This is a genomic window from Pelorhabdus rhamnosifermentans, assembly GCF_018835585.1.
Classification (GTDB): Bacteria; Bacillota; Negativicutes; order UMGS1260; family UMGS1260; genus Pelorhabdus; species Pelorhabdus rhamnosifermentans.
The window spans coordinates 1-42,912 of record NZ_JAHGVE010000031.1 but is presented as its reverse complement, the minus strand read 5'-3'; the positions used below and the strand labels follow the sequence as shown (position 1 = coordinate 42,912).

At 41.4% G+C, this 42,912-nt stretch carries 36 protein-coding genes, 1 pseudogene and 1 other annotated feature; of the genes and pseudogenes, 26 read left to right on the top strand and 11 right to left on the bottom strand.

Features of this window, described 5'->3' with window-relative positions; translation table 11 throughout:
• The 4 genes and pseudogenes from Ga0466249_RS22765 to Ga0466249_RS22755 form a co-directional block, all read left to right on the top strand.
• The coding region (locus tag Ga0466249_RS22765) for a 2-oxoacid:acceptor oxidoreductase family protein (RefSeq protein WP_215831794.1) at positions 1-354 on the top strand (354 nt) is incomplete at its 5' end.
• 331 nt (positions 355-685) lie between these two features.
• Positions 686-1,015: a protease inhibitor I42 family protein gene (locus Ga0466249_RS22760; protein ID WP_215831793.1), complete on the top strand. Its 330-nt coding sequence runs from the start codon at positions 686-688 to the stop codon at positions 1,013-1,015.
• A gap of 400 nt (positions 1,016-1,415) precedes the next feature.
• Positions 1,416-1,508: pseudogene (locus Ga0466249_RS26810) on the top strand (purine-nucleoside phosphorylase); the annotation flags it as partial.
• Positions 1,509-1,554: 46 nt separating this feature from the next.
• Positions 1,555-2,766, top strand: coding sequence for a NupC/NupG family nucleoside CNT transporter (locus tag Ga0466249_RS22755; RefSeq protein WP_215831792.1), 1,212 nt, complete (start codon positions 1,555-1,557; stop codon positions 2,764-2,766).
• A 117-nt stretch (positions 2,767-2,883) separates the two neighbouring features.
• Here Ga0466249_RS22755 and Ga0466249_RS22750 read toward each other — a convergent pair whose 3' ends face one another.
• Positions 2,884-3,741 carry a helix-turn-helix transcriptional regulator gene (locus Ga0466249_RS22750; RefSeq protein ID WP_215831791.1) on the bottom strand — a complete coding sequence of 286 codons (858 nt, stop codon included), beginning with the start codon at positions 3,739-3,741 and terminating at the stop codon, positions 2,884-2,886.
• Positions 3,742-4,155: 414 nt separating this feature from the next.
• Here Ga0466249_RS22750 and Ga0466249_RS22745 point away from each other — a divergent pair, with 414 nt between their 5' ends.
• The 4 genes from Ga0466249_RS22745 to Ga0466249_RS22730 all read left to right on the top strand — a co-directional run bounded on the left by Ga0466249_RS22745 (position 4,156) and on the right by Ga0466249_RS22730 (position 9,972).
• Positions 4,156-6,321, top strand: a complete 2,166-nt coding sequence (locus tag Ga0466249_RS22745; RefSeq protein ID WP_215831790.1) for a glycoside hydrolase family 3 C-terminal domain-containing protein — start codon at positions 4,156-4,158, stop codon at positions 6,319-6,321.
• Between the two features lie 54 nt (positions 6,322-6,375).
• Positions 6,376-7,887 (top strand): sugar ABC transporter ATP-binding protein, encoded by a 1,512-nt coding sequence (locus Ga0466249_RS22740; protein ID WP_246588981.1) that lies wholly within the window; start codon positions 6,376-6,378, stop codon positions 7,885-7,887.
• Complete coding sequence (locus Ga0466249_RS22735) at positions 7,868-8,848, top strand: ABC transporter permease (protein ID WP_215831789.1); 981 nt, start codon at positions 7,868-7,870, stop codon at positions 8,846-8,848. Before Ga0466249_RS22740 ends, Ga0466249_RS22735 begins: the two co-directional genes overlap by 20 nt.
• Before the next feature lie 95 nt (positions 8,849-8,943).
• Complete coding sequence (locus tag Ga0466249_RS22730) at positions 8,944-9,972, top strand: sugar ABC transporter substrate-binding protein (protein ID WP_215831788.1); 1,029 nt, start codon at positions 8,944-8,946, stop codon at positions 9,970-9,972.
• Between the two features lie 274 nt (positions 9,973-10,246).
• Here Ga0466249_RS22730 and Ga0466249_RS22725 read toward each other — a convergent pair whose 3' ends face one another.
• From Ga0466249_RS22725 to Ga0466249_RS22700, 6 genes are all read right to left on the bottom strand, one after another.
• Positions 10,247-10,888, bottom strand: coding sequence for a transposase (locus Ga0466249_RS22725; protein WP_215831787.1), 642 nt, complete (start codon positions 10,886-10,888; stop codon positions 10,247-10,249).
• Positions 10,889-10,926: 38 nt separating this feature from the next.
• Entirely contained in the window at positions 10,927-11,934 is a 1,008-nt protein-coding gene (locus Ga0466249_RS22720) for a metallophosphoesterase family protein (RefSeq protein ID WP_215831786.1), read from the bottom strand.
• Positions 11,935-12,072: 138 nt separating this feature from the next.
• Positions 12,073-13,401 (bottom strand): MBL fold metallo-hydrolase, encoded by a 1,329-nt coding sequence (locus Ga0466249_RS22715; RefSeq protein ID WP_215831785.1) that lies wholly within the window; start codon positions 13,399-13,401, stop codon positions 12,073-12,075.
• Complete coding sequence (locus tag Ga0466249_RS22710; RefSeq protein ID WP_215831784.1) at positions 13,394-15,067, bottom strand: ABC transporter permease; 1,674 nt, start codon at positions 15,065-15,067, stop codon at positions 13,394-13,396. Before Ga0466249_RS22710 ends, Ga0466249_RS22715 begins: the two co-directional genes overlap by 8 nt.
• Positions 15,068-15,079: 12 nt before the next feature.
• The gene (locus Ga0466249_RS22705; RefSeq protein ID WP_215831783.1) at positions 15,080-16,114 is read right to left on the bottom strand and encodes an ABC transporter substrate-binding protein; all 1,035 of its coding nucleotides are present in this window, start codon (positions 16,112-16,114) and stop codon (positions 15,080-15,082) included.
• The gene (locus Ga0466249_RS22700; protein ID WP_215831782.1) at positions 16,111-17,094 is read right to left on the bottom strand and encodes an ABC transporter ATP-binding protein; all 984 of its coding nucleotides are present in this window, start codon (positions 17,092-17,094) and stop codon (positions 16,111-16,113) included. The genes Ga0466249_RS22705 and Ga0466249_RS22700 overlap by 4 nt, the downstream gene beginning before the upstream one ends.
• 165 nt (positions 17,095-17,259) lie before the next feature.
• On the opposite strand from Ga0466249_RS22700, the gene Ga0466249_RS22695 reads away from it, so the two are divergent.
• From Ga0466249_RS22695 to Ga0466249_RS22670, 6 genes are all read left to right on the top strand, one after another.
• Positions 17,260-18,156: a LysR substrate-binding domain-containing protein gene (locus Ga0466249_RS22695; RefSeq protein WP_215831781.1), complete on the top strand. Its 897-nt coding sequence runs from the start codon at positions 17,260-17,262 to the stop codon at positions 18,154-18,156.
• A 184-nt stretch (positions 18,157-18,340) separates the two neighbouring features.
• Complete coding sequence (locus tag Ga0466249_RS22690; RefSeq protein ID WP_215831780.1) at positions 18,341-19,714, top strand: S-layer homology domain-containing protein; 1,374 nt, start codon at positions 18,341-18,343, stop codon at positions 19,712-19,714.
• Between the two features lie 305 nt (positions 19,715-20,019).
• Positions 20,020-20,424 carry a C-GCAxxG-C-C family (seleno)protein gene (locus tag Ga0466249_RS22685; RefSeq protein WP_215831779.1) on the top strand — a complete coding sequence of 135 codons (405 nt, stop codon included), beginning with the start codon at positions 20,020-20,022 and terminating at the stop codon, positions 20,422-20,424.
• Between the two features lie 197 nt (positions 20,425-20,621).
• Positions 20,622-21,305, top strand: coding sequence for an HAD family hydrolase (locus tag Ga0466249_RS22680; protein WP_246588980.1), 684 nt, complete (start codon positions 20,622-20,624; stop codon positions 21,303-21,305).
• Between the two features lie 265 nt (positions 21,306-21,570).
• Positions 21,571-23,259, top strand: coding sequence for a methyl-accepting chemotaxis protein (locus Ga0466249_RS22675; RefSeq protein WP_215831778.1), 1,689 nt, complete (start codon positions 21,571-21,573; stop codon positions 23,257-23,259).
• 163 nt (positions 23,260-23,422) lie between these two features.
• Positions 23,423-25,006 carry a ClC family H(+)/Cl(-) exchange transporter gene (locus Ga0466249_RS22670; RefSeq protein WP_215831777.1) on the top strand — a complete coding sequence of 528 codons (1,584 nt, stop codon included), beginning with the start codon at positions 23,423-23,425 and terminating at the stop codon, positions 25,004-25,006.
• A gap of 85 nt (positions 25,007-25,091) precedes the next feature.
• On the opposite strand, the gene Ga0466249_RS22665 is transcribed toward Ga0466249_RS22670, so the two are convergent.
• Positions 25,092-26,006 (bottom strand): branched-chain amino acid transaminase, encoded by a 915-nt coding sequence (locus Ga0466249_RS22665; protein ID WP_215831776.1) that lies wholly within the window; start codon positions 26,004-26,006, stop codon positions 25,092-25,094.
• 96 nt (positions 26,007-26,102) lie between these two features.
• Positions 26,103-26,355: a binding site (T-box leader), on the bottom strand.
• A gap of 289 nt (positions 26,356-26,644) precedes the next feature.
• On the opposite strand from Ga0466249_RS22665, the gene Ga0466249_RS22660 reads away from it, so the two are divergent.
• The 3 genes from Ga0466249_RS22660 to Ga0466249_RS22650 are packed head-to-tail and all read left to right on the top strand — an operon-like array spanning position 26,645 to position 30,002.
• The gene (locus Ga0466249_RS22660) at positions 26,645-27,655 is read left to right on the top strand and encodes a glycoside hydrolase family 130 protein (RefSeq protein ID WP_215831775.1); all 1,011 of its coding nucleotides are present in this window, start codon (positions 26,645-26,647) and stop codon (positions 27,653-27,655) included.
• Between the two features lie 53 nt (positions 27,656-27,708).
• Positions 27,709-28,962 (top strand): glycosyltransferase family 4 protein, encoded by a 1,254-nt coding sequence (locus Ga0466249_RS22655; protein ID WP_215831774.1) that lies wholly within the window; start codon positions 27,709-27,711, stop codon positions 28,960-28,962.
• Positions 28,962-30,002, top strand: a complete 1,041-nt coding sequence (locus Ga0466249_RS22650) for a glycoside hydrolase family protein (RefSeq protein ID WP_215831773.1) — start codon at positions 28,962-28,964, stop codon at positions 30,000-30,002. Before Ga0466249_RS22655 ends, Ga0466249_RS22650 begins: the two co-directional genes overlap by 1 nt.
• Positions 30,003-30,046: 44 nt before the next feature.
• Here the strand turns inward: Ga0466249_RS22650 and Ga0466249_RS22645 are convergent, their stop codons facing one another.
• Together Ga0466249_RS22645 and Ga0466249_RS22640 are read right to left on the bottom strand one after the other, a co-directional pair.
• Positions 30,047-31,519 (bottom strand): HAMP domain-containing sensor histidine kinase, encoded by a 1,473-nt coding sequence (locus Ga0466249_RS22645; protein ID WP_215831772.1) that lies wholly within the window; start codon positions 31,517-31,519, stop codon positions 30,047-30,049.
• Positions 31,516-32,181, bottom strand: coding sequence for a response regulator transcription factor (locus Ga0466249_RS22640; RefSeq protein WP_215831771.1), 666 nt, complete (start codon positions 32,179-32,181; stop codon positions 31,516-31,518). The genes Ga0466249_RS22645 and Ga0466249_RS22640 overlap by 4 nt, the downstream gene beginning before the upstream one ends.
• A 303-nt stretch (positions 32,182-32,484) precedes the next feature.
• Between Ga0466249_RS22640 and Ga0466249_RS22635 the strand changes: the two genes are divergently transcribed.
• The 3 genes from Ga0466249_RS22635 (at position 32,485) to Ga0466249_RS22625 (ending at position 33,795) form a co-directional block, all read left to right on the top strand.
• Entirely contained in the window at positions 32,485-32,718 is a 234-nt protein-coding gene (locus Ga0466249_RS22635; RefSeq protein ID WP_215831770.1) for a response regulator transcription factor, read from the top strand.
• 66 nt (positions 32,719-32,784) lie between these two features.
• Entirely contained in the window at positions 32,785-33,504 is a 720-nt protein-coding gene (locus Ga0466249_RS22630) for a 2-phosphosulfolactate phosphatase (RefSeq protein WP_215831769.1), read from the top strand.
• A gap of 138 nt (positions 33,505-33,642) precedes the next feature.
• Positions 33,643-33,795 carry a hypothetical protein gene (locus Ga0466249_RS22625; RefSeq protein WP_215831768.1) on the top strand — a complete coding sequence of 51 codons (153 nt, stop codon included), beginning with the start codon at positions 33,643-33,645 and terminating at the stop codon, positions 33,793-33,795.
• Between the two features lie 114 nt (positions 33,796-33,909).
• Here Ga0466249_RS22625 and Ga0466249_RS22620 read toward each other — a convergent pair whose 3' ends face one another.
• On the bottom strand, positions 33,910-34,800 hold the full coding sequence (locus Ga0466249_RS22620; protein WP_215831767.1) for a LysR family transcriptional regulator: 891 nt from the start codon (positions 34,798-34,800) through the stop codon (positions 33,910-33,912).
• A gap of 715 nt (positions 34,801-35,515) precedes the next feature.
• Here Ga0466249_RS22620 and Ga0466249_RS22615 point away from each other — a divergent pair.
• The 6 genes from Ga0466249_RS22615 to Ga0466249_RS22590 all read left to right on the top strand — a co-directional run.
• Positions 35,516-36,856: a hypothetical protein gene (locus tag Ga0466249_RS22615; RefSeq protein WP_215831766.1), complete on the top strand. Its 1,341-nt coding sequence runs from the start codon at positions 35,516-35,518 to the stop codon at positions 36,854-36,856.
• A gap of 73 nt (positions 36,857-36,929) precedes the next feature.
• Positions 36,930-38,426 carry a peptide MFS transporter gene (locus Ga0466249_RS22610; RefSeq protein WP_215831765.1) on the top strand — a complete coding sequence of 499 codons (1,497 nt, stop codon included), beginning with the start codon at positions 36,930-36,932 and terminating at the stop codon, positions 38,424-38,426.
• A gap of 85 nt (positions 38,427-38,511) precedes the next feature.
• Positions 38,512-39,711 carry an amidohydrolase family protein gene (locus tag Ga0466249_RS22605; RefSeq protein ID WP_215831764.1) on the top strand — a complete coding sequence of 400 codons (1,200 nt, stop codon included), beginning with the start codon at positions 38,512-38,514 and terminating at the stop codon, positions 39,709-39,711.
• Between the two features lie 23 nt (positions 39,712-39,734).
• A complete protein-coding gene (locus Ga0466249_RS22600) occupies positions 39,735-40,799 on the top strand; it encodes a M24 family metallopeptidase (protein WP_215831763.1) in 1,065 nt (354 codons plus the stop codon).
• 195 nt (positions 40,800-40,994) lie between these two features.
• A complete protein-coding gene (proC, locus tag Ga0466249_RS22595; RefSeq protein WP_215831762.1) occupies positions 40,995-41,804 on the top strand; it encodes a pyrroline-5-carboxylate reductase in 810 nt (269 codons plus the stop codon).
• Between the two features lie 126 nt (positions 41,805-41,930).
• Positions 41,931-42,912 (top strand): aldehyde dehydrogenase family protein (locus Ga0466249_RS22590; protein WP_215831761.1); only part of this gene is annotated, 982 nt, incomplete at its 3' end.

The window sequence follows — 42,912 nt, the reverse complement described above, 5'->3', positions numbered from 1 at the left end:
CATTATCCGAAAGTAGTCAAACCGGACCTGCTTCTCGCCATGACGCAAGAAGCATTAGATAAATACGCCCATGACCTACCGAACGAGGCCATGCTTGTCATTGATACAACCTTCGTCAAAGACATTCCAGAGAAATTTACGAATGTCTATCAGCTGCCCATTACAGAAAAGGCGAAAGAAGTCTTAGGTCGGTCTTTGTTTGCCAATATTATTGCCATTGGCGCCATTGTAGCGCTAACCAAAGCCGTCAGCAAAGAATCGGCCGTGAAGGCCGTACTGGCTCGGGTGCCAAAAGGGACAGAAGTTAAGAATGAACAGGCTTTTGAACTCGGTATGTCACTCGTTAAAGCGTAAAAATTACATGAGCAAGAATTTGTTGCAGGAGAATTCGAAAAAAATTTTCCTGCTTTTCATAATGGAAGTCTCAAATGTAAATTTGCGGAGTTTGGAAAGAATAGCGTCCCCACTATCACAGGGACGTTTTTTCTATTCTAATATCCTGTGCCGACATTGCAATGGGATAAATAATTTGCCAAAAGGTGGCACGGCACCAAGCACACCGTCACTAAATATACTTATAAGTAGAAACTTATTAATAAGGGAGTAGGTTCGTATAGTGGGCGAAAAGTTTCAATCACCTGAATTAAGATCGCAGTGGTTAAAGACGAAAAAAGGGGGCCTATCTATGAAATTTATTGACGTTTACGAAAATGATTATGGCAATGTAATTATTTTACCAATGTATGCAATTCTAAGGGTAGTCTTGGCGGAAAACCCAGCAACGGGATATCGTTGGCAGGTGGAAGATACAAGTAGTAGCTGTCTTGAAATGATTTCAAATGAATTTCTGGCGAAAAATGACCATGCTATTGGGGCTACAGGAATAGTAGTTTTCTACTTTAAACCAGTCAAACTGGGGCGGTGTAAGCTTTACCTTAAGCTCTGGCGCTTGTGGGAGGGAGATAAATCTATTGTTAAGAGGTTTCGAATAGCCGTATCTATAATCAGCGGATGAAATGTTGAAAAGATGGTGAGTAGCCAATAATCATAAAAACTCCGTAGAATAAAAGCAGAGCAACACAATTATGGTTTATAAAGTGTTTCCGTATTTCGGCGGAATTTTTTTATTAAATCAATCATAATCTCCCATCCTTTTCTTTATTATTAGGAAAAGGATTTTTTTTCAGTAGGAGGCTGGAGAGAGCTAAAAGGATTAAATTATTTACTAATAATTTATCAAAAAGGCCACATGGCCTTTTTAGTGGTAGCAGAAATCAGTAGAATAAGTATTACAATGAATATTCAGATAAGTTAAAATTTTATTATTAAAAAGTACATTTATGGAGAGAAGGAATTATCTATGAGTACACATCTTGCTGCCGAACAAGGCGAAATTTCTGAGCGTATTTTATTGCGGCGAAGCCGCAACTGCTGAGGAAAGACAGACATCGTTCAACGATATGATTGAAATCGCATTGGAAACGGCTATTCAGAACGATGATATATAACAATGAAAGATAATTAAATTATAAGGCGTAGAGAGGCTGGTACATCATGTATCTGCTCATTAATATTTTCGGAGTTTTAGTTTTTCTTGGTATCGCATTTTTGTTTTCGAAGAAGAAAAAGGAGATCAATTGGCGCTCAGTAGGGACGTTGATTGTTATCAATTTTGTCCTGGCTTGGTTTCTTACGCAGTTTCCAATCGGCAGGGAAATTGTGCAGGCAGCGGCGAGTGGCTTTACATGGCTCGCCGATGTAGCTTATATCGGTATAGCGTTTGCTCTGCCTAGCTGGGTGCATGTGCAAAATATGGACTTCGTAACTTCAGCTTTGCTTCCGATTCTGCTCGTTGTGCCAATGTTTGATATTCTTACATATATTGGCGTTTTACCATGGATTATCAAATGGATTGGCAGGGGACTGTCGTTTGTCAGCGGACAGCCGAAATTTGAATCCTTTTTTGCTGTGGAAATGATGTTTCTTGGCAATACGGAAGCGTTGGCAGTTTCGAGCCTGCAGCTCAGCCGGATGCGTGTTGAACGTGACCTGACGCTGGCGATGATGTCAATGAGCTGCATTACGGCGTCAATTGTTGGTGCCTATACGAAAATGATGCCGGGCGAATATATTCTCACAGCAATTCCGCTCAATATCATCAATGCTTTTATCGTCACGAATATCCTCAATCCGGTCAAGGTTGTGCCTGAAGAAGATACGATTGCCAAAATCGGTGCAAGTGCAGATAATGTTCGCAGGGAAAGAGAACCATTTTTCTCTTTCCTCGGCAATTCCATCCTTGGAGCGGGCAAGCTTATATTGATTATCGCGGCCAATGTCATTGCATTTGTAGCCCTTGCTGCACTTATTGATAAAATTCTCATGCTCGTCGATCCGTGGCTTACCCTTAGCCATATTTTAGGTGTCATCATGTTTCCGTTTGCTTGGCTCATGGGTCTGCCGATGACGGAAGCCTTTCAGTTTGCCCAGTATATGGGAACTAAGCTTGTCATGAATGAATTTGTCGTAATGATCGGGGTCGGTCCGATCATGGATACCTTCAGTCCTCATTTTCAGGCAATTCTTACGGTGTTTGTCACTTCATTTGCAAATTTTTCGACCCTTGGTATGATCATTGGTGCTTTCAAGGGTCTTGTAAGTGATGAGAAAAATGAAACCGTTGCCAAAAATGTTGGTTATCTGTTGCTCTCAGGCGTTTTGGTATCGTTTCTCTCGGCAGGCATTGTCGGCTTGTTTGTCTGGTAATACATGGATTCTCTAACTAAAAAAAGTAAGATGGCGGGTCTTTCGATCGCTAGGATTTGTAAAGCAGTCTGAGAGGTTATAATTTTAGAAACGAAAATCTATAGCACGGTGTTTTTTTTATTTAAGCTGTAGATGTTTATAGTCCATCGGGGTGCAGCCTTTTATTTTTTTAAAGGCGCGATTAAAGGTGGCAAGACTGTTAAAACCTGTGGCTTGTGCTGTATCAAGGATGGAAATATTGTGTGTAGTCAACAATTTTTCGGCTCTTTTTATGCGACGCTCATTTAAGTATTGGGGAAGGTTTTTTCCCGTCATTTCTTTAAAAATCCGTGAAAAGTAGTATTGGCTAAATCCGGCTGCAGCCGATACATCTTTGAGTGAAATATCATTTTGATAGTGATCTTCAATATATTGAAAAGCACTGGTTAATTTTTGGCTGGAATATAGTTTCTTAGTTTGGTTTTGAGCGGAGGCAGCAGCGGCCTTATCTATTAGGTTGCGGGATAAGAGCACTAAGATATCAAATATTCTGGCATTTAATGCTAAGATATAGGAGGGCGTTTTTTGATTGTATTCATTGACAAGTTTGATTAGCTCATCTTCAAGTTGATGATGTAAAAGCTCATCATTATCTGGAGAGATTAGTTTTGTTATCGATAAGAGCGGGGTTAATTTATTTAAATGTCCAAACACCTCCAGGGTGGCTATTTCAAATTGGATAAAATAGCGATTGCCTTTGACATGTGTATCAAAGTTATGAATTTCACCGCCAGGAATAAATAGAATATCTCGTTCCTTCATGATATATTCCTGGCCATTAACTAATGCAGCATAGTTGCCGTTAATGGGGTAAACAATTTCAGCTGCATGATGCCAATGGGCAGGAAATATAAAGTCGTCAGTTTGGTTTAATTCTAGACGGAAGGGAAATTCTTCTGTATAGATGTCTTTTTCCTGCAAATTCTCAATATACATATAAATCCTCCCCCTTATACCGTGCGTTCTCACAAACTAAAAAGCCTTAGATTTAGTGACCTCTCTTGAGGTCTTTTTATTTTACCTCGTGATTCCGAGGCTTGGAAAAAAGTTTATAATGGTCGATCAGCCGCTGAAAGAGTTGATAAACGTTTCATGGTTGATTACTAGATTGAACGGTACCGGGTTCGAAGCAATAAACAGTGATATTGGCGTAGTAATTCATTAAATAGCAACAATTGCATAATTTTACGCAATAAATGAGAAGATGTCATCAGCACAGTGTCCTATAATAAATATATATTTGATTTTTCAGAAGCTTTTAAACAATTAGTAGCTTATCCGACCATGCAACTAAATTATACCCAAGATTTGGGTAGTAAGCTAGTATATTTTTCTTAGGAGAGAGGTTTTATGATGCCTGCGTATAAAAATGAAGCATTGAGTTTTGTTGAGCGAGCACGGGATTTGGTTTCACGTATGACTTTAGAAGAAAAAGTGATGCAAATGGTATACAACTCAGCAGCCATTCCGCGTTTGGACATTCCGTCATATAATTGGTGGAATGAGGCTTTGCACGGTGTAGCAAGGGCAGGGGTGGCCACTATGTTTCCTCAGGCTATTGGTTTGGCGGCCACATTTGATGAGAATTTGCTGTATCAGGTTGCTGATGTTATTTCGACGGAAGCGCGTGCTAAATTCAATGAATTTCAAAGAAAAAATGATCATGGTATATATAAAGGGTTGACTTTTTGGTCGCCGAATATCAATATCTTTCGCGATCCGCGCTGGGGGCGCGGGCAAGAAACTTTTGGCGAAGACCCTTATTTGACAGGACGCCTGGGCGTGGCGTTTGTCAAAGGTCTGCAAGGAAATGATGAAAAGTATTTAAAAGTGGCAGCTTGTGCCAAGCATTTTGCTGTTTATAGTGGACCGGAAAGTCAACGACATAGTTTTGATGCCGTGGTTTCAGTTAAAGATTTGCGTGAAACCTATTTACCGGCTTTTAAAGAGTGCGTAAAGGAAGCTAAGGTTGAAGCGATTATGGGGGCTTATAACCGGACAAATGGCGAGCCTTGCTGTGGCAGCAAAATGCTGCTCCGCGAAACACTTCGGCAGGAGTGGGGATTTACCGGTCATGTTGTATCTGACTGCTGGGCCATTAAAGATTTTCATGAAAATCATAGGGTTACTAGTACGGCACCAGAGTCAGTTGCTTTGGCACTCTCGAATGGCTGTGATTTAAATTGCGGCAATATGTATCTTAATTTGCTGATTGCGCATCAAGAGGGGCTGATTACCGAAGCGGCTATTGATGAGGCGGTGGTTAGGCTGATGACAACCAGAATGAAGCTCGGATTATTTGATGATCCGGAGCATGTTTCCTATAATAAAATTCTTTATGAGAAAAATGATTGTCAAGAGCATCGAGAGTTTGCCGTAGAAACAGCCAAACAAACATTGGTGTTGCTAAAAAACCAGGAAAATCTGTTGCCACTTGATAGGAAAAAGCTAAATTCTCTTGCCGTTATTGGACCGAATGCCAATAGCAGGGAAGCACTGATTGGAAATTATTGCGGTACAGCTTCCAACTATGTTAGCATTTTGGAAGGCATACGGGCTGCCGTAAGCAAAGATACTACTGTTTATTATGCGCAAGGTTGTCATCTGTATAAGGATAAAGTAGAAGGTTTGGCTGAGCCTAAAGATCGGTTTGCTGAAGCCCTTGCTGCGGCAGAACGGGCAGATGCGGTGGTTCTGTGTTTGGGGCTGGATGCTAGCATTGAAGGAGAAGAAGGCGATGCTTCCAATGAATATGCTAGCAGCGACAAAATGAATTTAAATTTACCTGGACTCCAGCAAGAATTATTAGAAGCCGTTTATCAAACCAACAAACAGGTTATTTTGGTACTTTTATCAGGCAGCGCCTTGGCAATTACTTGGGCTGATCAGTATGTACCTGCTATTATTGAGGCTTGGTATCCGGGGGCCGAAGGCGGCAAGGCCGTAGCATCACTCTTATTTGGCGAGTTTAGTCCGTCAGGCCGTTTACCTGTAACTTTTTACCGTACCACTGAGGAATTGCCGGATTTTCATGATTATGCTATGAAAAACCGCACTTATCGATATATGGTAAATGATGCATTATATCCATTTGGTTTTGGCTTAAGTTATACTACCTTTACCTATGGCGATTTAAAAGTGCCTAGTCAGCATGCCATGGGTGAGAATATTGAATGCAGTATTACTGTGAAAAATACGGGAAGAGTTGGAGCGGCAGAAATAGTACAGTTATATATTACAGATATGGAGGCCAGCGTAGTTGTGCCCCGCTGGCAGTTAAGAAAAATCAAAAAGATTTTCTTGGTGCCAGGTGAAGAAAAAACGCTGTCGTTTGTATTATCGCCCCGTGATTTTTCCCTAATTGATAATGCTGGAAAGCGTTTAGTAGAGCCAGGTGTATTTGAAATCTATGTGGGTGGATGTCAGCCTGATAATAGGAGTCAAATGCTCACAAGGTGTGAAGTCCGCAAGGAAGTTGTTGAATTAGTCGGTCAACTTTTAGCATTGCCATACTAATCTTTGCTGAACAAGGAGAGCTTTTCTGCGGAGAAAGGACTGGAGGAATAAAAGTTGGATGAGGAATATCTGGTAATGAAAAAAATTGAAAAACGTTTTCCTGGGGTGTATGCCCTAAAGGGTGTAGAGCTGGAGGTACGCGCTGGGGAAGTACACGGCTTATTAGGTGAGAATGGTGCAGGGAAATCAACACTAATGAAAATCCTGGGCGGCATTTATGCGCAAGATCAGGGGGAAATAGTCATTAATGAGGTAGAGTGCGGTGTAATGACCCCAAAAAAAGCGCAAGAAATGGGTGTAGGCTTTGTACATCAGGAGCTCAATTTAGCAGAAGCCTTGACAGTAGCAGAAAATATTTACATGGGGAGACTGCCTTATAAGAATAAAAATTGGGGCATTATTGATTATAAAAAACTCTATAGTGATACAGAAAACATTTTGAAAAAATTGAGCGCGAAAGCCAAGCCTACTGATATTGTAGGTGAACTGCCAACAGCACAAAAACAATTGCTGGAAATTGGTCGCGCCATTAGTCTGGATGCAAAGATTCTTATATTTGATGAACCCACCACTTCCTTGGGTAGTGAAGATGTGGCGGCGTTATTTAAAGTCATCCAGACGCTTCAGCAAGAGGGCGTAGCAGTTATCTATATATCACACCGTTTGAAAGAAATATTTGAAATATGTGATAGGGCTACAGTCTTGCGTGATGGAAAATGTATTGGTACGGTAGAAGTGTCCAATGTTTCCCAGAAGCAATTGATTACCATGATGGTAGGACGCGATATTACCGAATTGTTTCCCAAAGAATCTGGTGTAGTGGGTGAGGTGCTGCTGGAGGTTGGTGAACTATCCGATTACGCTGGCAAGGTAAATAATGTAAAATTTTGTATAAGAAGAGGAGAAATTGTTGGATTTGCTGGTTTGGTAGGCTCGGGGCGTACTGAGATCATGCGGCTCTTATTTGGCGCAGATCGACTGTGTAGCGGGAAAATTAAGGTAAAAGGGATACCTGTTAACATTAAGACACCTCGTGATGCAATCAAGCAGGGGATTTGCTTATTGACTGAGGATCGAAAACGCCAGGGGTTATCGCTTGGCATGTCCGTATCAGATAATATTAATATTACTAATATCAAACAATTTATTTTGAATCATAAACAGTTGCGCGATACAGCCGAACAGTTTGCAAATAGTCTTAGAATTAAGACGGATTCGGTAGATACTTTGGTTGGTAATTTGTCTGGGGGCAATCAACAGAAAGTAGTACTGGCCAAATGGCTCAATACTAATTCAGAGATTTTTATTTTTGATGAACCAACCAAAGGAATTGACGTGGGGGCTAAAACTGAAATTTATCAGATTATGAATGGTTTGGTTAAAGAAAATAAGGCGGTTATAATGATTTCTTCAGAACTTCCTGAACTGTTAGGAATGTCGGATCGAATTTATGTTATGTGTGAAGGGCGTTTAACAGGGGAAGTCTCACACCAAGAAGCAACACAAGAGCGCATTATGGCACTTGCTACGATGGGAGGAAGCTGCTATGGACACAAAGCCCAATGAAGAACGTTTACTTACAGGTAAAGGCGTTAATGTTAAGGAAGTTATATTGAAGTATTCAGTATATATCGTACTGGCGTGTTTAGTTGTTATTTTTTCGATTATTAGTCCGACGTTTTTAAGTCAAGCTAATATTGGTAATTTTTTTCGCCAGATTCCAACAGTAGGGATTGTTACTGCAGGGATTACCATGCTAATTATTACCGGCAAAGTGGATTTGTCAGCAGGGAGTATTGCGGCGTTTGCCGGTACGGCGGCAGCCTTTTTGGCAATTAAAGGATTTTCTGCACCGGTAGTTATTGGAGTGGCGGTGTTGTTCGGGGCAGCTTTTGGTTTTATTAACGGATTTTTAATAACCAAGTTTGCTCTCGATTCATTTATTTTGACATTAGGTACGGACTATATGATTCGCGGCATGATTTTATTTTTTACTAATGGAATCTATGTCAAAGGCGTGCCGGAATGGTTCTATAATCTTTCGAATACCAAGGTAGGGTCTGACTTTATTTTTACTAATACGCTGGTGTTTATAGTGGTTGTCATCTTGCTGGGGTATGTCATGCAAAATACCCGCTTTGGACGCTATTGCTATGCTGTAGGTTCTAATCCAGAGGCGGCACGCTTATCGGGGATTAATATAAATATGCACTTGATAAAAGCGTTTATCATCGAGGGGATTCTGGCTGCTGTGGCTGGGGTATTGTTAATGTCTAATTTAAATGTAGGTGCACCTAGTGAAGCCACAGGAGTTGGCTTATTTGCTTTGGCTGCGGCTATTATTGGTGGAGCTGCGTTTAGCGGCGGTGTCGGCAGTATGGCAGGTGCTGTAGTTGGTATTTTTACCTTGGAAGTCTTTCGGAATGGACTGGCTATTTTGGGGTTAAATTCTTTTATTCAACAGGCTGTTACAGGTGGAATCATCATTGTAGCGGTAGTGATTGACTATTATCGCCGTACAAGATAGCCATTAAACGCTGATGTTATTTTATTTCGAAAGGGAGGGTAGAGCTTTTTATTGAATTTTGTGAGAAAATACACAAAAAAATAGGGGGGGTACATATGAAAAAGTGGACAATAGCTTTATTAGGCATAGTTATGTTGAGTGCTGCGTTAACCGGATGTTCTAACTCGAGTCCTACAGCAGGCAATTCAGCTAAGGAGGCTGGACAAAAAACCATATATTTTATACCTATTGTAGATACGGGAGCGTATTGGTCGCCGATGAAAAAGGCGGCTGAAGAGCGTGCCAAAGAACTAGGGTATAATTTGGTATTCAAAACTTCACCACCTAGTGAATCACAAAAAAATGAAAAGCATATTGGCTTTTTGCAAGAAGCTGTCTTAAATAAAGCATTAGGCGTAGCTATTGCGCCGATGGATCCCGATATGTTTGATCGTAAAGTAAAAGAGGCCAAGGATGCGGGGTTAAAGATTGTTACTTTTGATGCTGACGTTAAAAGTAAAGATAATCGTGTTGCTTATGTGGGAACAGATAATAAATTAGCTGGCGAAGAACTTGGCAGAAGAGCTGCCGAATATTTGAAAAATAAAGGCATTACTAGTGGGAAAATTGCTTTAGCAGCGACTAATCTTACTCAAACTACTATGACTTATCGGCAAGAAGGCATTAAAAAAGGATTTGCCAGTGTAATGGGGGCTGTAGACAGCAACTTTACTTGGTTAGAACCCATTCAGGATAACGATCAGTCGTCTGAATCAAAAAGACAGTTAGAAAGTCAAATTACTTCCAATCCAGATATGGTAGCCGTATTCTCACTAGGTTCTGAAGGTCCTGATACAGGCGTTATGGAAGCCATTAAGTCTCAAGGCATGGCTGGAAAAATTTATCACTTTGGTTTTGATTATACCCCGACATGGGAAAATGGTATCGAAGAAGGTTTAATTACTGGGATTGTTGACCAAGATTCCTATGCAATAGGCAAAATGGTTATTGATGTACTAGATAAAGCTATTAAAGGTGAAAGCGTACAAGAAAATTATCCTGTGCCAGTAAAATGGGTAGATGCACAGCAAATTGTTGAATATGGGAAAGAAAAACAAAAACAGTTTACTACTGAGACCAAGTAGATGTTTTAAGGTACGCGTCTTTTGTAGGTAGCAGCGGCTTCTTCTTCCGCCGATATGATCACTGCGTTATCAGTGGCTACCTCGTTAAAAGGCGAATTTAATTATGATTTTTCTACAACCTGAAAGAGGCTGTTGCATTAGCGAAAATATTCGTTGGCAGCAGCCCCTACTTTTTGATGACTGATTCAGCAGATTTTTGCACATATAAAAAATGAGTACACGAAATAAAGAGGAACAGATTCCCTCTAAAATCAGTATTCATTTTTTTTGTTTGTTAAGCTACTTTTAACGGATGAAGGTATTCTCCATAGTGCCCGTTCTGGCTTTTTACTCGCCGGATTCCATCTCTTGTAATTTCCTTTCCATTCGCACAGAGATAACTGTTACTCATCTCATCGGATGGCATATTTTCCCTACGGCCAATGTCTTTCTTATATTTGCGCGTCTTACTTTGTTCATAATTGGATGGCTTGATATAACCTGCTTGTTCGTGACTTTCCAGGTAAAGATAATTTTCCTCGCTTTCATAACCGGAATCTGCAACCACCTTATTATACTGGTACGGAAAGAAGGTTTTCTGTTCGTCCAAAAAAGGGATAAGTGTTGTTGTATCGGTCGGCTGTGGTCCAGTCGTAATCCAGACAACATATTCTGCATCGACGCCAAACTGGATATTGTAGGCTGGCTTCAGCTGTCCGTTCTTCATCGCATCTTCCTTCATCCGCATGAAAGTTGCATCATGATCAGTCTTAGAAAAGCTGTTGCGTTTGCCCGCGATATGCAGGTATTTCGTATATTTCTTTAACCGACGAATGACCTCATCTACCTGTTCAAGCATGCGCTGATTTGAGATTTTCGCTTGTCGATACCATGAACAAAGACGTAAAATGGCGAAAGGAGTAGCTATCGACAGCACCGTTTTTCAGAAATAATGATACTGACTGGAGCGGGAAGCTAAAAAGTGAATTGATAAGTATCATACAAATATTTATTATTGTCAGTATCTAGACAGTATTCATTAGCTGTAATCGTGTTTTTATCACTATCTACAGTGAAAATGATATAACCTGGCCGATTGTCTTCGCGGGACACCGAAGTTGTAGGAAAGAGATTTGTCAAGTTTTTATCGGCAGTTTCAGGATTGTAACTTAGAGCCGATCCCAGATTTCCTGCGCCAATTTGTTCTACCCCCTTTACATTGCCGCGAAAATAAACATGTTTGTGACCAGAAATATAAGCTGTTACATTATTTTTTACCAACAGATCCCAAAATTGATCACGCAAAGCAGGCTGATCATATAGGTTAAAATGCCGTTTCTTTTCATTAGTAGGAGAATAAGCAGGACTATGGCCCATGACAAAAATGTGATCGACTCCCTGCTTATTTTCCAGTTCAGTTTTTAGCCAATCCATGGGGAGAGTAGCATCTTTATTTGTGGCATGCACATATTGGTCAACCATTATAAACTTTACTTTATTGTGCACAAAACTATAGGAAAGGCCCTTAGCATCGGCTGGGCCATTTTGAGGCATTCGATTTGCAAATTTCTCTAAATATACTTTCTGGAGGTCTGCTTCCTCATTAGCGGCACCGTAATCATGATTACCTCGAATTACAAATAATGGAACATTTGCGTTTTTCAGAGGTTCTACAGCTTTTTGAAACGCTGCATATTGAACAGCATATTTTTTATAAACCGGAGAAGTCGGCTCAGTTAATGCACCTACAATTAAATCGCCAGTTTCCATTACCATGTCTGGTTTTTCTTCTACAATATCATTGATAATGGGTGCGAGATAGGGTGTGACACCTGTTGTTGTATGTGTTTTGTCGTTATCATGGGTATCGCTAATGACTGCAAATTTCCAGGTTTGGGCATGCGTGATGTTCAGCATTCCGGTCATGCCCAATAGGATTATCATAGGTATTATAAATAGCTTCATCTTATTAAATTTCATCATTATTTCTCCTCGTTTCATTTTTTTTATTAATCCTCCAAAGAGACGGTATATATAATTATATCAAATTAATGGAAATCTCACTGAATATTTGACTTTTTCAGTGGTTTCGAACCGTCCCTGTGTCATGTTACTTAACGCTTAAAAGTTTAGATATTCTCCAGGCGACAATGAGTACAAGTGGCTATAGTTTTCCTGGGATAGTTTGGCGCAAATTAAATCAGTTGTCGGTTTATTTGTATGAACCAAAACGGTCTGACGACTGGGAAGCTGGTTGAGCATTTGCCGCAGGTCCGATAATCCCTGATGGACTTTATAAGAAATTAATTGGGCGGTACCTTGCAGATTGCCGGGGGACAACAGCTGCTGTCCTTGGCTGCCCGCCGGTAAGTGTCCGGTAAAAACAACACAGTTGTTCGGATGGCTTTCCAATTGTTGGTAGTACCAGCGGGCTGTAGCGGTTTGCAGCATGCCGTCGTCAGTCAAAATGATGCCGTTTTGTCCGTCTGATAATAATTGTTCGCGTTGTTGGTGAATTTTTATTATCCTAAGCTGAGGATTATTTAGCACGGAGTTTATGGTGGCGGCAGCACCCGGACGGAGCCAATGCGGCCATTGCAGCAGTTGTTTTAGATTATCAGCGATTGTTTCCTCGACTAACAGCCGAGTATTCGGAAAGGTCTCCATTGCCCATACAAGTAAATCCTGTCCACGGCCAACGACTGGGACGGGGAGTAGCAGCCAACCGTTTTGTGTCAGAACTCTTTGCGCCGTATTCGTCAAATGGTTTAGCTTAATTAATTGATTTTCCGTATCAAGACCATGGGCCGCTTCGATGATTGCTAAATCCAGTTCCTGTTTTTTAGACTGAACTTGTGCTAAGTCTTTTCTTATTATGGCGGGAAGCCAATCGGAAGAGAGCAGACGTCCTTCGGTAGTGAAATCACCGGAAAAGAAGATGAATTTACCATTGAGATCTAGTATGAGCCAGATTGAGCCGATGATGTGTCCGCTTTTGCCCCAGTAGATGCGTAAGCCTGGTGACAGTTCTATCCACTGGCCTGGAGCAGCAATATCTTCCAGGCAGGCGTACTGAATTTTTTCCATGTGCCGACTGCTGTACGGGAGGTTGCCTGATTGTCTGTCAACATATTTTTTCCAGGCAGAAAAGTAGTATGGTAACTTTTGCATAGTAGCCCGGGTAGTCCATACTTTTCCTTGATAACCCAGTTTGTAGAGCAGGGGGATGGCCATGGAATGATCCTCGTGGGAATGGGATAGAAAGACTGCATTCAGAGTGGGAATATGATTTGTCGGCAGCAAGGGGTATTCGCCTTGACCGACTTTTTTTGCCCCACAGTCCAGGAGAACCTTCATAGATCCATTTTGCAGAAAATAACAGGAACGTCCGTGTTCGCCAGCGCCACCCCAGATGGCTAATTTGGCGTTAAGTTCTACCTGTTTATCCATTTTGCTTCCTTGCGGGATGGAATTGGTTGACAGCCAGCAGCAGGATGGTAGTTAGACCGACAGATACTACGGCCATCGCCATGCCTAGGGCGACATTTCCTTGTTCGAATTGAGAAAATATAAATGTTGCGGATGTTTCCATGTCTGGGGGCAAAATCAGCAAAGAGGCGACAAGTTCCCGGATGGAAATGGTAAAGGTCATCATCCAACCAGCAAGGATACCGGGGACAAGAAGGGGTAAAAGGATTCGTCGCAAAATATACACGGGTGTTCCGCCACAAACCTGTCCCGCCTGAAATAAGGACAGATTTAACTGGCTATAGTTGGTCTTTACATACTGAACGGTATAGGGCAGGAAGAGAACGGCATAGGTAAGGACGACCATCCCATAGGTGTTATATAGCGGGATGGGCATTGACGGAGAATTCCAGAACAGAATAAATCCTACGACAAGGACAATCCCCGGTACGGCGTTGGGTAACAAGCTAAGTAAGTCAATGATTCGCTGCAGTCTGGTTTTGGAATTTCCAATCAACAAAGCGCAATAGGTTCCTAATATCACTGAAATGGTTGCGGCGACTATGGATAACCCTAAACTGTTCATTAAAGCATTCATACTGTTTGAACCCCAAGTCAAAAGAGCAATGTAGTACTGAAAAGTGATGTTATTCCACGCCAGACCCACTCCCCTGAGCTTCATCAACGATGCCGACAAGATGGAAAAGTAGGGAATGCCGATGGAAACACCCAGCAGACCGCCGATGTATAGCCAAGCAAAGAGGCGCTGTCCGTTTTTCAAGACGGATATTCTCCGGAACGAATCTCTGCCACCGATCAACGGATAGGAAAAGCGCTGACAGATCAAGGATTGAATATACCACAGTATCAGGCAGGCGCTAAGCAGAACAGATGCCAGTGCCGTTGCTTTGCCAAAATCAATGGGCCAGTGAGAAATATATTGATGGATCTCCGATGTCATTACAAAATAGCCGATTTTTCGACCAAAGGTAGCCGGTGTGCCAAATTCGGCAATGGTTTTTACAAACACGAGCAGCGCACCCATGGCGTAGCCGGACAATGCCAGCGGGATGACAATACGCCGAAAATTATAGAGGAAGCTGCCGCCGTGAACAATGGCGGCAGCTTCCTTATTGCCACTGATCTGGACAAATATATTACGTAAGATAAGGTATAAAAATGGATATAAATGTAGACTCATGATAGCGACCATACCGCCAAAGCTGAAGAAAAACGTTGTGACAATTTTGGCGGCAGGAACAAGTTGTTCCAGATAACCGTTACGCTGCATGAACAGAATCCAGCCCATGGAGCCGATGTAAGGGGGCGTCATAAAAGGAATCATCAGCACAATATCCAGTCCGTTGTGACGGCATAGATCTGTTTTAGCAAAAATCCAGGCCAGTGGCACAGCCAGTACTGTTGTTGTCAGCATAACGCAAAAGCCCAGCCATATTGTGTGCCAAAATACTTCACTCAGATTGCTTTCCGAAAGGGTACGCAGCGGTGCCAGCAAGTTCAGCGTTTGATTCGGATAGATGCTGGTGAAAAAAATACAAAAGAGCGGGATGGCTATTAAAATGATGAGCAGCAGTAATGCCAAGAACATCCCCAGCTTTTTATAATCCATTACAATCATCTGTTGCATCAAGATTCGGCTCTACTCAAAGATTTGGGTAAACTTTTTGATTGCGGCGTTGCCGTTGGTATTCATCCATGCCCAGTCTACCTTGAGCAGCGGGATTTGATCGGCGCTGGCCCGATCCTTGGCTTTGATATCGTTGCGTCCTGGCAACAGGTAGGTATCAGCAACCATTTTTTGTACTTCGTCTGACAACAGATAGTCGATAAAGGCTTTGGCGTTATCGACGTTTTTACTTGTCTTCATGATGGCAGCCGGTCGCGGGCTGATGACAGTACCGCTTGACGGATATAGCATATCAATCGGTTCTCCTTTGGCTTTTGCCTGATAAGTCATATAATCAACACCGGCCACTACAACGCTTTTCGCGCCGGTTATCACCGGGTCAAGTGCTTCTTGATTGGCACCGGCTAGGGTTACATCGTTCTGTTTGAATTGCTCGAACAACTGCCATCCGCTTTCGCCCTTATTACTCAAGTATCCGGTGATGAAATCCAGTGCTGATCCTGATTGTGCGGGATCAGGAATGGTCACTTTTCCCTGCCACTCGGGGTTGGTCAGGTCGCTCCAGTCTTTTGGCGGTTTTGTGACAAGCTTGGTATTGTAGACGATACCAAGGGCCGAAGCGCTGTAAGCAAAAAAATTGCCATCTTTATCAGACCAATCGCTTATTAATTTATCGGCGTTTTTGGCAGTTTTATATTCTAAAGTCTGTCCGCTATTTTTTAAGCCTTGGGCGGCAGGCAGTGAGGCCAGAACAACTACATCTACCACTGGGTTAGTTTTTTCAGCTTCCATCCGGGACAGTATTTTTCCTGTCGTTCCCTGGAACATCTCTACTTTTACACCTGTTTTGGCTTCAAATCCTTTTTGAATTTTTTCAGCCAGCTTTTTCGGACCTGCGCTGTAAACTACCAGTTTTCCACTGGATTGTGTTTGTGCGGCAGGTGCGTTTTCGGTTTTTGTTGATGGGCTGCAGCCAGCCAGGGTAGTGCCTGCAAAGACTATCAGCAGCAGCAATGTACACGACTTGATAAAACCTCTTATTTTCATTGATGATCCTCCTTGTATGTTGGGATGTGTTGGATGTCCTGTGGTGAGACAAAGACAGGTACTTTGTCGCCGACCGTCATACGCTTGTTGCGGTAAGCTGTCCAAATGTGTTTATTTGTCATAGACAAGTAAATCTCATAGCGGTCACCCAAGTAGCTTACTCGCTCTACGGTTCCTTCGTAAGTATGGCAACATGCATTGGGTTCCCATTGAATGTGTTCGGGTCGAAAAACTGTCTTATTTTCTTCCAGCCAGTTGGATTTGCCTATGAAGCTGGCGACAAAAGGATGGTTGGGGTGTTGATAAATATTTTCCGGTTTGCCTACTTGAAGAATTTGCCCGTCATTCATCACGGCAATTTCATCAGACATGGACATCGCTTCTGTTTGGTCATGTGTGACATATAAAGCGGTAAAACCGGTGTTATGAACCAAATTCATTAATTCATAACGCATTTCTTCCCGCAGGACGGCATCCAGTGCGCTCAATGGTTCGTCAAACAGGATCAGCTGTGGTTTGGTTACGATGGCGCGGGCAAAAGCCACCCGCTGTTGCTGCCCCCCGGACAGTTGATGCGGATAGCGCTTTTCCATGCCTTGCAGCCGCACGATGTCCACTGCCTGTTGTACGCGCTGTTTTAAGTGAGTTGTCTCACCTCTGGCCCGCAAACCAAAGGCGATATTTTCAAACACGGTCATATGCGGCCAAAGGGAAAAATCCTGGAAGACCATGCCGAAGTTTCTGCGGTTGGCACTTTTATTGATGTGATTGCTGAAAGAATAAATGCACTCGCTATCTACGTAAAATTCTCCGGCATCCGGTGTCTCGAGTCCGGCAATCAGGCGCAGCAAGGTGGTTTTTCCGCAACCGGATGGGCCAAGCAGCGTCAGAAAATGTCCCTGCTTGATGGCCAGGCAGGTAGGCTTGAGTGCTTGTACCGGACCAAATGATTTTCTTATATTGCATATTTCCAGATCCATGATTGATTCAACCTTCCTGTAGAAACTTACTACTATCAGTATATCTGGATAACCGGAATGATTGTTAATAGGAAGTAAAATTATGGTTAAAAAAACTAATACAATCTATTGATTTGAATAGAAAAAATTTATAATGATAATAGGAGTAGAAAGGAGAATACGTTCATGAACCTTATTAAGCTGGAAATTATTGAATTGCTTGAGAAACATAAAAAAGTCACAGCCGTTGCTGATGCTCTTGGCCTAAAGCAGCCGACAGTTACTTTTCACATGAAAAAAATGGAACAGGAGTTCGGCGTTCAACTGTTTGAATCAAGTTGCGGGAGAATCCTGTTGAAAGATGCGGGAAAGTCACTGCTTCATTATGCGGTGAAAATCAATTCCCTTGCACGAGAAGCAAGCCGGGTGGTCAAAGAATATGAATGTTTGGAGCGCGGCAGCTTGAAGGTCGGAGCAAGCTATGTTCCGGGTACCTACATACTTCCCGGAATTTTTAGTGACTTTTCTAAAAAGTATCCGCACGTCAGTTTGTCTTTGTCTGTTAAACCAACATCGGTAGTTCAAAAAATGCTTCAAAATCATGAAATTGATATCGGCTTTTTTTCGACGGAAGCATTTTCGTCACCCAAACTGATTAGTGAGATTGTATGTGATGATGAACTTGTCGTTATTTTTCCGCCTGATCATGAATTGGCTTGTTATTCACATATTGATCCGGTTCAATTGACACATTATTCGTTTATTTTGCATGGTCAGGAATCCAACACGCGACAAATGACGGACAAATGGGCGAAAAGCTATGGCGTTGAGTTCCGCAAGCATATGGAGCTGGATTCATTGGAGGTCATCAAACAAATGGTGATCAAGGGAGGCGGAGTAAGTATTATTTCGCGATTGACGATTTTAAATGAACTGGAAAGAGGCGTATTACACTGTTGCCCGCTGAATCTACAAAACAGTTTTAAGCGCCATGTGTATTTTGCCATTCATATGGATCGTTACCGGTCGCCATTGGTGGAGCGGTTTATTACGCATTTGCATGATGCAAAAGAACAGCTTTAGGATTTTACAACAAATCTTGGCATGATGCATAGAATTAATCTATGAATTACAAGAAGTTCTATATATTTTTTTAATAAAATCTTTATCGTAACCTAACATGAAGAAAACTCTGGCTCGGTATACTGAATTTGGACAAGAACTAGAAAGCTTGCGAAAATCCAGTATATTAGGAGGAGTATTTCTGATGAAGAAAAAGTTCATTGTAGGTTCAGCATTAATTTATGCAATGGGGATGAGCACTACGGTATTCGCTGCAACAACGGGTACATTTACAGATGTCCCTCGCGGTGATTGGTCTTATCAAGCGGTGGATTATCTGGGGAAAGCGGGTCTTATTGACGGCTATGGCGATGGCACTTATCAAGGTGATAAAACGATGACTCGCAAGGAAATGGCGACAGTCGTATATAAAGCCATGCTGAGCGAAGATAAAGCCAATATTGCGCAAAAGGCTCTTATTGATAAGCTTGCTGCGGAGTATGCTTTGGAAATTAACAAAATTGACAGCATAGACAATCGTTTAACAAAAGTTGAAAAAAACTTACCTATTGTAAAAATTAGCGGTAGTCTGACTGAGAAGTTCAAACAAAAACATCAGCCATTGAAGACGAGCAAAGATTGGACGGGTGGCCAATGGCAGGTTCGTCTCAATGCTTCGGCTGATATTGATCCCAATACGACGGTCCATCTACGCATTGCTGATCCGGCACCTACTTCAGCGATGTTTCATGATACAAAAACGCTTAAATTTGGTACTTATGATGATAATACGCTTAAAATGGACCGCTTTTTTGCTACGACCAAAACCGGTGCTTTTGAATTTACTGTTGGCCGTCAACCTTTGAGTCTTGATCCTGAAGATACGATGATTGATGGTTCTTTCTTTAGTTTCGATGGTGTAAAGGCTACAGTCAAGGTTAATAATTTGAATTTTGACTTTAAACATGGTCGCTTCTACAAAGACATAACGGATACAGGTAATGAGTCTACCTCTCTGGCTAGTAAAACTTTAAATGGTTTTGGCAGGGCAAGTACTGATTTTGCTAGCGCTGATGTAGATGCGGCTATGGTGAGTTCAAACAGCGGCAAACTGTCCTGGGATGTGGGCTGGGCTAGATTTACCAATAATAGTGACACTCTTACTCTATCAGACAAGGTTTTAATGAATTATTATTACACGAATGCGTACTATGCGTTTAATGACAAATTAACCGTAGGTGCTATGTACGGCAAAAATACCAAGGCCGGCTTAGCCAATAGCAATGGTAAGTTTAGTTTACTTACTGCTGTGTACGGGGCGCAATCCCTAAAGTCTGCCGGTAACCAAAACCTCACTCTTTGCTATTTTAAATCTGACAAAGCGGGTGTTAATTCTCAGTTTACTACGATTGATGCGCCCGATTGGTATGCCGACGGGTGGAAGAATCTCGATGTTGCTTATAATTATGCCTTCAGCAAGAACATGACGGGTACTTTGGAATATAGCAAAGTGACGGATACTACGAATGATACTTGGTCCTATCATCAGTGGAAGACTACACTTAAGTACAAGTTCTAATTAAATCTGAAAGAAATCATGAAATCCTTTGCATACCGATATTGGAGAGTTAAAGGTACATATTTCGCTTGATGAAAAAAATAAGCTGTTCTGTTTTGCTGATAAACGAGAGTTCAGTGTGGAAGGATGACCACTGAACTCTCGTTTGCTTTTAGCGCGAATAGGAAGGATAACCTGTGAATCATGAAAAAATTTTGACAAAATTATGATATAATAAAAAATGTTGTCTTGTTTTACCATGTAAAAAGGATATTTGTCTAGAACTCTTCATTCTAGATAAAATAAAGTCAGAGGAGTGTTAATGGATGTTAAAGGAACTGATTGAACAGGGTTTTGGTGAAGAGCAGAATTTTAATTGTGCGGAAAAAATTCTCTATGGCGCTAATGAGGCCTATCATTTGGAACTGGACAAAAATTCATTGCGGTTATCCGCTGGTTTTGGCGGTGGTATGGGGATTGGTAATGTTTGCGGTGCATTGACAGCAAGCGTGATGGTTTTAGGTTATTTATTTGTGAATGAAAAAGCGCATGAAAGTGGGCGCATTAAACAGCTTACACAAGAATTATTTAAACGTTATCGCGAGGAAATGGACGGAATTGATTGCCGCTTCTTAATGGGCCGTTATCGAACGGAAGCTTATCAATGTCGCGATGTGATTGCTAAGGCGGCAGACATACTGGATCAAATGATTGCCCGGGAATTACACTAATTGTCATCAAGTCATCAATATCGTGCGAATATTCGCTGATTAGGAGAAAATAGCGATAAGGGAAGAAATGGATTTCGCATTATGTTATAATGAAGATCATAGGATAAGGTACTTTTGAAGATACGGAATTTTTGATGGCAGAGTTGCCAGCAAGAAGCAGTTGTGCTGGTTTTCATAGTACGTTAGGGAGTGGCAGGATGATGATGAGTACAATTAAGGCAGTTATTTTTGATTTAGATGGAACCTTGATTGACAGTGAATCCAATTATCTTGAAGCGGAAAGAAGGCTTTTTGCTGATTACGGTTTTACAAATTACAATATGGAAATTCACAGTCAGTATATTGGCTTTGGTTCGAAAGAAATGATGGAAGATATGAAAAAAAAGTATCATATCCATGAATCTATTGAAAATTTGCTTGCTGGAAAAAATCGCTACTATAGTGAAATTGCTCGCAAGAATACGGTGGTTTTTCCGGAAATGCAAAAGTTTTTGGAACTGCTTCATGTTCATGATTATCCGTTAGCTCTGGCATCGGGATCTTCACCAGCCGTTATTGATGAGATTTTAGAAATTACTCAGCTAAGAAAATATTTTCAAGTGGTTCTTTCGGCAGAAGATGTGAAACAGGGTAAACCGGAACCAGATATTTTTCTTGAAGCGGCTGAACAGCTTCAGAAGGATCCGGAACATTGCTTAGTTGTGGAGGATTCGCATTTTGGTGTGGAGGCTGCAAAACGGGCATCCATGTATTGTATTGCTTTGCCATCACCGGAAATGGCAATTGGTGAGGATTTCATGCAGGCTGATTTGTTACTTAGACAGGGAGTGAAAGAGTTTTTGGCTGAAAAAGCTTTTGCCTGGTTAAAGGAGAGAAAGTAGGGAGTACGAAAATTTCAAAAATATTGATCTTTGAAAAAAATTGTCTTATAATTATTGTAAATAGCATACTCAATTAACCAATATGACGAATATGGACGTGCTAGGCAGGCTCCTTTCACGGAAGTATGGTTCATTATAATTAGCTACATTGTTTGTGGTCTAGACAAAAACTAGGCGGAAACAGACATGCGCCTAGTTTATAGACTAGATGTATGCCTGTTTTTATTTTTTGCAATAAACAAGTAACTATATGGGGGAGTTTTCTATGCGTTTGACAATTTCTAAACAGATTATACTCGCTTTTTGTTTGATTATGCTTGCCTTTTCCGGACTGATTTTTTATACGTACATAGATTTTAAAGGAATGGAAGTCGGGTATAGTGGACTGGTTACACGCAGTGCACCGTTGGTTTTTGAAGTGAAGGATATTAATGCCGAACTTCGTAATCAAAGTTCTCTAATTCGAGGGTTCTTAATATCAAAAGATGAAAGATATGTACAAAATTATCAAGCGTCGCGAGCTAAAATGGATGATTTATTGAAAAGTATTGAGGGCAAACTGACTACGCCGGAAGGTGTACAAGAAGTTTCAGAACTCAAAAAGGTATTGGCGGACTATCATGTTGTTACGGATGAGGCCGTTAGGATGCGGCGCGAAAAAGGTGTAGAAGAATCTCAGCATGTTTTAATAGCGGGTGAGGAAAAATCCAATATAGCTGCAGCGAAAACCAATGAGGTCGTGAAGTTTTTAACGGATCGAATGGATTTACGGGTACAGGAAAATGTGGTAAGAGTGAATAATATGAAAACAGTTATTCTTGTGTGCAGTACCCTTGTGATTATTTGTAGTATTTTGTTCAGCCTTTGGTTTGCGCGGCGGATAGCTCGTCCACTAAATTCCGTAGCTGCTTCAGCTCGGCGGATAGCCCAAGGGGATTTGACGGATACGGCCATTGAGTATCAGGGCCACGATGAAATTGCGGATATGATCGGATCTTTTAAGCAGATGGGTGAAAATTTGCGCAACCTTATTCAGCAAGTGTTACATTCCGCTGAGCAAGTGGCTGCTGCCAGTGAGGAATTGAGTGCAAGCTCTGATCAGACGGCACGGGCATCAAGTCAGGTTGCCGAGACGATTGAACAAGTCGCGATGGGGGCGGCTGGGCAAACGCAAGCTGTCGATCATAGTGCAGCGATGCTTCAAACGATGCTTGGCGATATTACTACTATTGCCAAACATTCTAATCAAGTTTCTGAAAAATCTTCTCATACAGCAAATACAGCGCAAGCTGGCAATTCGGCTGTCAACGAGGCTTCAGATCAGATGAAGCACATTGCTCAGTCTGTTACAAATTCAGCCACTGTCGTGAGAAAATTAGGCGAAGGTTCAAAACGGATTGAAGAGATTTTGAGTGTCATTACGCAAATTGCCGGTCAAACAAATTTGCTGGCACTGAATGCGGCGATTGAGGCGGCACGGGCGGGTGAACAAGGCAAAGGGTTTGCTGTTGTAGCGGAGGAGGTACGCAAGCTGGCCGAACAATCGCAGGCGGCAGCTGCTGAAATAACGGAGATTGTTCGCGTAATCCAAAGTGACACCCAAGAGGCTGTACAAGCCATGCAACAGGGGACGGAAGATGCAGCGCAAGGTACAGAAGTTATTATCAAAACGGGGGACCACTTTCACGCGATTGCTGGACTTGTGGAAGAACTGGATGCACAGATTCACGAAATTAGTCAGGCCACCGAGAAAATTGCCTCTTCAGGTAATGAAGTTGCTTCTTCAGTCAATGGAGTAAAAAAAATTGCCGATGAAACGGCATCAAATACTCAGACGATCTCGGCTGCTGCTGAAGAACAAACAGCAACAATGGAAGAAATTGCTTCTGCGAGTACTTCTCTTTCGCAAATGGCTGAAAAGCTGCAAAATGTTGTGAGCAATTTTAAAATTTAAAGTGCTTTTCCCGGCTTAAGCGAATGAAAAAACACTGTGTGTCTTTAGGGATGCATAGTGTTTTATTATGATTTTTATTTACAATACTAGGAACTCGCTGTGCTGTGTCGAAATGAAATAAGCGAATGAATTACTTTAGGTAAAAAAGGGAGAATACATTAGAATGATTAGGTTTCATCAAGAAATGAAAGAAAATTCGCAAGCCTTATTAGGGTGGCGCAGCTTTCGCATCCAGCTTTTTATGGAAGGAACGGTTATTGGTCTTTTGGCCGGATTCATTGTCGTATTGTTTCGCTTTGCCTTGGAAAATGCCGAGGCTTTACGAAAATTGATTTATGGCTTTTTACATGAGGAAGCGCTGGGGTTTAGTGCCCTATGGTTCGGTATATTAGTTGTTATTGCTTATTTACTTGGTTATATGATGAAAATCGAACCCCTGGCAAGCGGCAGTGGAATTCCGCAAGTGAAAGGGGCTATTTTAGGCTTTTTTAAGTTGAATTGGCTCAGAATCCTGTTAGTTAAATTTATAGGCGGCGTGTTGGCTATCGGTGCGGGTCTATCACTAGGGCGCGAGGGGCCGTCTATTCAAATTGGTGCGGTCATTGGTCAGGGATTTAGTCGAAATCTTGGTAAAACAAGACTAGAAGAACGCTATTTGATGACAAGTGGTGCTTGTGCTGGATTGGCCGCCGCTTTTAATGCGCCTTTGGCCGGAGTATTTTTTGCTTTAGAAGAATTGCATAAAAGTTTTTCTCCTGCTGTTTTAATGTCAGCTATAGCAGCTTCTCTGACGGCGGATTTTGTTGTGCGGTTTTTTTATGGTCAGCAGCCCTTTTGGCATCTCGCTAATGTTCCTGTGTTGCCCTTCACTTATTATGGCTACTTAGTTTTATTAGGGCTGATTACGGGAATTTTGGGCGTCTGTTTTAATAAAGTGTTGGTTCAGTCGCTTGAACTGTTTTCTCATCAAAAACTGCTTCCCAAAAATATGGAGGCGGCTTTGCCATTGGTCGTGGGTGGCGGTCTGGGGTTTATTTTGCCGGAAATTCTCGGCGGTGGGAATTCGCTGATTGATATCATTGCATTGGGACATTTGGGTGTAACGATGCTCATTATTTTGCTTGTTGGCAAGTTCTTCTTTACCATGCTGAGTTATGGTTCAGGTGTTCCAGGCGGGATTTTTTTGCCTATGCTTGTTATTGGGGCTTTAATTGGCGGTGCTTTCAGCAAAATCTTGTTAGTTTGGGGTCTCAATCCGGATTATCAAACGACATTTATGATTTTAGCTATGGCAGCTTATTTTACGGCTATCGTCAAGGCCCCCATTACAGGGAGTATTTTAGTAACGGAAATGACAGGGTCTTTCGATCATTTATTTGGAATGATAACCATTAGTATGATTGCCTATATAGTAGCAGATGCAGTTCAGTCAAAGCCTGTTTATGAATTACTTCTAAACCGTTCTTTGCAGCAAAAAAGACCTGAACTCCTTTCGGGTCGGGCAAAAAAAAGAGCGATTATTGAAATGGTTGTTTCTATGAATTCTCAATTAGAAGGGAAAAAAATTAAGGCTGTTCCCTGGCCAGACAGTTGTTTGCTCATTTGCATTCGTCGTGGTGAAAAAGAAATCGTTCCTCACGGGGATACGAAATTAATTGCAGGTGATTATTTGTATTTGTCAACAGAGTCTGAGGATATTACTCAGATTCATTACATCAAGTCGTTGGCAAGTGAATGGAATCAATAGGATTAGGCCTTGGAAAAATTTTTACAATAAAAAATCGTTATTTGTCTACTCAAGACAAATAACGATTTTTTACGATCTAAAGATATTAATAAACACTCATGCAAAAATCAGCGTATTTTTTAATTTTGCCAGTCGTTACTTGCATAAAGAGTTCTTTTAACTGTTTGCACACCGGGCCTTGATGATTGGTACCAATGGCTCTGTCATCTACTTCAACAACAGCTGTGACTTCCATCGCTGTACCGCTGAAGAAGATTTCCTCCGCTGCATATAATTCCGTTCGCGTAATGCTGCGTTCCACGACTTCGATGCCAAGTTCTTCTTTGGCTAGCATCATGACGGTATCTCTCGTAATGCCTTCAAGAATATTATCGGAAGGCGGAGGAGTTACGAGCTTTCCGCGGCGAACCATAAAGACATTTTCACCAGGTCCCTCGCAAACATGACCATTACGTGTTAAAAAGAGTGCTTCATCATAGCCGCGCCGAACAACTTCGAGTGAGGCTAACCCGGAATTCAAGTAAGCAGCTGTTGGTTTGGTGCGAGGTGGAAGCATGTTATCACCTAGACGTTCCCAGGAAGTAAAGGCAACTTTGAGTTCATCTTTACCGGCATAGCTGCCAAGTGGCTGACAGTAGATGACAAGACGATCATCATCATCCAATAAGCTAGGTGCAACCTGATTCGAACCTTTAAATGCCAGTGGACGAATATAGGTAGTTGTGCGGTAATTATTTTTTTTGAGTAATTCCAAAGTGATTTTGCATAATTCATCAACTGTATAAGGAAGTTGAATATTGAGGGTCTTACACGACTGGAGCAGGCGTTCATAATGTTCTTTCATGCGAAAGCCATAAAGCTGTTGTTCTCCTTCATCCCAATAAGCCCGAATTCCTTCAAAACAACCCAGTCCATAATTAAATCCTTTACAGCGTACACTAATATGTACTTCATTTTCAGGCACGATTTTTCCCTCGTAAAATACATAGGTATTGTCCATCTTTTTCATTTCTCCTTTAGTAAATTTTTATTACATTGCCTACCAATTGATATTGTCATCCCTCCTTGGTAAAAAATAAAACCTCTTGTCTCTGTATTAAGAGGCAAGAGGTTATTCTCGCGGTACCACTCTTAGTATATCTATAAAAAGTTTATAGATATTTCTCGTCGGATCTAACAATCCTTGCAATATAACGGTTGCATTTACAAGAAACGGCACCGGTGCAGCCTACTTGAATTTCAGCTTTACAGTTCAGGAATGACATTTGTATCTTTCTGTTACCGATTTTCACCAACCATCGGCTCTCTGTGAACATAATCCATACAATTAATTCCTTCATCACTTTTTCTTTACAGTATGTAATTGCTTTTGTTGAAATCAATTGATAAGTTGTAACCTTGCTATTAGTTTATAGATTATTAATGAATTTGTCAATAAGGTATTGTTCTCGTTTCTTCTGATTGTAAAAATTGACGGAAAGGTAAATTGGTAGTATACTCTATTTATAGGTTAGCACTCACTAATGATGACTGCTAACAAAAATATTATGATTGAACCACTACGGGATAACAGAGATTAGATGTGATGTATCACACTCATCGGCATGTGCCGAATGTCCACGGAGGAGGTTTTTTTTTATGGAAAAAGGCAAATTTAAAACGAAGCTAAAAAATGTTGATAATACATTCAAAGAACTTTTTACACGGTATGAGAATAATCCTATTTTGACAGTCCGGGATTGGCCTTATCCGGCAAACTCAGTGATGAATCCGGCTGCGACTTTGTTTCAAAACAAAGTATTATTGTTGGCACGTGTGGAAGATCGGCGAGGCTTTTCTCATCTTACGAAGGCAATTAGTGAGGATGGGATTAAAAACTGGAAAATCGATGCTTTGCCAACGTTGGAATCAGATCCGGACCATTATCCTGAAGAGTTATGGGGAATTGAGGATCCCCGTATTTCTTGGCTTGCTGAAAAAAAAAAGTGGGCGATTACATATACGGCTTATTCACGTGGTGGGCCATTAGTATCCTTGGCTTTAACAGATGATTTTGTGAATTTTGAGCGGATGGGGCCTATCACTCCTGCTGAGGATAAAGATGCTGCAATTTTCCCGCGCCGAATCAATGGTAAATGGGCTCTGATCCATCGGCCTGTTAATACAACTTATGGACCTGGTGCACACATTTGGTTGTCTTATTCCGACGATTTACTGCATTGGGGCGATCAACGGGTACTGATGCATGCCCGTCGTGGCAGTTGGTGGGACGGTGGAAAAATTGGTCTTTCGACTCCTCCTTTAGAAACAGCTGAAGGATGGCTGATGCTTTATCACGGCGTTCGTCAGACAGCGGCTGGGGCTATTTATCGCGTGGGGCTCGCCTTGCTTGATTTAGATGATCCGCATCGAATATTGCATCGCAGTGATGAATGGGTTTTTGGGCCCTTAGAATGGTATGAGCGTTTAGGCGATGTAGCGGATGTCGTTTTCCCTTGTGGCTGGGTACATGATGAACAGACAGGTGTATTGAAGATGTACTATGGGGGAGCGGATACTTGTATTGCTCTGGCAACAACTACGGTGAATGAGTTATTAGATTATGTGAAACAATGTCCCGTTCCGCCGCAAGATGATGATTTCTATTGATTGTAAAAATCTAATTATAAATATCAAAATTTTTAAAAAAGGAGATTGTGAATATGGCTGCTATCAATGGAATAAGTAAGATTGCTTTTTTAAGTACCTATCCACCTCGCGAGTGTGGGCTGGCGACTTTTACAGAAGATTTGGTGAAAAGCATCAGTAAATCGCCAGGAATCCAACCGAGTGTAATTGCCGTAACGAATGATGAAGAATACAGTGATTCGCTTGTGGAATATAAACTGAGTCAACATGATCGTGAGAGTTATTTACAGACGGCTGACTGGGCGAATAAACATGTAGATTTGCTGGTTATTGAGCATGAATATGGGATTTATGGCGGGGACTGTGGTGCCTATATTTTGTATTTGGCGAGGGGATTGACGATTCCTTTTATTGTTACAACGCATACGGTATTGTTAAATCCGTCAGCGCAGCAACGCATTGTTTTGGGGGAATTGGGCCGGTTAAGTGCTCAAGTAGTGACGATGGCGGAAAGCTCGATACCGATCTTGAGCGATACTTATGGGATTCCGTCGGGAAAAATTACTTTTATTCCACATGGTGTTCCCAACTTGTCTATGAAATCACGGGAAAAGCTAAAAAATGATTACGGTTTGCAAAACAAGCAGGTTATGAGCAGTTTCGGATTGCTTAGTCCGGCCAAAGGACTGGAATACGGGATTGAAGCCGCTTCGAAAGTGATTGCAGATCATGATGACTTCGTTTATCTTATTTTAGGTAAAACGCATCCTTGTGTGAAGGCCAGAATGGGAGAGAGTTATCGGCAGAGTCTGATGGATTTAGCTAAGCGACTGGGAGTTAAAGAACATGTTAAGTTTATTGATCAGTATCTGACGAAGAAAGAAGTAATGACTTACTTACAACTTTCGGATATGTATTTGACACCCTATTTATCTAAAGAGCAGGCAGTCAGCGGGACGCTTGCCTATGCAATGGGGTGCGGTCGGGTGATTATATCTACTCCCTATCGTTATGCACAAGAAATGCTGGATGGCGGTCGTGGCTTGCTTGCTCAATTTCGAGATGCTTCTTCTATCGCCTCTTGTATTCGGACGGTAATGGAAAACCCTTTACAAAAACAAGAGATGGAAAGGAAAACCATGTATGTTGGTCAGACGATGAAGTGGGTGAATGTAGCGGATCGTTACGTTCAGCTTGGTATAAAGGTCGTTGATGCCCATAAGAAGGCTCAACCATCGGAGGATGTAATTCAATTGATTCGGTCACTGCATCGTCCGATTTCGGCAGCAAAGCCTATCACAAGGCGAAAGGGAATTAGTGTGTATTGATGTCTAAAATTAAAGAAGCGTTGGATGACAGGCATATTTTTCATTTGACTGATGATACAGGGATGTTCCAGCACGCACAATTTAGTGTTCCTAATTTAGATAAAGGATACACAACTGACGATAATGCCCGTGCTTTAATTATGGCGGTTATGCTTTATGAAAGAACAAAACGTCCTCGTTATTTAACTTTAGTATATCGTTATTTGGCATTTGTGTTATATGCTCAGAACGTAGATGGGCGATTTAAAAATTTTATGACTTATAACAGGCAATTTACAGAAATCGTAGGTTCAGAAGATTGTTTTGGTCGTTGCCTGTGGGCTTTAGCTTATACATTCGCTTCGTCAGTCCTACCTGAGGGTATAAAAGGGGTTTGTACTGTTGCCATTGATTGTGCGCTTGACCAAGTTTCGTCGTTGACATGGTTGCGAGGACAAGCTTATGCATTGATTGGTTTGAGCTTGATTGATGAGGAAAAATCCAAAAATTTTATTATGAAGCTTGCTGATTCACTTGCTGACCATTTTGTTCAGTATTCTAAGGAAACAAATTGGCAGTGGTTTGAGGGCAATCTAACTTATGATAATGCGGTATTGCCTTGGGCTATGTTTGCAGCATATGAAAAGAGCGGTCAAGAACGGTTTCTTTCTATTGCACAGCAAAGTTTGGCATTTTTGGACCATACGGTGTTTCGTAATGACTTTTTTTGTCCCGTCGGGTGTAGTGGATGGTGGACGCGAGGTTCAATGGAACCGGCAGTATATGATCAGCAGCCTGTTGAGGCATCTATGTCGACACTGGCTCATTTGGCTGCCTATAAAGTTACGGATGACAAGAAAATGCTGAAGTTAGCGAAACGGAGTTTTGCCTGGTACTTAGGTGATAATATTTGTAAGGAAAGTCTGATTGATGTTGAGACAGGCGGGTGTTATGATGGTATTACGCCACATGGCGTAAACAGAAACGAAGGTGCAGAAAGCATTGTTGGTTATTGGATTGCCCGTTTGGCTTTGGAGAAATGCACGAGTAATGTTTTTTAAAAGCAATTAAAAAGGCTGTGGTGAAATGAATATTTCATCACAGCTTATTTATTTGCAGATTTATCCATGTCACACCAGAAGAGGACGCCATGGGGGAGATTCCGTACGCCATAGCTATTTCCGTGTAGTTCTTGAATGGCTCGTACAATGGATAGACCTAAACCGTAGCCACTTTGTTCTCTTGTACGGGCTTTATCAATTTTATAAAAGCTTATCCAAATTTTTTCGAGACTTTCTTCGGGGATGGGACGTCCAGAGTTGTATACAAATACTCGGAAGTGAGGACCTTTATCTTTCACAAATAATTTGATGGTATTGGTGAATTCAGTATGAATGATGGCGTTATTTAAAAAATTGAGCAATACTTGTTCAATGCGTAACATATCGCCATTAACCAAGCAATTTTCGGGAAATTTTTTTTCGAGAGCCATGTTTTTTTCAGTGAGCACGTTTTGGTATTTTTGTACGATGCGATTGAGTAGTAGAGAAAGGTCAAAATTTGTTCTTGTCAGTTGAAAGAGGCCTGATTCAAATTGCGATAGATTAAGCAGGTCTCTTACTAATTTATTCATTTTTTCTGCTTCATCCATAATGACAGAACAGTAATAGTTTTTGTTTTCTTCATCATTTGCCACATTTTCTTTGAGGCCTTCTGCATAACCCAGAATGAGTGAGAGGGGAGTCTTGAGTTCGTGAGAAACATTGGATACAAATTCTTTGCGCATTTTGTCCAGTTCACGTTCTTTTTCTACATCAGCCATCAGGCTTTTATTTTTTTGGTTAAGCTCTGTTATGGCTGTATCAAGGTGGTCTGATAAATGGTTGATGCTTTTGCCAAGCAAACCAATTTCATCATCACGTTTTTTCGTCCATTTTTGTGTAAAATCAAGCTGAGCCATGCGTTGAGCTAGCTGGCTGAGTTCGAGGATGGGGAGGGTAAATTTTTTCGCGAAAAAGAAGGCCCAGCTGCATCCGATTACAATAGACAGCAATCCTGTGAATAACATAAATTGGGTCGCGACGGTGGCACTCTCTGATACGGGAGCTAGAGGCTGTCGTATTATTAAGTTGTCGCCATTGTTGAGTTGCTGCTGAATGACCATAAAGTTGATCTTTAATACTTGGTCATACTGTTTTTCAAGAACTGTGTGATTACTAATGGTTTCATGAGTGATAATGATGGGTGGCAGGGGTGGTGGTGGTGGTGCCGGAAAATCGGGTACAGAATGATCGATTGGTGGACCGAAGGGGCGATATTTGATGGAGCCATTTTTGTCAAAAATAATGATGCCTGCTCCTAGAGTATTTGCTGTTCGTTCTAATTCCAGGGCGATTTGGTTAGGATTTCCCTGATAGATGTCATCAAGTGCCTGAATACTCTCAATGAGCATTGCTTTTTTTTGCCACATGTAAACTTTTTCTAACCCAAGATGGGTGAGACCAAGAGATAGAAGGATGAAAAACAGTAAAAATCCGCTTAAGATCATAAAGAGTTTGGTTCGAATAGATAGGGTCATTTAGTTGCCTCAAATTTGTAGCCGTAGCCTCTCAGTGTTTGAATTAAGGTACTTTTGGTTCCTAACTTGGTTCTGAGCCGGTTGATATGAGTATCAACTGTTCGAAGGTCGCCAAAGTAGTCATAGTTCCAGACATGATTGAGAATTTGTTCACGACTTAAGGCTTTCCCTTTATTTTCAATTAGGTAGTTAAACAGTTCATATTCGGTGGGACTTAAATGGAGGGAATGTTCATTGAGTAAGACTTGTCGGGCTTCTGTATCAATGGCTAATCCCTCATCAATATTTTTCTTATCTCCTTCCATGCGGCGAAATAGTGCGGTTACGCGTGCTGTCAGGATTTTCGGACTAAATGGTTTTGTGACATATTCATCAGCGCCAATTTCGAAGGCAAGCAGCTGATCTACTTCTTCACCTTTTGCGGTAAGCATGATTACGGGAATATTGCTTTTTTTTCGGATCTCTTTGCATACGGTCCAGCCGTTTTGTTCTGGTAGCATGACATCTAAAATAACGAGATCCACCTTATGGTCGAATAGAATGTCTAAAGCTAGACGCCCATTATCTGCTTCGAGTATGTTATAATCTTCGCGAATCAAAAAATCAGCAACAAGTTTTCTTATTCGTAGTTCATCATCTACTATTAATATGGTTTTATTCATCGCTTTATCTCCTCATGATCGGAAAAATGGTAATTTATTCACTTTTAGCATAAAGAGTATCGAGGAAGAAGTCAATAACTTATCCATGTAGGCGGTTGTATCATAAACAAAAAAGGCCATGCTGAAACAAAATGTTTCGGCACAGCGCTTGTTATTTTGTTGTTATGCGCAGGTGGGGATGACGGAAGAACATATGAGAAATTTAATGATGCAGAAAATTCATCTCTAATGGTTGTAACACTGCTTATTAGCGGCAGTGATTTGTCTAAAAATTACTGATGTTCTCAAGATTCACAGGCACTATTGAATTTTTTGTTGAAAAAAGATACAGTAGTAGGGGATGAGAAAGATCCTCATGTTCTTCTCAGCTTACGGGAGCGCGAGGTACTCAAGCGGATTGTTTATGGCTATTCCTTAACAGAGATTGCCGAAGAGCTTTCTATTAGTGTAAAGACTGTTGAAACCTATAAGTCAAGAGTTATGGATAAACTCAATATTTCCAAAAAAAGTGGTTTAGTCGCTTATGCTCTTCAATAGGGGCTGCTTGCTACACCTAGCTCACTGATTGAAGAAGAGTTTTAGTAAAAATGGGAGCTGTTTAGGATGAAAGTTGACGTAGCTTTTTTACCAAAAGACATTACACAGGGGGATCTTTCTGGTACGGTATGTATTGTATTGGATATATTCCGTGCAACAACAAGTATTGTAACGGCCATGGCGAACGGATGCGAAGCCATTATTCCAGTTGTATCACTGGAAAAGGCGCACGAAGCTGCTAAAAAACTTGGTACTGTACTTATGGCAGGCGAGAGAAAGTCAATTAAAATTGATGGGTTTGATTTTGGTAATTCGCCTTTTGAATTTTCTTCAGATAAGGTTAAAAATCAGCAAATTGTTATGACGACAACAAATGGAACGATTGCGATTCACGCCGCGACTGGGGCATTTTACACGTTGATTGGTTCGTTTAATAATGCCGAGGCTGTTTGCCGGAAGGCACAAGCTTATGGAAAAAATATTCTTATTGTCTGTGCAGGTACAGACCATACCTTTTCATTGGAAGATAGTCTTTGCGCGGGTTTGCTTGTTGAAATTTTGTCGAGTTCGGGCCAACATAAGGTTGAATTGAATGATTCAGCACGTGGTGCCTGGGTTATGTATCAAGCAGCTAAAGATCATGTAGTGGACGTGGCGATTCAAAGCAGGAATGGTCAGCGTTTAGTGGAACTCGCTAAAGAATCAGAAGTGGAATATTGTTTGCGAAAAAATATTGTGAACGTAGTACCGGCGTATAAGGACCATCGTATTGTTCTTACCGAATAATTGAGTAAAGTATAAGTATATACAGTTTGTAGTAAATCAAGTATACAGAATTCTTAAGGAAATCCCATTGTTTTCCCCCGATATAAGGTTTAAAGTAATCTTGTAGAGGATATCTTATTTTAGCGGGGGGATATTAAGGTGGGCAATCAAGAACAGATAAAAGTTCAGGTTTCTACAGTACCACGTCGCACAACTGCAGATTGGGACGATTATCTTGCGGAAAAGATAATTGAGCTTCGTCAATTAGTTGATGAATATAGTAATCAATTGAGCGGAGCAGTGATGAAGTAGGAATTCTGTTATAGTTAATAAAAAGCAGCCCATTACTTACGGTTTGAGTAAGTAATGGGCTGCTTTTTATGTGGATGCGATGGATCGGTAGTTGAATGGAGTCTATCAAAGTGATTATTTAAAATCCAGAAAGTCATGATCGTGTAACCATGAACGCATACATGTAATGAATTTCTTTGTAGCGGGGGATTTATCTTTTAGAGAAAGAGCTGCGATTCCTAGGATACGATAAGTTGGTTGTTCTAAATCTACTAAGTGAATATCATTTGGTATATTAACCAGAATCAATTCAGGAAGAATACTGATGCCTAATCCCATTTGCACCATGGCTAATATCGTTCGTTCTTCCATCAATTCATAGTTGATTTTTAGTTTTACTTTATTTTCGATTAAAGTGCGTTTTATATTATCATCTATACCCCACTGCGGCATAATGAAGTGTTCGTTACTAAGTTGATCAAAGGTGATGATCTTTTGATCTTGCAGTGGATGGTTAGGGGGCAGGAGTACAACTAATTTGTCTTTTTTTAAAGGCATCGTATCAAAAGGTTTAGCAGTTGGTAATGAAGTAAAGCCAAAGTCGATCGTACCATTTGATATCCACGTGCTTATTTCATCATAGCAGCCTAGGTAAGTTTTTATTTCAATGAGAGGATAGGTTGTATGAAAGCATGATAAAATTCCGGGCAGCCATTGCGTAGAAACGCTAGACAAAGTTCCTATGCGAATGGTACCGGTATTAATGCGTTTAATAGCAGTTAATTCTTGTTGTAAAAGTTCATTGTCTTTTAGAATTCTCTGAATGTGTACTAGAATGCGTTCTCCATTGCTTGTTAAGCTTATACCTGAACGATTTCTTTTGAGTAAAGAAATTCCTAATTCCGATTCAAGGCTAGAAATTGCATAGCTTACACCGGATTGTGTTAGATTCAGTTTTTCGGCAGTTCTGGTTAAATTGCCAAGTTCAACGACGGTATTGAATATCTCATATTTTGAAAAAGTCACTGTGATCAACTCCATATGAAATTTTCAATGATTTTTATGTGCTGTTTTACCTTTTTCACCGATATGAATATACATTCATTTTTTAAAATAAATTTATGGCGATAAAATACGATCTGTTGTTATCTATTCACCTATGATACTCCCGCTATTTATCTTTTTGTACTTTACATACGGTGTAAAGTGGTTTAATGTAAAATATATTGGAAAATTCATTTATCTATACTTATAGTATAACAAATTTTTGTGAAATGAAAGTAGTTTTTCATGATATATTATTTTTTTTTAAATATTAATTTTTTTGTAATATAGTTCGTTGATGTATCTGTGGTCCTTCAATCAAAAAAGATGAAGTATAATATCAAATATTCAACATTCCACTTTATGAACATGTGTGATAGTATTTTTTTGAGAGATTCGATAAAGTATGGTTGGAAAATAATTCTGAAGAAAAAAATTTACTCTAAATATAAAGAATATTTCAAATATAATTGTTTTTTTAATAATTATATTTGAGGTGATAAGTTTCTGTTAATTTTAGCTTCTTCAAGAGAGGGGGAAAATAAAAAACGATGTCTTAGAGGAGCTTTGAATTTATAAGTATATTTATTATAAAAGGGAGGAAACAGATGATGACTAGAAACAGTCCAAGTATTTTTAGTCAACCGCATTCGTTTTATTATTTTTTCCTGGAAATAAGTGAAGGCCGGGGTTATATATGAAGAAAAAATGTTTAACCCCACTTGTGGTTTTTTTCTTAATGGGTTTTGCTAGTACTACGTTTGCCGCGAGTCCTTTTGTAAAGGTTCCAGCTAACCATTGGACTTATGATTCCATAGCAAAATTGGCTCAAGCGGGTATTGTTGATAGCTATGATGAAAACACCACTTCACACGGTAAAAAAACTTTAACTCGCTATGCAATGGCTATGATTGTAGCAGAGGCTATGGCTAATGAAGACAATGCCACGGCGGAGCAAAAAGCGCAAATTGATAAATTAGCGACAGAATTCAAAAACGAACTGGACAATCTTAAAGCAAGTGAGTCTATTGCGGAAAATAAAGCGAAAGCCCAGGATAATGGGGTAAAAATTTCAGGGTATTACTATAACCGCTATGAATGGGGTAAAAATGAGGGGGCTCCCGCCGCTAATTATCATGCCTTGAAAAATTCACTGAGATTAAATGCTAATACTAAAATCAACGATGACTGGAATGTCGGTGTAAGTTGGGAAAGCTTCAAAAATTTCTATAATGATAGAGGTGCCGGGGGCACTAATGATAGTAGTTGGGGGTTCACAAAGGGATATCAAGGTGCTTTTGATGTGACACGTGTCTATGTTACGGGTCCTGTTGCCGGTACGACGATGACGGCCGGTAAATTTGATCAAGTCTTTGGTTCCGGTATACTTTTTGATGATGTTGTAAGTGGCGTGAAGTTTGAATTCGGTAAAGTACTAAAGACTAAATTAGTTTATGCTGAAGCGGATGAGAACGTTATTGGTTGTACTACTCAACACAGTTATCTTTCGCAGTTTCGCAAAGCTGTTTCCGCTGAATTCAATTATGATTTGAGCAAGACTACCACTATGGAAGCTTCCTATCAAAGATGGTATTCCAAGAATGAGGCTGATCCACTAAGGGTTTATAACGCCCATACGATGAGGGTTTATGACGCCAATATAACGACGGCGTTGAATAAAGATTTCACATTATTTGGTACTTATGGCGAGACCAGTGCTCCTACAGCAAATAAGGCCTATGTTGTTGGCCTGTCCTACAAGAAGTATGATAAAAAAATACCGGGAACATATACTGCAATTATTGACTGGGAAGCTTTTCAGAAAAATTCCGTCATTTATACTACTTATTGGGTTAATGCGGGTACTAAGGGGCTGGTTTACCGTTTCACCTATGTTCTTGCTAAGAATATGTTATGGTCCTTGCGCTATTACGATACCAAATATTTTGCTGATAATGATGGAATCGATTATAAGACCGCTGCACCTGCAGGCAGCCGTTCACGCTGGCTCCGTTGTGAGCTCGATTATTATTTTTAAGAGAATAGGATTTAATACGAAATCATTATTATTTTGACACGTTTAAATAATTACAGAAGGGAGAAATGATATTATGAGCAACAGAGAAGTTGAAGCAATTGACTTTTCCCAGGATAAAAGTTTTATAGGGCATCCCAAAGGGATGGCAACAACGTCTTTCATGGCGCTGGCACAGGCATTTGGCAACTATGGCATGAGTGCCATTCTGATCTACTATCTCTATGAATCAGCGTCAAAAGGGGGGCTTGGATTTAGCCAGGCTAATGCCGCACAATTTGTTAGTGTATACGGCTCATTGTCATTTATGGCAGGCATTGTCGGAGGATATGTGGCCGATCGCCTTATTGGTATACGCAAGGCTTTATACATTAATTATGGAGTGAAGACAATCGGTTACCTTATGTTGGCTTTTCCAGGTGGTCCGGCGCTATATTTTGCCAGCCAATGCTGCCTATTGGTGGCATCCATGTGTGCAGGCACTAGCCTTTATGCTTTGGCCGGTAAGCTTTACAACAAGACTGACGGCCGTCGGGACAGCGGTTTCAGCATTATGTACATCATGAACAATGTTGGTGCTGTCGCTCCAGTGATTACAGGTACCATCGCGCTTATGCTGAATTATCATGCCGGGTTTTTATTCGCAGCGGCTATTCAGGGGCTTGGTCTTGCCGTCTATGCGGTGACTGCCAACAAAGTATTTGGTACTGCCGGTATGGAACCGGATGACGCCGCTCCAGCCAGCGAGAAAAAAGGGCTTATTTTAAAAATAGTGGCATTTTTGGTGGCCTTGATCGTGATTATTGGCGGTCTGTTTAAGACGGGTACTCTTACTCCAACCTCATTTTGCAACAGCATCAGTGCGATTAGCATTTTTATTCCTGCTTGCTATCTCTTCATCATTATTACCAGTAAAAAAACTTCCCGGGAAGAAGCAAGACGGATTGGACCGTTTATTTGGATATTCGTTTGCAACTGTTTTGCTCAGATGATCTGGTGGCAGTCTACTTCCATTTTAGCCATTTATGCTGCTGAGCGCGTGAACCTCAATTTCTTGGGTTTTACGATGACGCCAGCTTCTTTCCAAACGGTTCCCGCAATTCAGGCGGTCATCTTTGGCAGTGTGTGTAGCTGGCTTTGGATTAAACTGGGCAACAAGCAGCCTTCAACTCCATTAAAATTTGGTATTGGCACAATTTTCTGGGGACTCGGTCCACTGTTTATGGTTATTCCATTTCTTCTCTATCCGGCGGATGTCAAAGTAAGTCCAATGTGGCTGATTGTATTCTATTGTTTGATTATTTGGGGCGAAGCGATGACCTCACCAGTTGGTATGGCTGCTGCCAGTGCAGTAGCTCCCAAAGCATTTACTGCGCAAATGATGACCGTATGGCAGTTGAGTCAGGCCACTGGTGCCGGCTTAAGCTCGTTGGCTGTCAATTTTTATCAAGTCGGCCACGAAGCTGAGTATTTTACGGGCATCGGATTGGTAACCTGTCTTGTCGGACTTTCACTCTGGATTTTTCACAAAAAGGCAGCGGCGCGGCTTTTGGGTACAAACGTGAATGCTTAGTAAGTAGCGTTGCTCAGGCTGGCAGTTCCAGTTTAGCGGCCCGGGCGCGTTTTTATTAGCTCTTCATTACGAAAGGAGTAGTAATATGATTATTTTAGCGCGAAATTTGATTACTGGCGATGGTGTGACCTTGTTGAAAGATGGCGCAGTTGCCATATCCAAGGGGAAAATCCGGGACGTGGGGTCGGCCCGAGAGGTAACGGCCCGCCATCCCGGCGAAAGTATGGTAGATTACGGGGAGGCCACCATTCTTCCGGGCTTGTTTGATATGCATGTGCATTTGGGTTATTATTACAGTCAACCTGATCTTGATAACTACGATGATTTTATGATTGCTTATTACGCTGCTAAGCAGGCTAGAATTGCTCTTAACTTAGGAATCACTACCGTTCGGGATCTTAGCTCGCCCCACAATTTGTGCAAGCAGTTGCGTTTGGCGGGAGAAAAGGACTATACTACGGTTCCGCGGATTATTCATACTGACGCCGGCATTTGTATGACGGGTGGTCATGGTCATACTGATGGGATTGAAGAGGTTGACGGAGCCGATAATATCCGTTCAGCTATTCGCCGCCAGCATCGGGACGGGGCTGACTGGATTAAGCTGCTGACGAGTCACCGTTCTAATATCCCAGAATTTACACAGGAAGAATTGAATGCAGCGGTAGATGAATGTCATCGTCGCAACATTAAGACCGCTGTTCATGCTGGCACCCAGCCGTCTATTGAGATGTGCATCGATGCTGGTTTTGACACAATTGAGCATGGTACGTTTATGACGGTAGAGCAGGCTGAAAAAATGGTGAAAAATGGTCAAGCTTGGACGCCGACGATTACCGCTTATACATATCTGTACGAATACTGCCGAAAGATCGAAGCAGAAGGTGGCGATCTTTCCAATCCGGTAGCCGCCACTGCTGCCAAAGATTGTGCCTATTTTCAGCCGGCCGCCTGGGCCTATCGGGATAATTTTAAAAAACTGTGTGCTACTGGCGTCACCGTGCTTGCTGGCAGCGATATGGTCCTTTATGGTGCGCCGCCGCTGCCAATTAACCAGGAATTGGGCTATATGGTAGCGTACGGTATCACGCCGCTGGAGGCAATTCGTACGGCAACTGTGAATCCCGCCAGAGTGCTTGGTTTGGAAGATGTTACTGGACAGTTGGCCGAAGGCTTGGAAGCCGATATTCTGGTTGTCGAGGGCGATGTTGCTAAGGATATTACTGCGCTCAAAGATGTCAAATCCGTTTATCTTGGCGGCAAAGAGGTTTATGGGGGGCACTAATAGAGAAATTTGGAGGGAGTACTATGGAAAAAGAGTTGCTTGCATATATGGAGAAAGAGGGACTGGATGGATTTTTCATCGCAACGAAGGCAAATGTGCGCTATATCAGCGGGTTTACAGGAGCTGATTCTTATCTTCTGATTACGAGGGAAAAATATTATTTTATTACTGATCCCCGCTATACCGAACAGGCTGGCATGGAGTGTCCGGCTTATGAACTTTATGTCTGGCGTGGCGCGGGTAAGACCGTGGGCGATGCCGTCGGCTGCTTGGCAGAAAGGCATAATCTTAAACATATCGGATTTGAGGGCGGTGCAATGAGTTATACCCAGTACAATGATTTCAGCAAGGTCATTCAGGCTGAACTTGTCTCAACTACCGATGTGATTGAAAAGATGCGCTCAATAAAAACTCCCCAGGAAATCGAATATCAGCGGGCGGCTTGTGAAATCGCCTGCCGGGCTTTTGCTAGAATTATCAAGGATATTCGCGTGGGTGTTACCGAAAAAGAACTTGCTGCTAAGTTGTCTTTCTATATGGTTATGGAAGGTGCTGATACGCAGCCTTATGGCAATATCCTGATTTCGGGAGCCAGGACTTCCCTCTTGCATGGCATTCCGTCCAGTAAAGCGGTGGAGTACGGTGATTTGGTGCTTATGGATTTCGGCTGTCAGTATAACAGTTATATGTCTGATATGACCAGAACCGTGGTTGTCGGCAAGGCGAGCGCCAAACAGCGGGAAATATACGACCTGGAAAAACGAATGGTAGAAGATTCACTGGCTGCAATGAAAGCGGGTGTACCGCTTAGCGACGTGTATAAAGAATCAATCAAGGCAATTGAAGGTACTGCTTATTTCGACTACCATTACTCTGGAATCGGGCATGGAATTGGTCTTTTTGTACATGAAATTCCATTTATGGGTCCGAACAGCGACCAGGTTTTGGAAGCTGGCAATGTTCGCACCATTGAGCCGGGTATTTATATTCCAAATTGGGGCGGCATCCGGATCGAGGATCAGATTCTTATAACAGACGATGGCTATGAGAATCTGATTAGTACTACGCATGATTTGATCGAACTGTAGTTACGAAAGAATTCCTTGTTTTTACAACATTCCACTTTGGTTATAGTCGAGTGGGATGTTGTACTTTTTTTATGTCCTAGGTATCAATAAAGCTAAAGTATAGTATCAAATAGTCAAAGTTCCACTTTATGGGTGTGTATGATATTATTCGAAGTAACGGTGGCGGTCATACAAATAGGATTGGAGGAATTGATTATGAATCATATACTCGGATTTATTGGCTCAGGGAATATAGGACAAGCCATGTTAGGTGGAGTCTTAAAAGCCAAACTGTTAGATAATAGTCAAATTATTGTATCAGATGTCGACCAGCAAAAATTAGAATTTGTACACAATACTTATGGGATCAAAACGACGGATGATTCAAGAGTATTAGCGGCAGAGGCGGATGTTATTATTTTGGCAATTAAGCCTGGCATATATGATGTCGTGTTACATTCGATTAAGGATCTCATTAATAAGCACCAAATTATTGTGACCATTGCTGCTGGTAAAAGTATGGCAGATGTAGAATCAATTATTGGGGCAGATACCAAAATTGTGAGAGCAATGCCAAATACTCCAGCTTTAGTTAATGAAGGAATGACAGGATTATGCTGCAATGCAAACGTTTCTGCTGCTGAGTTGCAGGAAATCAAGGTGATTTTCGAAAGTTTTGGTCAAGCCGAAATCATTTCTGAAGCCTTGATTGATACTGTCGTCGGCATTGGAAGCTCCTCTCCTGCTTATGTTTTTATGTTTATTGAAGCTTTAGCTGATGGCGGAGTGAGAGGCGGAATGTCAAGGAATACTGCTTATAAATTTGCGGCACAAGCTGTTTTGGGGTCTGCTAAAATGGTGCTTGAAACAGGTCTCCATCCAGGAGCGCTTAAAGATATGGTTTGTTCACCAGGCGGTACAACTATTGAATCAGTAGCGTCACTTGAAAATGATGGTTTTAGGTCTGCCGTGATTAAAGCAGTCAAGGTTTGCACGGATAAATCAAAATTACTAAGTAGTAAATAACATGAAATTATTGTTTGCTGGTCAGCTAATTCCAAACCAAACCGAAGCAGGAAAGTGGAAGTTTTAGATAGTTTTATGGCTGATTAAAAACAAGTTGATTAAAACAAACGAGGAGGAATTTTAGAAATGAGCAATGGATATTTTCAAATTACACTTCCAGAAAATGAGCCTGTAAAAGGTTACCTGCCAGGATCACCCGAAAGAGCTGCTTTAAAGGCTGAACTTGACAGACAATTAGCTAACCCAATTGAAGTACCGATGATTATTGGTGGCAAAGAAATTCGTTCAGGGAATAAAGCAAAGATGATTTGTCCCCATGATCATCAAAAAGTACTTGGTGAATATTATATAGCTGGTGAAGCAGAGCTTCTTAGGGCAATCGAAGCAGCTGAAGCAGCAAAAGCAGAATGGGAAAACATGTCTTGGGAGCATCGAGCTACTATTTTCTTAAAAGCAGCCGATTTATTAACAGGAAAATACCGCGCCAAATTAGCTGCGGCTTGTATGCTTGGACAAAGCAAAAATCCTTACCAAGCAGAAATCGATGTTATCTGTGAATTGGCTGATTTCCTGCGCTTTAATCCTTACTATGTACAAGAAATTTACAAGCAGCAGCCCAACAACAGTGCGGGTGTTTGGAATCGTGTTGAATATCGGGCCCTTGATGGTTTTGTGGCTGCGATTACGCCGTTCAACTTTACGTCCATTGGTGGTAACCTGCCTACAGCTCCCGCGATGGTTGGCAATACTGTTTTGTGGAAACCATCATCAACAGCTGTACTATCCAACTACTATTTCATGCAAATCCTTATCGAAGCGGGTTTGCCTGCAGGAGTTATCAACTTTGTACCTTGTAAAGGTGTTGACTTCGGTAAAGTTGTCGTCAGTCATCCCAAGATGGCAGGCTTCCACTTTACAGGTTCTACTGCTGTATTCAACGGGATTTGGAATCAAGTCGGTGCCAACATTGACAAGTATGTTACTTATCCTCGCCTTGTGGGTGAGACGGGTGGTAAAGACTTTATTTTTGTTCACGAATCAGCCGATATTGAAGCCCTTACCTGTGCCATCGTTTTGGGTGCATTCGAATACCAGGGGCAAAAGTGTT

What these genes read in the sequence shown, in the direction of transcription:
- Ga0466249_RS22760 (WP_215831793.1), top strand. Translation starts at nt 686, where the DNA reads ATGAAATTTATTGACGTTTACGAAAATGATTATGGCAATGTAATTATT.
- Ga0466249_RS22755 (WP_215831792.1), top strand. Translation starts at nt 1,555, where the DNA reads ATGTATCTGCTCATTAATATTTTCGGAGTTTTAGTTTTTCTTGGTATC.
- Ga0466249_RS22750 (WP_215831791.1), bottom strand. Translation starts at nt 3,741, where the DNA reads ATGTATATTGAGAATTTGCAGGAAAAAGACATCTATACAGAAGAATTT.
- Ga0466249_RS22745 (WP_215831790.1), top strand. Translation starts at nt 4,156, where the DNA reads ATGATGCCTGCGTATAAAAATGAAGCATTGAGTTTTGTTGAGCGAGCA.
- Ga0466249_RS22735 (WP_215831789.1), top strand. Translation starts at nt 7,868, where the DNA reads ATGGACACAAAGCCCAATGAAGAACGTTTACTTACAGGTAAAGGCGTT.
- Ga0466249_RS22730 (WP_215831788.1), top strand. Translation starts at nt 8,944, where the DNA reads ATGAAAAAGTGGACAATAGCTTTATTAGGCATAGTTATGTTGAGTGCT.
- Ga0466249_RS22720 (WP_215831786.1), bottom strand. Translation starts at nt 11,934, where the DNA reads ATGATGAAATTTAATAAGATGAAGCTATTTATAATACCTATGATAATC.
- Ga0466249_RS22715 (WP_215831785.1), bottom strand. Translation starts at nt 13,401, where the DNA reads ATGGATAAACAGGTAGAACTTAACGCCAAATTAGCCATCTGGGGTGGC.
- Ga0466249_RS22710 (WP_215831784.1), bottom strand. Translation starts at nt 15,067, where the DNA reads ATGCAACAGATGATTGTAATGGATTATAAAAAGCTGGGGATGTTCTTG.
- Ga0466249_RS22705 (WP_215831783.1), bottom strand. Translation starts at nt 16,114, where the DNA reads ATGAAAATAAGAGGTTTTATCAAGTCGTGTACATTGCTGCTGCTGATA.
- Ga0466249_RS22700 (WP_215831782.1), bottom strand. Translation starts at nt 17,094, where the DNA reads ATGGATCTGGAAATATGCAATATAAGAAAATCATTTGGTCCGGTACAA.
- Ga0466249_RS22695 (WP_215831781.1), top strand. Translation starts at nt 17,260, where the DNA reads ATGAACCTTATTAAGCTGGAAATTATTGAATTGCTTGAGAAACATAAA.
- Ga0466249_RS22690 (WP_215831780.1), top strand. Translation starts at nt 18,341, where the DNA reads ATGAAGAAAAAGTTCATTGTAGGTTCAGCATTAATTTATGCAATGGGG.
- Ga0466249_RS22685 (WP_215831779.1), top strand. Translation starts at nt 20,020, where the DNA reads ATGTTAAAGGAACTGATTGAACAGGGTTTTGGTGAAGAGCAGAATTTT.
- Ga0466249_RS22680 (WP_246588980.1), top strand. Translation starts at nt 20,622, where the DNA reads ATGATGATGAGTACAATTAAGGCAGTTATTTTTGATTTAGATGGAACC.
- Ga0466249_RS22675 (WP_215831778.1), top strand. Translation starts at nt 21,571, where the DNA reads ATGCGTTTGACAATTTCTAAACAGATTATACTCGCTTTTTGTTTGATT.
- Ga0466249_RS22670 (WP_215831777.1), top strand. Translation starts at nt 23,423, where the DNA reads ATGATTAGGTTTCATCAAGAAATGAAAGAAAATTCGCAAGCCTTATTA.
- Ga0466249_RS22665 (WP_215831776.1), bottom strand. Translation starts at nt 26,006, where the DNA reads ATGGACAATACCTATGTATTTTACGAGGGAAAAATCGTGCCTGAAAAT.
- Ga0466249_RS22660 (WP_215831775.1), top strand. Translation starts at nt 26,645, where the DNA reads ATGGAAAAAGGCAAATTTAAAACGAAGCTAAAAAATGTTGATAATACA.
- Ga0466249_RS22655 (WP_215831774.1), top strand. Translation starts at nt 27,709, where the DNA reads ATGGCTGCTATCAATGGAATAAGTAAGATTGCTTTTTTAAGTACCTAT.
- Ga0466249_RS22650 (WP_215831773.1), top strand. Translation starts at nt 28,962, where the DNA reads ATGTCTAAAATTAAAGAAGCGTTGGATGACAGGCATATTTTTCATTTG.
- Ga0466249_RS22645 (WP_215831772.1), bottom strand. Translation starts at nt 31,519, where the DNA reads ATGACCCTATCTATTCGAACCAAACTCTTTATGATCTTAAGCGGATTT.
- Ga0466249_RS22640 (WP_215831771.1), bottom strand. Translation starts at nt 32,181, where the DNA reads ATGAATAAAACCATATTAATAGTAGATGATGAACTACGAATAAGAAAA.
- Ga0466249_RS22630 (WP_215831769.1), top strand. Translation starts at nt 32,785, where the DNA reads ATGAAAGTTGACGTAGCTTTTTTACCAAAAGACATTACACAGGGGGAT.
- Ga0466249_RS22615 (WP_215831766.1), top strand. Translation starts at nt 35,516, where the DNA reads ATGAAGAAAAAATGTTTAACCCCACTTGTGGTTTTTTTCTTAATGGGT.
- Ga0466249_RS22610 (WP_215831765.1), top strand. Translation starts at nt 36,930, where the DNA reads ATGAGCAACAGAGAAGTTGAAGCAATTGACTTTTCCCAGGATAAAAGT.
- Ga0466249_RS22605 (WP_215831764.1), top strand. Translation starts at nt 38,512, where the DNA reads ATGATTATTTTAGCGCGAAATTTGATTACTGGCGATGGTGTGACCTTG.
- Ga0466249_RS22600 (WP_215831763.1), top strand. Translation starts at nt 39,735, where the DNA reads ATGGAAAAAGAGTTGCTTGCATATATGGAGAAAGAGGGACTGGATGGA.
- proC (WP_215831762.1), top strand. Translation starts at nt 40,995, where the DNA reads ATGAATCATATACTCGGATTTATTGGCTCAGGGAATATAGGACAAGCC.